General features: G+C 60.4%; 53 protein-coding genes and 2 tRNA genes. 28 read left to right on the top strand and 27 right to left on the bottom strand.

Features of this window, described 5'->3' with window-relative positions; translation table 11 throughout:
* Positions 1 to 59 precede the first annotated feature (59 nt).
* Together UNPF46_RS12105 and UNPF46_RS12100 are read left to right on the top strand one after the other, a co-directional pair.
* Positions 60 to 683, top strand: a complete 624-nt coding sequence (locus tag UNPF46_RS12105) for a GNAT family N-acetyltransferase (RefSeq protein WP_142250162.1) — start codon at positions 60 to 62, stop codon at positions 681 to 683.
* A gap of 53 nt (positions 684 to 736) precedes the next feature.
* Positions 737 to 1,492 carry a hypothetical protein gene (locus UNPF46_RS12100; protein ID WP_142250161.1) on the top strand — a complete coding sequence of 252 codons (756 nt, stop codon included), beginning with the start codon at positions 737 to 739 and terminating at the stop codon, positions 1,490 to 1,492.
* 78 nt (positions 1,493 to 1,570) lie between these two features.
* Here the strand turns inward: UNPF46_RS12100 and UNPF46_RS12095 are convergent, their stop codons facing one another.
* Together UNPF46_RS12095 and UNPF46_RS12090 are read right to left on the bottom strand one after the other, a co-directional pair.
* Complete coding sequence (locus UNPF46_RS12095) at positions 1,571 to 2,401, bottom strand: enoyl-CoA hydratase (protein WP_142250160.1); 831 nt, start codon at positions 2,399 to 2,401, stop codon at positions 1,571 to 1,573.
* A 118-nt stretch (positions 2,402 to 2,519) separates the two neighbouring features.
* Positions 2,520 to 3,221, bottom strand: coding sequence for an SDR family oxidoreductase (locus UNPF46_RS12090; RefSeq protein ID WP_142250159.1), 702 nt, complete (start codon positions 3,219 to 3,221; stop codon positions 2,520 to 2,522).
* 231 nt (positions 3,222 to 3,452) lie between these two features.
* Between UNPF46_RS12090 and UNPF46_RS12085 the strand changes: the two genes are divergently transcribed.
* Together UNPF46_RS12085 and UNPF46_RS12080 are read left to right on the top strand one after the other, a co-directional pair.
* Complete coding sequence (locus tag UNPF46_RS12085) at positions 3,453 to 5,237, top strand: acyl-CoA dehydrogenase family protein (RefSeq protein WP_142250158.1); 1,785 nt, start codon at positions 3,453 to 3,455, stop codon at positions 5,235 to 5,237.
* Between the two features lie 45 nt (positions 5,238 to 5,282).
* Positions 5,283 to 6,371 (top strand): Zn-dependent alcohol dehydrogenase, encoded by a 1,089-nt coding sequence (locus tag UNPF46_RS12080; protein ID WP_097662194.1) that lies wholly within the window; start codon positions 5,283 to 5,285, stop codon positions 6,369 to 6,371.
* A gap of 168 nt (positions 6,372 to 6,539) precedes the next feature.
* On the opposite strand, the gene UNPF46_RS12075 is transcribed toward UNPF46_RS12080, so the two are convergent.
* The 8 genes from UNPF46_RS12075 to UNPF46_RS12040 form a co-directional block, all read right to left on the bottom strand.
* Complete coding sequence (locus UNPF46_RS12075) at positions 6,540 to 8,012, bottom strand: amidase (RefSeq protein ID WP_142250157.1); 1,473 nt, start codon at positions 8,010 to 8,012, stop codon at positions 6,540 to 6,542.
* Between the two features lie 165 nt (positions 8,013 to 8,177).
* Positions 8,178 to 9,149 carry an iron exporter MbfA gene (mbfA, locus tag UNPF46_RS12070; RefSeq protein WP_142250156.1) on the bottom strand — a complete coding sequence of 324 codons (972 nt, stop codon included), beginning with the start codon at positions 9,147 to 9,149 and terminating at the stop codon, positions 8,178 to 8,180.
* Between the two features lie 65 nt (positions 9,150 to 9,214).
* Positions 9,215 to 10,363, bottom strand: coding sequence for an alpha/beta hydrolase (locus UNPF46_RS12065; RefSeq protein WP_181769902.1), 1,149 nt, complete (start codon positions 10,361 to 10,363; stop codon positions 9,215 to 9,217).
* Between the two features lie 211 nt (positions 10,364 to 10,574).
* Positions 10,575 to 11,444, bottom strand: coding sequence for an MBL fold metallo-hydrolase (locus UNPF46_RS12060; protein WP_142250154.1), 870 nt, complete (start codon positions 11,442 to 11,444; stop codon positions 10,575 to 10,577).
* Between the two features lie 17 nt (positions 11,445 to 11,461).
* On the bottom strand, positions 11,462 to 12,772 hold the full coding sequence (locus UNPF46_RS12055; RefSeq protein ID WP_246668638.1) for a serine hydrolase domain-containing protein: 1,311 nt from the start codon (positions 12,770 to 12,772) through the stop codon (positions 11,462 to 11,464).
* On the bottom strand, positions 12,676 to 13,287 hold the full coding sequence (locus UNPF46_RS12050) for a glutathione S-transferase family protein (protein WP_100175150.1): 612 nt from the start codon (positions 13,285 to 13,287) through the stop codon (positions 12,676 to 12,678). Before UNPF46_RS12050 ends, UNPF46_RS12055 begins: the two co-directional genes overlap by 97 nt.
* A 188-nt stretch (positions 13,288 to 13,475) precedes the next feature.
* Positions 13,476 to 14,318, bottom strand: a complete 843-nt coding sequence (locus tag UNPF46_RS12045) for a fumarylacetoacetate hydrolase family protein (protein ID WP_100175151.1) — start codon at positions 14,316 to 14,318, stop codon at positions 13,476 to 13,478.
* 244 nt (positions 14,319 to 14,562) lie between these two features.
* A complete protein-coding gene (locus tag UNPF46_RS12040) occupies positions 14,563 to 15,411 on the bottom strand; it encodes an MBL fold metallo-hydrolase (protein WP_181769901.1) in 849 nt (282 codons plus the stop codon).
* A 113-nt stretch (positions 15,412 to 15,524) separates the two neighbouring features.
* On the opposite strand from UNPF46_RS12040, the gene UNPF46_RS12035 reads away from it, so the two are divergent.
* Positions 15,525 to 16,001, top strand: coding sequence for a DUF3775 domain-containing protein (locus UNPF46_RS12035; protein WP_100175152.1), 477 nt, complete (start codon positions 15,525 to 15,527; stop codon positions 15,999 to 16,001).
* 49 nt (positions 16,002 to 16,050) lie between these two features.
* Here the strand turns inward: UNPF46_RS12035 and UNPF46_RS12030 are convergent, their stop codons facing one another.
* Both UNPF46_RS12030 and UNPF46_RS12025 read right to left on the bottom strand, forming a co-directional pair.
* Positions 16,051 to 16,833 (bottom strand): SDR family oxidoreductase, encoded by a 783-nt coding sequence (locus UNPF46_RS12030; RefSeq protein WP_100175153.1) that lies wholly within the window; start codon positions 16,831 to 16,833, stop codon positions 16,051 to 16,053.
* A gap of 200 nt (positions 16,834 to 17,033) precedes the next feature.
* Positions 17,034 to 17,546 carry a CvpA family protein gene (locus tag UNPF46_RS12025; protein ID WP_142250153.1) on the bottom strand — a complete coding sequence of 171 codons (513 nt, stop codon included), beginning with the start codon at positions 17,544 to 17,546 and terminating at the stop codon, positions 17,034 to 17,036.
* Positions 17,547 to 17,655: 109 nt separating this feature from the next.
* Here UNPF46_RS12025 and UNPF46_RS12020 point away from each other — a divergent pair, with 109 nt between their 5' ends.
* Positions 17,656 to 18,417 carry an SDR family NAD(P)-dependent oxidoreductase gene (locus UNPF46_RS12020; RefSeq protein WP_142250152.1) on the top strand — a complete coding sequence of 254 codons (762 nt, stop codon included), beginning with the start codon at positions 17,656 to 17,658 and terminating at the stop codon, positions 18,415 to 18,417.
* A gap of 133 nt (positions 18,418 to 18,550) precedes the next feature.
* On the opposite strand, the gene UNPF46_RS12015 is transcribed toward UNPF46_RS12020, so the two are convergent.
* Complete coding sequence (locus tag UNPF46_RS12015; protein ID WP_142250151.1) at positions 18,551 to 20,149, bottom strand: GMC family oxidoreductase; 1,599 nt, start codon at positions 20,147 to 20,149, stop codon at positions 18,551 to 18,553.
* Positions 20,150 to 20,308: 159 nt separating this feature from the next.
* The gene (locus UNPF46_RS12010) at positions 20,309 to 21,778 is read right to left on the bottom strand and encodes a coniferyl aldehyde dehydrogenase (protein WP_142250150.1); all 1,470 of its coding nucleotides are present in this window, start codon (positions 21,776 to 21,778) and stop codon (positions 20,309 to 20,311) included.
* 273 nt (positions 21,779 to 22,051) lie between these two features.
* Here UNPF46_RS12010 and UNPF46_RS12005 point away from each other — a divergent pair.
* From UNPF46_RS12005 to UNPF46_RS37435, 8 genes are all read left to right on the top strand, one after another.
* A tRNA-Met gene (locus tag UNPF46_RS12005) sits at positions 22,052 to 22,128 on the top strand.
* Positions 22,129 to 22,260: 132 nt separating this feature from the next.
* Entirely contained in the window at positions 22,261 to 23,532 is a 1,272-nt protein-coding gene (locus UNPF46_RS12000; protein WP_181769900.1) for a tyrosine-type recombinase/integrase, read from the top strand.
* 50 nt (positions 23,533 to 23,582) lie between these two features.
* Positions 23,583 to 23,659 (top strand) — tRNA-Met (locus UNPF46_RS11995).
* A gap of 326 nt (positions 23,660 to 23,985) precedes the next feature.
* Complete coding sequence (locus tag UNPF46_RS11990; protein ID WP_142250149.1) at positions 23,986 to 25,905, top strand: ATP-dependent nuclease; 1,920 nt, start codon at positions 23,986 to 23,988, stop codon at positions 25,903 to 25,905.
* A gap of 68 nt (positions 25,906 to 25,973) precedes the next feature.
* Positions 25,974 to 26,345 carry a type II toxin-antitoxin system RelE/ParE family toxin gene (locus UNPF46_RS11985; RefSeq protein ID WP_142250148.1) on the top strand — a complete coding sequence of 124 codons (372 nt, stop codon included), beginning with the start codon at positions 25,974 to 25,976 and terminating at the stop codon, positions 26,343 to 26,345.
* Complete coding sequence (locus tag UNPF46_RS11980; RefSeq protein ID WP_018273779.1) at positions 26,342 to 26,686, top strand: helix-turn-helix domain-containing protein; 345 nt, start codon at positions 26,342 to 26,344, stop codon at positions 26,684 to 26,686. Before UNPF46_RS11985 ends, UNPF46_RS11980 begins: the two co-directional genes overlap by 4 nt.
* Before the next feature lie 20 nt (positions 26,687 to 26,706).
* Positions 26,707 to 28,020, top strand: a complete 1,314-nt coding sequence (locus UNPF46_RS11975; protein WP_142250147.1) for a DUF2130 domain-containing protein — start codon at positions 26,707 to 26,709, stop codon at positions 28,018 to 28,020.
* 590 nt (positions 28,021 to 28,610) lie between these two features.
* Complete coding sequence (locus tag UNPF46_RS37435; protein WP_181769899.1) at positions 28,611 to 28,772, top strand: hypothetical protein; 162 nt, start codon at positions 28,611 to 28,613, stop codon at positions 28,770 to 28,772.
* A 25-nt stretch (positions 28,773 to 28,797) separates the two neighbouring features.
* Here UNPF46_RS37435 and UNPF46_RS11965 read toward each other — a convergent pair whose 3' ends face one another.
* Positions 28,798 to 29,658, bottom strand: a complete 861-nt coding sequence (locus UNPF46_RS11965) for a TIR domain-containing protein (protein WP_142250146.1) — start codon at positions 29,656 to 29,658, stop codon at positions 28,798 to 28,800.
* Between the two features lie 898 nt (positions 29,659 to 30,556).
* Here UNPF46_RS11965 and UNPF46_RS11960 point away from each other — a divergent pair.
* From UNPF46_RS11960 to UNPF46_RS11935, 7 genes are all read left to right on the top strand, one after another.
* Positions 30,557 to 31,123 (top strand): hypothetical protein, encoded by a 567-nt coding sequence (locus tag UNPF46_RS11960; protein WP_142250145.1) that lies wholly within the window; start codon positions 30,557 to 30,559, stop codon positions 31,121 to 31,123.
* Positions 31,124 to 32,105: 982 nt separating this feature from the next.
* Positions 32,106 to 34,220 carry a transglycosylase domain-containing protein gene (locus UNPF46_RS11955; RefSeq protein ID WP_142250144.1) on the top strand — a complete coding sequence of 705 codons (2,115 nt, stop codon included), beginning with the start codon at positions 32,106 to 32,108 and terminating at the stop codon, positions 34,218 to 34,220.
* 2 nt (positions 34,221 to 34,222) lie between these two features.
* On the top strand, positions 34,223 to 35,755 hold the full coding sequence (locus UNPF46_RS11950; RefSeq protein WP_142250143.1) for a tetraspanin family protein: 1,533 nt from the start codon (positions 34,223 to 34,225) through the stop codon (positions 35,753 to 35,755).
* 290 nt (positions 35,756 to 36,045) lie between these two features.
* A complete protein-coding gene (locus UNPF46_RS11945; RefSeq protein ID WP_142250142.1) occupies positions 36,046 to 37,614 on the top strand; it encodes a hypothetical protein in 1,569 nt (522 codons plus the stop codon).
* Positions 37,615 to 38,239: 625 nt separating this feature from the next.
* Positions 38,240 to 38,440: a hypothetical protein gene (locus UNPF46_RS11940; RefSeq protein WP_142250141.1), complete on the top strand. Its 201-nt coding sequence runs from the start codon at positions 38,240 to 38,242 to the stop codon at positions 38,438 to 38,440.
* Positions 38,437 to 38,649: a hypothetical protein gene (locus tag UNPF46_RS37430; protein WP_181769898.1), complete on the top strand. Its 213-nt coding sequence runs from the start codon at positions 38,437 to 38,439 to the stop codon at positions 38,647 to 38,649. The genes UNPF46_RS11940 and UNPF46_RS37430 overlap by 4 nt, the downstream gene beginning before the upstream one ends.
* A gap of 71 nt (positions 38,650 to 38,720) precedes the next feature.
* Positions 38,721 to 39,176, top strand: coding sequence for a GNAT family N-acetyltransferase (locus tag UNPF46_RS11935; RefSeq protein ID WP_181769897.1), 456 nt, complete (start codon positions 38,721 to 38,723; stop codon positions 39,174 to 39,176).
* Between the two features lie 204 nt (positions 39,177 to 39,380).
* Here the strand turns inward: UNPF46_RS11935 and UNPF46_RS11930 are convergent, their stop codons facing one another.
* From UNPF46_RS11930 to UNPF46_RS11915, 4 genes are read right to left on the bottom strand one after another with little or no spacing between them, the layout of a single operon-like run.
* Entirely contained in the window at positions 39,381 to 40,874 is a 1,494-nt protein-coding gene (locus UNPF46_RS11930) for an asparagine synthase-related protein (RefSeq protein WP_181769896.1), read from the bottom strand.
* Positions 40,871 to 41,290 carry a hypothetical protein gene (locus UNPF46_RS11925; protein WP_142250138.1) on the bottom strand — a complete coding sequence of 140 codons (420 nt, stop codon included), beginning with the start codon at positions 41,288 to 41,290 and terminating at the stop codon, positions 40,871 to 40,873. Before UNPF46_RS11925 ends, UNPF46_RS11930 begins: the two co-directional genes overlap by 4 nt.
* A complete protein-coding gene (locus UNPF46_RS11920) occupies positions 41,290 to 42,570 on the bottom strand; it encodes a type IV secretory system conjugative DNA transfer family protein (RefSeq protein ID WP_142250137.1) in 1,281 nt (426 codons plus the stop codon). The genes UNPF46_RS11925 and UNPF46_RS11920 overlap by 1 nt, the downstream gene beginning before the upstream one ends.
* Positions 42,567 to 43,136 carry a hypothetical protein gene (locus tag UNPF46_RS11915; protein WP_142250136.1) on the bottom strand — a complete coding sequence of 190 codons (570 nt, stop codon included), beginning with the start codon at positions 43,134 to 43,136 and terminating at the stop codon, positions 42,567 to 42,569. Before UNPF46_RS11915 ends, UNPF46_RS11920 begins: the two co-directional genes overlap by 4 nt.
* A gap of 427 nt (positions 43,137 to 43,563) precedes the next feature.
* Between UNPF46_RS11915 and UNPF46_RS11910 the strand changes: the two genes are divergently transcribed.
* The 3 genes from UNPF46_RS11910 to mobQ all read left to right on the top strand — a co-directional run bounded on the left by UNPF46_RS11910 (position 43,564) and on the right by mobQ (position 46,416).
* Entirely contained in the window at positions 43,564 to 44,415 is an 852-nt protein-coding gene (locus UNPF46_RS11910) for a MobA/MobL family protein (protein WP_142250135.1), read from the top strand.
* A gap of 37 nt (positions 44,416 to 44,452) precedes the next feature.
* On the top strand, positions 44,453 to 44,749 hold the full coding sequence (locus UNPF46_RS11905) for a hypothetical protein (protein ID WP_142250134.1): 297 nt from the start codon (positions 44,453 to 44,455) through the stop codon (positions 44,747 to 44,749).
* A 506-nt stretch (positions 44,750 to 45,255) separates the two neighbouring features.
* Complete coding sequence (gene mobQ, locus UNPF46_RS11900; RefSeq protein WP_142250133.1) at positions 45,256 to 46,416, top strand: MobQ family relaxase; 1,161 nt, start codon at positions 45,256 to 45,258, stop codon at positions 46,414 to 46,416.
* A 52-nt stretch (positions 46,417 to 46,468) separates the two neighbouring features.
* Here the strand turns inward: mobQ and UNPF46_RS11895 are convergent, their stop codons facing one another.
* The 4 genes from UNPF46_RS11895 to UNPF46_RS11880 all read right to left on the bottom strand — a co-directional run bounded on the left by UNPF46_RS11895 (position 46,469) and on the right by UNPF46_RS11880 (position 49,454).
* On the bottom strand, positions 46,469 to 46,678 hold the full coding sequence (locus UNPF46_RS11895) for a hypothetical protein (RefSeq protein ID WP_142250132.1): 210 nt from the start codon (positions 46,676 to 46,678) through the stop codon (positions 46,469 to 46,471).
* A gap of 116 nt (positions 46,679 to 46,794) precedes the next feature.
* Positions 46,795 to 48,315 (bottom strand): type IV secretory system conjugative DNA transfer family protein, encoded by a 1,521-nt coding sequence (locus tag UNPF46_RS11890; protein WP_142250131.1) that lies wholly within the window; start codon positions 48,313 to 48,315, stop codon positions 46,795 to 46,797.
* 279 nt (positions 48,316 to 48,594) lie between these two features.
* Entirely contained in the window at positions 48,595 to 48,849 is a 255-nt protein-coding gene (locus tag UNPF46_RS11885; RefSeq protein WP_142250130.1) for a hypothetical protein, read from the bottom strand.
* Positions 48,850 to 48,887: 38 nt separating this feature from the next.
* Positions 48,888 to 49,454 (bottom strand): recombinase family protein, encoded by a 567-nt coding sequence (locus tag UNPF46_RS11880; protein WP_142250129.1) that lies wholly within the window; start codon positions 49,452 to 49,454, stop codon positions 48,888 to 48,890.
* A 277-nt stretch (positions 49,455 to 49,731) separates the two neighbouring features.
* Between UNPF46_RS11880 and UNPF46_RS11875 the strand changes: the two genes are divergently transcribed.
* A complete protein-coding gene (locus tag UNPF46_RS11875) occupies positions 49,732 to 50,016 on the top strand; it encodes a hypothetical protein (RefSeq protein ID WP_142250128.1) in 285 nt (94 codons plus the stop codon).
* Positions 50,017 to 50,113: 97 nt separating this feature from the next.
* Positions 50,114 to 50,365 (top strand): hypothetical protein, encoded by a 252-nt coding sequence (locus UNPF46_RS11870; RefSeq protein WP_142250127.1) that lies wholly within the window; start codon positions 50,114 to 50,116, stop codon positions 50,363 to 50,365.
* A gap of 74 nt (positions 50,366 to 50,439) precedes the next feature.
* Here the strand turns inward: UNPF46_RS11870 and UNPF46_RS11865 are convergent, their stop codons facing one another.
* On the bottom strand, positions 50,440 to 50,964 hold the full coding sequence (locus UNPF46_RS11865) for a hypothetical protein (RefSeq protein ID WP_142250126.1): 525 nt from the start codon (positions 50,962 to 50,964) through the stop codon (positions 50,440 to 50,442).
* Between the two features lie 278 nt (positions 50,965 to 51,242).
* Here UNPF46_RS11865 and UNPF46_RS11860 point away from each other — a divergent pair, with 278 nt between their 5' ends.
* The gene (locus tag UNPF46_RS11860) at positions 51,243 to 52,106 is read left to right on the top strand and encodes an ArdC family protein (protein WP_142250125.1); all 864 of its coding nucleotides are present in this window, start codon (positions 51,243 to 51,245) and stop codon (positions 52,104 to 52,106) included.
* Positions 52,107 to 52,121: 15 nt separating this feature from the next.
* On the opposite strand, the gene UNPF46_RS11855 is transcribed toward UNPF46_RS11860, so the two are convergent.
* From UNPF46_RS11855 to UNPF46_RS11845, 3 genes are read right to left on the bottom strand one after another with little or no spacing between them, the layout of a single operon-like run.
* Positions 52,122 to 53,033, bottom strand: a complete 912-nt coding sequence (locus UNPF46_RS11855) for a plasmid partitioning protein RepB C-terminal domain-containing protein (protein WP_142250124.1) — start codon at positions 53,031 to 53,033, stop codon at positions 52,122 to 52,124.
* A 2-nt stretch (positions 53,034 to 53,035) separates the two neighbouring features.
* A complete protein-coding gene (locus tag UNPF46_RS11850) occupies positions 53,036 to 53,914 on the bottom strand; it encodes a plasmid partitioning protein RepB C-terminal domain-containing protein (protein WP_142250123.1) in 879 nt (292 codons plus the stop codon).
* Positions 53,911 to 55,476: a recombinase family protein gene (locus UNPF46_RS11845; protein WP_283811663.1), complete on the bottom strand. Its 1,566-nt coding sequence runs from the start codon at positions 55,474 to 55,476 to the stop codon at positions 53,911 to 53,913. The genes UNPF46_RS11850 and UNPF46_RS11845 overlap by 4 nt, the downstream gene beginning before the upstream one ends.
* Before the next feature lie 81 nt (positions 55,477 to 55,557).
* On the opposite strand from UNPF46_RS11845, the gene UNPF46_RS11840 reads away from it, so the two are divergent.
* The gene (locus UNPF46_RS11840) at positions 55,558 to 55,959 is read left to right on the top strand and encodes a hypothetical protein (protein WP_181769894.1); all 402 of its coding nucleotides are present in this window, start codon (positions 55,558 to 55,560) and stop codon (positions 55,957 to 55,959) included.
* Positions 55,960 to 56,282 lie beyond the last annotated feature (323 nt).

The following is a 56,282-nucleotide window of genomic DNA, read 5'->3' as shown; positions in this document are numbered from 1 at the left end:
GGCCGGCGCCGCCTGACGACAGGGGCGCCGGCGGTCCCTTTTTGTGAAGGGTTCGTGTCATGAGCGCGCTACGCCTCGAAGACCTCAAGCAATATTCGGACACGCTGCGCACCCGCGACGGCACGGCGCTCGACGTCCGCTTCGTCGAGCCGCGCGACACTGACGAGCTCCAGCACTATTTCCGCTCGCTCTCGACCCGCTCCCGCTACAACCGCTTCTTCGGCGCCATCAGCGAGCTGCCGAAAGGGCTGCTGCATGACTTCCTCGAGGTTGGCGAGCGCGATCGTTTCACCGTCGTCGCGACCATGATGGTCGACGGCTTCGAGACCATCGTCGCCGAAGCGCGCTATGCTTTGCATGCCGAAACCGCGACGTTGGAATTCGGGCTGTCGGTCGACGATCGCTGGCAGGGCCACGGCATCGCCACCGCGCTGATGAAGAATCTCGAATGCCGCGCGGCTGCGCTCGGCGCCGAGCACATGTTCGGCGACACGCTGCGCTCCAATGAGACCATGGTCTCGCTCGCGCGCAAATCCGGCTTCACCTTCGTCAATCATCCTGACGACTGGAAGCTGGTGCGTTTCGACAAGGAAATCGCAGTCGCGCCGAAAGACATCCCCTGCGCCAGCTGGCGCCTCGCCGCCCTTTCCCGTCAGGCCGATAGCCCCTCAGCCTCGGCCTGACACCACTGAGACGCCCGGCCTGGTCATCCAGCGCCGGGCGTTTTTTTGCGCTCATGCTGAATGGCGTCGCCGGCCCGGCTCTACTTGCGCGGATCAGCCGATTGTCAAACGCGCGGCCGCCCTCTAGCTTCGTGGAAAAGGTCGATCCGGCCGTTCTTTGTTCGCCAGAGACCTGGAAAACCTCTCGTCATATGCGTGTTGTCATCCTCCCGCTGTTGCTGCTGAGTCTGCTCGCCTCTCCGCGGAGGGTGGAAGCACTGGACTGCCCGATTCCGCCGGGCATCTGGTCCCAATCGGCTGCCAGTGATGAAGTCTCCGCTGAACAAAAACGCCGCAATAGCGAAGATCGCTGGAGTATCTATCGGCTTGAGCGGGCACCAATCATATTTCGCGGCCGCGTCGTTTCTGCGCGCGATCTCTCCGATATCAGCAAGACGAATATCCCAACCAGTCTGCTCATCTTCGATCACGTCGAAATCCTGAAGGGGCGCCTATTCACGGCCGCGAGAGATCGAAAAGCTTTCGTCATCAGCGAAAGATGGTGCGATGGCAGCTGCGCCGGCAGGAAAGCAACAGCAGATTGGCTGCCTGGCAAGTTTGTTGGTGTGGCGGCTTATCCTAACACGTTTGCCGATCCGTCGAAGGCGGCGGAGGCCACCACCAAACGGGTTGTCTACCGCGGCCGAATCGATGCGATGTTCGGACCATGCGATGGCGGGTTTCTAAGTGAACGGGCTCTGGAGCTTCTCGCTAATCCAGATGAAGTCGCTCGGATAAAGCGCGAAGTCGCACCGCGTCGCGCCCACTGACGCATCCCGTTATCCTGAGAGCTCGCGACCCATAGGATCACAAGCTCTCAGAGTGACGGTCGGAGGCTTGCGACGTCCCTACTTCCCCGCGAACACCGGCTTCCGCTTCTCGAGGAACGCCTGCACGGCTTCCTTGTGGTCGGCGGTCGTGGTCAGGCGCACCAGCCGCTCGGCTTCGTGGTCGCGCGCGGTCTCGAAATCGAACAACACGGCCTCGTCCAGATTGTCCTTCATGTAGCGCAGCGCGAGGCGTGGGCCTTCGGCGAGCGATTTGGCCAGCGCGAAAGCCTCGCCCTGCAGTTTGTCGTCGGGCACCACCCGATTGACGAGGCCGATTGTCTCGGCGCGCGCGGCGTCGACGCGGTCGCCGGTGAACATCAATTCGCGCGCCCGCGCGGTGCCGACGAGGCGGGTGAGCAGCCAGGCGATGCCATAATCGCCTGACAGTGCGATGCGGGCATAGCCGGTGGCGACGAAGGCCGATTGCGCGGCGATGCGGATGTCGCAGGCCATGGCGATCGCGAGCCCGGCGCCGACCGCGGGGCCGGGCAGGGCGGCGATGGTCGGCTTGCGCACCGACACCAGCGCGCCCGTCAGCAGCCGCTGCCGCTCCTGGAGATCGGCGATCCTCTCCTCCAGCGACATCTCCAGCTTCTTCGGGTCGCGATGCGCGCCCATGCCCTTGACGTTGCCGCCGGCGCAGAACGCCTCGCCCGCGCCGGTGATCAAGAGCGCGCCGACGTTGCGGTCTTCGCCGCAGCTCCGGATCATCGCGCGCAGCGCCGGTGTCAGCGCGTCCGACAGCGAATTGCGCGCCTCCGGCCGGTTCAGCGTGATGATTGCGACCCGGTCGCGGATCGTACAGAGGAGCTCGTTGGTGCCGGTATCGACGTTGGTTTCCGTGGTCATTGTTTCTCCCTGCTCTCATAGAGTGGGCGAAGCGAAGCTTGCCCACCACCTTTGTCCGCATGCGTGAGATCGTGGGCACGGCGCGATGGGTCTTTGCCTACCCTAAGGCATTCCGCCTTCAAAACTTCTCCACCCAGGGCCGCAGCTCGAGCTCCCAGCTCCAGGCGCTGCGCGGCTGCTGCAGCACGTTCCAATAGCTCTGCGCGATCGCATCGGGATCGAGCATCGAGTCCGGCTTGTCATCGGGCTCCGTCCGTGCGGCGCTGCGGATGCCGCCGTCGATCACGAAATGCGCGACATGAATACCCTGCGGCGACAATTCGCGCGCCAGGCTCTGGGCGAGGCCGCGCAGCGCGAACTTGCCCATCGCGAAGGAGGCGGACTGCGCGTAGCCCTTGACGCTGGCGGAGGCGCCGGTGAACAGGATCGCGCCGTGCTTGTTCGGCAGCATGCGCTTGGCCGCCTGTTGCGCCACCAGGAAGCCGCCATAGGCGCTGACCGCGATCGCCTGTGCGACATCGGCCGGGACCAGGTCGACGAACGGCCCGCGGGTGCGGCCGCTGGCGTTGTAGACCACGAGATCCGGCGTGCCGATCTCGCGCTCGACGAGGCCGAACAGCCGCTCGACCTCGTCAGGATCGGTGGCGTTGCAGGCATAGGCTTTCGCGCCGGTCTCGCTACAGAGCGCGCCGAGCTTCTCGATCTTTCGCGCCGCCAGTGCGACGCGAATGCCTTGCGCGGCAAGCAATCGCGCCAATGAGGCACTCAGGCCCTCGCCGGCGCCGACGATGAGGGCGATCTTGTATTTCGGATGTTCCATGGCGTGATCTCTTCAGGACTGGAGCCGTTGATCTATGCATGGGCCGCGCGAACAACCAGCCGGCGCGATCACAATTCCGCAGAGCGAATTGCTCCGTCGCGGCGATCATGCCGCCCTGACAATTTGCGGCTTTATCGCACTCCGCGGCTGGAGCATGATCGACATCATCTCAAGCGGCAAGCGCCAAATCAGCGCAAAATGTCCGCAAGGCGGAAACGATAGAGGACGATCATGCACAAGCCGGTCTCAGCACAGTCGGAAAACGCCGCGGCCGAGCCCTCTGGCCTGCTGGCGCCGGATACCACCGGCATGAATTTCTACCGCGCCGATCCGGCGCTGACGGATCTGCTGCGCATCCATCTGCCGGAGAATCTGTTCCGTCACATCGAGCCGCATCTCGATCGCCTCGGCGAGCTTGCCGGCGGCCGGCTCGACGAATGCGCGCGCCTCGCCGACCGGCACACGCCTATCCTGCACCAGCGCGACAAGTTCGGCCGCGACATGCAGTCGATCGAATACCATCCGGCCTATCGGGAGCTGGAAGATGCCGCGTTCGGCGAGTTCGGCATCCACGCACTCTCGATCCGCAAGGGCATCATGGGCTGGCCGGACAAATATCCCGTGGCCGCCAAGCACGCCTTCACCTTCCTGTTCAACCAGACCGAATTCGGCCTGGGGTGCCCGATCAACGTCACCGACGGCTGCGCAAAACTGCTGGCGAATTTCGGCAGCGAGGCGTTGAAGGCGAAATATCTCGACGGCCTGACCTCGACCGACATGAGCAAGCTGACGCAAGGAGGCCAGTTCATGACCGAGAAGGAAGGCGGCTCCGATGTCGGCACGCTGACGACGCGTGCGGTGCAGGAGGGCGACCATTGGCGCCTCTATGGCGAAAAATGGTTCTGCTCTAATGCGGATGCGAAGGTCGTGATGCTGCTGGCGCGGCCCGAAGGCGCCGGCCCCGGCACGCGCGGCGTCGGCCTGTTCCTGATGCCGCGCTTCCTCGACGACGGATCGCAAAACCACTACCGGATCGTGCGTCTGAAGGACAAGCTCGGCACCCGCTCGATGGCCTCAGGCGAGATCAAGCTCGAAGGCGCCATCGCCTATGCCGTCGGCAAGCTCGACCGCGGCTTCGTGCAGATGGCCGAGATGGTGAACTCCTCGCGGCTCTCCAACGGCGTCAAATCCACCGCCCTGATGCGCCGCGCCTATCACGACGCCATGACGGTGGCCAAGAACCGCGTGGTGTTCGGCAGCCGCATCATCGACCTGCCGCTGGGGCGGCGGCAGATGCTGAAGATCATGCTGCCGGTCGAGCAGGCGCTGTCGATGAGCTTCCTCACCGCCGATGCGCTCGACCGCGCCGAGGCCGGCAGCCAGGATGCGGCGGCCCTGCTGCGCATCCTCACCCCGACGCTGAAATTCCGCGCCACGCGCGATGCGCGAAAGGTCTGCGGCGATGCGCTCGAGATGCGCGGCGGCATCGGCTATATCGAGGAATTCGCCACGCCCCGCCTGCTGCGCGATGCGCATCTCGGCTCGGTCTGGGAAGGCACCGGCAACATCGTCGCGATCGACGCGCTGCGGCGCGCGGTCGGCCGCCATGGCGCGGAAACCGCGCTCGCCGCCGATCTGCATGCGCGGCTCGCCGACAGCGCGTCGGTGCCGCAGGCCTGGCGCGACAGGCTGCGTGGTCTCGTCGATCGCGCGGTCGGCTTCGCGCGCGAGGTTGCGGCGAAATCGGAGAACGAAGCCGATGCGCGTCGTGCGACCAGCCTGCTCTATCACGTTGCCAGTGCGGTGGCGCTCGCTTGGGAGGCACACCGCATCCACGAGATGCGCGGCGATGCGCGGCGGCTGCTGCTGTCGCGCCTCGTGATCGATCATCGGGTGTCGCCGGGCGATCCGTTCCGGCTGACGGAAAATGCCGCGCAGGCGAAGATCGCTGCATTGCTGCTCGGCGATCGTGACGCCGGCATGAGCGAGGTTGGCGAACTGGTTCTGACGGCGTAGGCTGCGCTTCAAGCTCAACCAAAGAAACGCGACAGGGAGTGCTCGATGAAGGCCGCCGTCCTCTATGAAGTCAACAAGCCGCTGGTCATCGAGGATGTCAGCCTGCCGAAGCCCGGCCCGCGCGAGGTCCTGATCCGCACATCGGTCGCCGGCCTCTGCCACTCAGACCTGCACTTCATGGAAGGCCTCTATCCGCATCCGCTGCCGGCGGTGCTCGGGCATGAATCCGCCGGCGTGGTCGAGCAGGTCGGCTCCGATGTCACTTACGTCAAGCCGGGCGACCACGTCGTCACCTGCCTGTCCGTGTTCTGCGGCACCTGCGACAATTGCACCACCGGCCGCACGGTGCTCTGCACCGACACCACAGTGAAGTTGCTGCCGGGCGCTTCGAACCGGATGCAGTGGAACAGGCAGGAGAAGCTGCACCAGTTCCTCAACCTGTCCTCCTTCGCCGAGCAGATGCTGGTGCACGAAAACGCCATCGTCAAAATCAGGAAAGAAATGCCGCTCGATCTCGCCGCGCTGATCGGCTGCGGCGTCATCACCGGCTACGGCGCGGTGGTGAACACGGCGAAGGTGACGGCCGGCGAGACCGTCGCGGTGATCGGCTGCGGCGGCGTCGGCATGGCCGCGATCAACGGCGCGCAGATCGCCGGCGCCGGCCGCATCATTGCCATCGACACCAACCCGGCAAAGCTCCAGCTCGCCACCAAGCTGGGCGCCACCGACATCATCAATCCCGCCGATGGCGACGTGGTGAAACAGGTGCGCGATCTCACCAATGGCGGCGTGCATCATTCCTTCGAGGTGCTCGGCCGCAAGGAGACCGCCGAGCAGGCCTTCGGCATGCTCGCTTCCGGCGGCACCGCCACCATCGTCGGCATGATCCCCTTCGGCCAGAAGATCGAGCTGCACGGCTTCGATTTCCTCAGGGAGCGCCGCATCCAGGGCTCGTCGATGGGCTCGAACCACTTTCGCGTCGACATGCCGAGGCTGGTCGATTTCTACCTGCGGGGACGGCTGCACCTCGAGGACTGGATCTCGGCCAAGCTGAAGCTCTCGGAGATCAACGAGGGCTTCGCCAACATGAAGGCCGGCAAGACGCTGCGCAGCGTGATCGTGTTCGACAGCTGAGCGCTGATACTCGTTAACGCAACCTCACGGAAGGTGTCATCGCCCGGCTCGACCGGGCGATCCTGCATTCCAAGCCGTCATTGCGAGCGTAGCGAAGCAATCCAGGAATGTCTCCGTGGATGCAGTCTGGATTGCTTCGTCGCTTCGCTCCTCGCAATGACGGAAGCGCTAATCATTGAACAATGGCGGCGGCACGAACCCGCCGAATTCGCGTTCGATCAGCTCGGCGAGCTTGAGCGGCGTGCGATCCTCGAGGAACGGTCCGATGATCTGGACGCCGACCGGCAGGCCGTCCTTCGACAGGCCGAGCGGGATCGCCGTGGCCGGCAGGCCCGTCAGCGTGGCGATGCCGGGCCAGGCAAGCTGGTCCGGATAGGCATGATCCTTGCCGTCGATATTGATCCGGCGCTTCTCCTGCTCCGGGGAATGATCGTGCGGATAGGCCGGGGTCGGCATGATCGGGCAGATCACCGCGTCGAACGTCCTGAACAGATGCCGCCATTGCGCGCGCAGTCCGGCGCGTGCGCCCTCGTCGAACACCCAGGCCTGATGGCTGGAGGTCATGCCGCGCAGCCGCTCGGCCGCAAGGCTCTTGTCCTCGGGCGAGAGCTGGGCCGCGCCGGCACGTGCGCCGGCGAGAATGTCCGGCGGAAAGAACGCACCGAGAAAGCCCATCAGCATGCGCATGTAGAGGCGTGAAGCCTCCCGGAAGTCCGGAAACAGCGGGCTTTCGCGCGCGACATTCGCGCCGGCCTGCGTCAGTTGCCCGGCCAGCTTTTCAATCGCGCCGCGGATCTCGGCATTCGCGGGCAGCAGCGGATGGCTGTCGATCACCAGCAGGCGGAAATCTTTCAGCCCGGCATGGCGCGCCTCCGGCAGTGCGAGCTTGTAGCCGACGCCGAGGTCGAGCGGATCGGGGCCGGCCATCACGTCCAGCAGCAGCGTCAGATCGGCGGCGCTCCGGGCCATGGGGCCGATCACCGCCATATCGCGCTCCATCGGGATCGCGGGAAATGGCGGCGGCGTATGGCCGCGCGTCGGGCAGAGATTGTAGGTCGGCTTGTGTGCATAGACCCCGCAATGGAAGGCCGGCACGCGCAGCGAGCCGCCGATGTCGGAGCCGAGCGAGAGTGATCCGTAGCCGGCTGCAAGCGCGGCCGACGAGCCGCCCGATGAGCCGCCAGGCGTGCGGCCGAGATCGAACGGATTGTTCGTCGTGCCGTAGATGTCGTTGTAGCTCTGCCAGTCTCCGAGCCCGACGGGAACGTTGGTCTTGCCGAGAATGACGCCGCCGGCATTCTTGACCCGGCTGATCGACAGCGCATCCTCCGCCGGCCTGAAATCCTTCTGCGGCGTCCAGCCCCAGGTCGTCGGCAGGCCGGCTACGTTGTAGGATTCCTTTACCGTGACGGGAAGGCCGAGCAGCGGCTTGCGCTCGCCGCGCGCCAAGGCGGCGTCCGCCTCGCGCGCGGCACTGAGCCCGCGCTCGAAATCCCGCACGCAGATCGCGTTGATCTTGCCGTCGTGCCGTTCGATGCGCTCGATCGCGTCCCTGGCGAGTTCGACCGCGGAGACCTTCTTGGTGCTCAGCGCGTTCGACAGCTCGACTGCGCTCTTGAAACTCCATTGCGACTTGGCCACGGCGCTTCTCCTGTTCTTATTGTCAGGCGATGATGCGCAGTCTGGCCGAAGGCCGCAACGGTTGTTTGATCGCGATTGATGTGTGGGCAGGTCCGAAGCGGACGGAGTAAAGAACTCGCTGTCATCACCCGGTCAAGCCGGGGCATGAAAGTGGGTGTGTGATTCCTACGCCGCCCCGATCAATATCCCCACCGCGAGCACGATCGCGCCGCCGAGCACGATCTGGAACACCGCCTGGAGGAACGGCGTGTCCATGTAGCGCGAGCGGATGAAGGCGATCGCCCACAATTCGAAGAACACGACCACGCAGGCGATGGCCGTTGCGATCCAGAACGCATTGGCCCAGCTGTCCGGCACGAGATAAGGCGCGGTGTGGCCGAGCCCGCCGAGCGTCGTCATCGCGCCGCAGGTGACGCCGCGCAGCCAGGGCGAGCCGCGCCCCGTCAGCGAGCCGTCGTCCGACAGCGCCTCCGCAAAGCCCATGCTGATGCCGGCGCCGATCGAGGCGGCAAGACCAACCAGGAACGTCTGCCAATTCTGGTGGGTGGCGAAAGCGGCCGCGAACAGCGGCGCCAGCGTCGAGACCGAGCCGTCCATGAGGCCGGCAAGACCGGGCTGCACATATTGCAGCACGAACATGCGGCGGTTGGTGCGATCCTCCTCGGCGCGGACGTCGGAACTCAGGATCTCGCCCGTCAGCTTTGCGGCTGTCTCCTCGTGACCTTTCTCGGCTTCGGCGAGATCGCCGAGCAGGCGGCGCACGCCGACGTCCTGGGCCTGTTCGGCAGCCTTCACGTAGAAGCGCTCCGCCTGCATCTCCATGGTCTCCACTTCGCGGCGGATGGCATCGAGCGACAGGTTCTTGGTGAGCCAGACCGGACGGCGGCGCAGGAATCCCTTGACGTCCTCGCGCCGGATCGGCGGCAGATGCGGGCCGAAGCGCTGCTCGTATAATTCCAGCAACATGTGCCGGTGGCCGCGTTCCTCCTCGGCCATCTGCTCGAACAGCTTGGCCGAGTCCGGATAGCGCTCCTTCAAGTCCTCGGCGAAGGTCATGTAGATGCGGCTGTCTTCCTCCTCCGAGGAAATCGCGACTGCAAGCACCTCGCGCTCGGTTAGATCGGCAAAATTCTTCACGACGGCCCTGAACTCAGTTTAGAACTATTCTAATTTATATAGGGTGTCGCGGTTCCCGGGTCAAATCAGGCCGCGCGGGCCGCGGCCAAGAAGTCCAACACCAATCGGCTGACCTCGGCCGGCTGCTCCTGTTGCACCCAATGGCCGGCGCCGTCGACCAGATGGCAGCCGAGCATCTTCGTGCAGCCGCGCCCCTGCATCGCCTCGAACACGCCGGGTCGCTGATGGGTGCCCCAATCCTGCTGGCCTGAGATGAAGCAAGAGGGCACGTCAATGCTGCGGCCGGAGAACAGCTGCATCTCGCTGTTGAGCGAGCCCGACGTGCCGTAGCGGTACCATTGCAAGCCGCCCTGAAATCCGGTGCGGCCATATTCGGCGGCGTAATAGGCAAGCTCACCGTCGGGCAGCCATTGATTGGCGGCAATCGCGGCGGGCGAAGGCATCTCCTTGGCGACGGTCTCCGCCATGGTCTCGCCGGCGTCCATCACGTAGTAGGTCGGCAGCTTTGCGAGCTCGCCTGCGGACCACGACTTGAGCGGATACGGCTTGTTGCCGGCCCAGTCCGCACTCTTGTGATGGTAATAGGCGCGCAGGAAATCGTGCACGCCCTGCGGCGCGTGCTGCATGTCGGCGTTGGCCTGACGTGTCGAATAGTACCATTGATAGTGCTTGCGCGGACGCGGCAGCGCGGCGAGCTCGCGATGAACGGGGTCTTCGACCGGAGGCTTTGCGGGAGTATCAACCGTGTTGAATGGCAGCGGCGGCGCTCCGCCGAACGGCGCGCTCATCATCGTCACCGAGCGAAACACGTCGGGCCTGATCAGCGCACACCAGGCCGCGACCGGGCTGCCGAAATCATGCCCGACGACATCGACCTGCCTGTAGCCGAACGCCGACACCAAAGCGAGCGCGTCGCGCACCAGGTTGAGGAGCGAGAACGGGGCCAGGTCGCCGTCATAGTCCGCGCTCCATCCGGTGGTGCGGCCATAGCCGCGCTGGTCCGGTGCAATCACGTGGTAGCCGGCCGCAGCGAGCGCGGGCATCACCTTGCGCCAGGAGAAGGCGAGCTCGGGAAAGCCGTGCAGCAAGAGGATGCAGGGGCGGCCCTTGGTCTCGAACCCGGCTTCCAGCACATGCATGCGCAAGCCGTTGATGCCGTCGACGTCACGCGAGCGGATGCCGGCGGGGACAGGGATGTCGGGGAGTGCGGTCATCGTTTCCTCCACTTGAGCCTCTCTTACCCTCCCCTGGAGGGGGAGGGGCGATCGCGCGAAGCGCGAGCGGGGTGGGGTGATCTCTCAACGCGCGCAGTTTACGAAGCGGAGAGACCGTCACCCCACCTCGGTTCGCATTGTGCTTCGCTGCATGCGAACCGATCCTCCCCCTCCAGGGGAGGATGGGAGTTCGCGGCGCGAGCCACGCCAATCACAACGCCTCACATACGAACGCGTCGCCCTTGCGCCGGATCTTGCCGACCGAGGGAGAGGGGAAGTGCGCCGTGCAGCACAGCGTCTCGGTGTCGCAATAGCGTTCCAGGAAGCTGCGCCGCGTCGTCGCCGCCTTGGCCGGGTCGACGTCGAACTTGATCGACAGCTCCGGATAGAGCGTCTGCAGCGGTGAATGCATGAGATCGCCGGAGAACACGGCGTCGTCCTTGCCGCGGCCCATCGTGATGGCGATATGGCCCGGCGTGTGACCGGGCGTCGGCAGGATGCGGACATGGTCGCCGATCACATGATCATTGGCGACCAGCTCGTGGCGCCCCGCCTCGACCACCGGCAGCACGCTGTCGGCGAAAGGCGGGACTTCCGCCTTCGCGTTCTGCGCGGACCAATGGTCGAATTCCTGCCTGGCGAAGACGTAACGCGCATTCGGGAAGGTCGGCACCCAGCGGCCGTTCTCCAGCCGCGTGTTCCAGCCGACGTGGTCGACATGCAGATGCGTGCACATCACGAAGTCGATGTCGCCAGGCGAGAAGCCGGCAGCACCCAGCGCGCGCAAATAGGTGTCGTCGGTCTTCATGTTCCATTTCGGCCGATTGGGGCGCGGCTTGTCGTTGCCGATGCAGCTGTCGACCAGAATGGTGTGGTGCGGCGTCTTCACCACGTAGGACTGGAAGCACAGCAGCAGCACGTCCTGCTCGTCCAGCGCCTTCGCCTCGCGCATCCACGCCCGGTTCTCGGCCAGCACTTCAGGCGTCAGTCCCGGCAGCATCTCCAGCGCCGGGACGAACGAGGTTTCCTGCTCGATGATGCGATGGATGGTGAGATCGCCGACCGAGAACTTCAGACTCATGCTTGCTTCCCTCGTGATCAGTGCGCGTCGCGCACGGATGGAATGACGATATTGGTGAGGATGTCGACCGCGGCCAGGCCCTCCTTCGGCTGGCCGTATTGCGAGGCGGTCGTCATCATGACGAAGTCAAGCTCAGGCACGATGAAAATGCGCTGTCCGCCCCAGCCGAACGCGGCAACCCAGTTGATCTCCCTGCCGCCGGCGAGCGAACGACCCATCCACCATTGATAGCCGTAGAAGAGCGTGCCACCGAAATAACCTACGGCTTGGAAACGTGGCGTGATCGATTGTGCGATCCAGTCGGCCGAGACGATTTGCTGGCCGTTCCACTGGCCGCGATTGAGTACGAGCTGGCCGATCTTGGCCGCATCGCGCGGCCGCAAGCGCAGCCCCGCGGCCGCCGCGAGCTTGCCGTTCTTGTAGTTCTTCCATTCGACATCGGTAATACCGAGCGGTTGGAACAGCACCTCGCGCGCGAACGCCTCCAGCGACGTCTTCGATGCGCGCTCGACGATGTTTCCGAGCAGTTCTGTGCTGCCGCCACTATAGGCCCATAACGTATCGGGCGGAGCTGCGATTGGTCGCGACAACACGTAGCCAAGCGGATCCGGCTCGGTGAGGAGATGCGGCTCGTCGTTTTTCGGATCGGTCCAGTCCCGCGCCTCGTCCCATTTGAAGCCGGAGGACATCGTCAGCAAATGTCGCAGTGTGATGGCGTCCCATCCCGGCTGCTTCACTGCCGCGTAGTCGGGGAAGAATTTCAGGACGGGCTCATCGACACCCGCGATCAGCTTGCGGTCGATCGCGATTCCAACCAGCAGCGACGTCACGCTCTTGGATGCCGAACGCATGTCGTGCTTCGTCGTTGCGTTAAATGCGTACTGGCCGTCGGGCTGTCCCCAGGGTTGGTCGTAGCCGGGAAAATATTGCTCGAAGACGAGCTTGCCATGCCTGACGACGACGATCGAGTGGACCGCGGTTGACCTCTGCGTGAGCCGCGCCGCGATGGTGCAAAGCTGTGCGCCGTCCATGCCGACATTGTCGGGCGAGGCGATCTCCCAACCATCGTCGATCGATGACGGCGATCCGCAGGCCTGGCCTTGTTGTCCAGGCGGCGTGCTCGCGGCCCGTAGATGGGTTGCTGAGATGGACAGCGCGAGCACAAGGCCCGCGCCGAGAATTGTGAACCGGGAGAATTGATCGTGCACCGTCATTCTCCTGGCCCATCCCGCTACGCCGCCGGCGGCACCGAGATCTTCACGGAGGGGCGCTCCAGCATCTTCTGGTGGAAGGCGTCGAGCTTCGGATAGGCCTTGCGCCAGCCGCAATCGGCGAAGCGGAAGTCGGCATAGCCGAGCACGCAGACGAGGCCGATCTGCGAGATGTCGAACGGGCCGTTCAGCACCTCGGGCATGTTCTCGAAGCGAGCCATGCCGGTCCAGGCCCGGTTCCAGTGGTCGTCCGACCATGCCTGCCATTGCAGGCCTTGCGGCCGCACCATCTTCTCGTAGCGGCACAGCAGCATGGAATCGAGCATGCCGTTGATCAGGGAGTGATTGGTTTTGGCCTTCCAGCGCCGCGGGCCGTAGTCCGGGATCAGGCTGCCGCCGGCCATCTCGTTGAGATATTCGACGATCACGTAGGAATCCAGAATGACGTCGCCATCATTGGTGATCAGCACCGGCAGCTTCTTCAGCGGCGTAATCTTCGAATAGTCCTCGTTGACTGTGCCCGGTGCGACGGTCGCCGGCGTGAATTCGATCTTGTCGATCAGCCCGAGCTCGATCGCGGCGATGCGCACCTTGCGGGCGAAGGGCGAGGCGGGGGAGAAGGAGAGTTTCATCGGGATGACCTCTGTCCAAACATACAGACCTCATCCTGAGGAGCGCGCCCTTGGCGCGCGTCTCGAAGGATGGGCAACGGGCGGGGCTCTCTCGTCACCCGGCGCGAACGCCGGGCGACCGTGCTTGTGGCGCATCCTTCGAGACGCGCGCGTTGCGCGCTCCTCAGGATGAGGGCGGAGGTCGCAGCTTACGCCGCCACGATCTCCTGCCTCTGCTCGCCGAGGCCCTCGATGCCGAGCGTGACGACGTCGCCGACATTGAGGAAGGTCGGCGGCTTCATGCCGAGGCCGACGCCGGGCGGGGTGCCCGTCGTGATGACATCGCCGGGCAGCAGCGTCATGAACTGCGAGACATAGGAGATGCACTTGGCCATGGAGAAGATCATGGTCTTGGTCGAGCCGGTCTGGCGGCGCTGGCCGTTGACGTCGAGCCACATCGACAGGTTCTGCACGTCCTTGATCTCGTCCTTGGTTGCGAGCCACGGTCCGAGCGGGCCGAACGTGTCGTGCGACTTGCCCTTGGTCCACTGTCCCAGGCGCTCGATCTGGAAGGCGCGCTCGGAGACGTCGTTGCAGACGCAATAGCCGGCGACGTGGTTCAGCGCGTCGGCTTCCGAGACGTACTTGGCGCGGGTGCCAATGATGGCGGCGATCTCGACTTCCCAGTCGAGCTTGGTCGAGCCGCGCGGCTTCTCGACGGCGTCGTTCGGGCCGGACAGCGAGGTGTTGGCCTTCATGAAGATGATCGGCTCGCTCGGGATGTCGGCGCCGGTCTCCTTGGCGTGGTCGGAATAGTTGAGGCCGATCGCGACGAATTTCGAGATGCCGGTGACGGGAGCGCCGAACCGCGGCTTGCCCGAGACGGCGGGCAGCGAGGCGGGATCGAGCCCCGCCAGCTTCTTCAGGCTCTCAGGCGAATAGGCCTCGCCCGTGAGGTCCTTCACATGGGCCGACAGGTCGCGCAACTGGCCGGATTTGTCGATCAGGCCGGGCTTTTCCGCACCCTTCTCGCCATAGCGAACAAGCTTCATTCTCGTTTCTCCCTAGGAATGGACCGATCGGTTAACAGCTTCATGGAACAGGGCGGCGGGAAATTCAACCGCCGAAAAGGGATGCATTGCAGCTCTCGAAATTCGGCAGGCGGGGCCAGTCCCGTGCCCCGGACGCAGCGCAGCGCGAAGCGGTGCGCCGCAGGGCCGGGGCCCATGCAGCGGCATTCTGGGTCCCGGCTCTGCGGAGCAGCGTTGCACGCTGCACCGCGTCCGGGACACCGGATCATCCCAGCGCCACGAACCTGAACGCGTCCCCGTCCCGCTGGATATGGCCGGCCGAGAAGTGCCCGCCGATCACCAATGTCGGTGTGCCGGCAAAGCGGCCGAACAATTCGCGCCGTGTTTCGGCCGATCGCGCCTGATCGGAATCGGCGGTCGAGGACCAGTCGAGATGCGCCATCTGGCAGGGGTGATGGGCAACGTCGCCGGTGAGCAGGCCCTGCTCGCCATCCGACTGGATCAGGATGCTCATATGGCCGGGGCTGTGGCCCGGCGTCGGGATCATGCTGATTTCGTCCGACAGCCGATGGTCGCTCGCGATCAGGTCGGCCTTGCCGGCCTCGACGATCGGCTGCACGGAATCATTGAACACCGCCGCCTTGTCCGGCTCTTTCGAATGGTCGCGCCAATGCTCGTATTCGATCCTGCCGAACACGTAGCGCGCGTTCGCAAAGGTCGGCACCCATCGGCCATCGACCAGTTTCGTATTCCAGCCGACATGATCGACGTGAAGATGCGTGCACAGCACCGTGTCGATGCTGTCAGGAGCAAATCCGGCCGCAGCCATGGTCTCCAGAAATGGCGTGGTGCGGTTGTTCCAGGTCGGCACGTTGCGGCCCTGCTTGTCGTTGCCGAGCCCGGTGTCGACCACGATGCGGCGCGTCGGCGTCTCCACCACCAGCGAATGGATCGACATCTTCAGCCGTCCCTCCTCTGTGGCGAAATGCGGCATCAGCCAGGGCAGTTTCTGGATCTCTGCGTGGCCCGCGAGCGGCAGGATGAAGCGGGTCGAGCCGACCGTCTCCAATTCCACCACTTTCGTGATTTTGACCCTGCCCACCTTCCACTGCATCCGACGTCTTCCCATGTTCTTGCTTTGGTGCGGAAACATGCGGTTTTCCGCCATCGAGTGCAACGGATCATCTGACGCGATACGGCGTTATCGCGGGAACCGGAGGAGGAGCCATGCCAGAGCTTGCAATATCCGCTGAAAAGGTCGCCTTCATCATCGAGAAGGCGCGCGAATTCGACGTCAAGGAGGGAGATTCCGATCCGGATTCCGGCTCGAACCCGAGCGATGACGATGCGCTCGACGTGCTCGAGGATGACGGCTCCGATCCAGTCGTCCAGGAGCTCGGCGGCTTCATGATCGCGTTGAACGAGGACGAGCAGCTCGATCTCGTCGCGCTGACCTGGCTCGGTCGCGGCGACGGCACGATCGACGATTGGGACGATCTGCGCGCCCGCGCGGCGGAGGCGCGTGCCGAATATCGCAGCCCGCGCCGCGAAACCGTGCACTATCTGCTCGGTGAACCCATGCTGGGCGACCTGCTCGCGGATGGGCTCGATGAATTCGGCATCGACTGGACCGGCGAGCGCACGACGGCCGATTCCTCCGCTCCGAGTCAGCAGGACGAAGACGAGCCGACCAAGCAGCGGTGATCCTGCAAGGTGCTCTCTCCCCGCAGGACGGGGAGAGAGCGATGGGACGTCAGAGCGTCCCCGGGAATGCGCCGCCATCCAGCAGAATGTTCTGGCCCGTGATGAAGCCGGCCTTGGCGCCGCACAGGAAGGCGCAGGCATAGCCGAACTCGTCGGGCTGGCCGAAACGGCCGGCGGGGTTGAGCTTGGCGCGCTCGGCCAGGACCTGTTGCGGCGTGATGCCACGCTTGTCGGCTTCGCCCTTCGCGGTGCTGGTCAGACGATCGGTCTCGAACGGGCCCGGCAACAGGCCGTTGATGGTGACGTTGTTGATCACCGTCTTGCGCGACAGGCCGGCGATGAAGCCGGTGAGGCCGGCGCGGGCGCCGTTGGAGAGGCCGAGGATGTCGATCGGCGCCTTCACCGCGGCCGAGGTGATGTTGACGATGCGGCCGAACTTGCGCGCCATCATACCGTCCACCGTCGCCTTGATCAGCTCGATCGGGGTCAGCATGTTGGCGTCGATCGCCTTGATCCAGTCGTCGCGGGTCCAGTTGCGGAAATCGCCGGGCGGCGGGCCGCCGGCATTGTTGATCAGGATGTCGGGCTCGGGGCAGGCCTTCAGCACGGCCTCGCGGCCCGCCGGCGTCGTGATGTCGCCGACGATCTCGGTGACCTTCACATCAGGATGGGCTTTTCGGATCTCGTCCGCCGTCTTCTTCAAAGCCTCAGTGCCGCGCGCGGTCAGCGTGACGTCAACGCCGGCCTCCGCCAGCGAGATGGCGCAGGCACGGCCGAGGCCCTTGCTGGATGCGCAGACGATGGCGCGGCGACCTTTGATCCCAAGATCCACAGTTTCACTCCCGAAAATAGCAGGCAGGTTTGGATGGCGGCACTCTAGCCAAATGTGGCGCGGCTGGTAAGGGATGGGCCCGCATCAAAATGCATGCGACCGTGCGCCAGCGATGCAAATGCGCGGGCATGTTTCGGAAAAGTGTTGGCGGTTTTCGGGAAAGATCATGCCCAAAGAACAAAGCGCGATCCTATCGCGCGTCAGATGCGCTGCTCCTGCTTGAGGCGGTCGATCGCGGAGGCCGCCTCCGGCGGCAGCGACTTGAAGCCCATCTGTCCGACCGTGGAGAACAACGGCCGCAGATGCGAACCGGCGAGGAACGGCGGCTGGCGGTTGGCCGGCACGATCTGGTCGAACACCAGCACCAGCGTGGTGGCGACGAGGCCGACCCTGATGGCGCCGAGCGCGGCGCCGCCGAGCCGGTCGCCGATGCCGGCCTCGCCGATGGTGTCGTTCAGCGCGATGCGGCCGATATGCCCGAACAGCATGCCGACCACCACGAAGATGCCGAACAGCCAGATCCAGTTCTGCAGCAGCGGTGAATTCGGGTTGCCTGCAATCTGCGGCGCGATCAGCGGCATCAGCGCAACTGCGATCGGTGCGGCGAGAAGATAGGCGAGGATGGTCATGGCGCTGCGCAGCAGGCCGGTCCTGAAGCCGAAGCCGACCGCGACGGCGAGCGCGGCATAGACGGCGAGATCGAAACTGTTCATGAGCAAAGCCCTGCCTCGGTGGAACGAATGAACGCCGAACCGATCATTCCGGTTTCAGATCGATAAAATCGTCTGTATTGATGCCTCCAAAAGTCCAGGGGTTGTGCCAATGTCAGACCTATTCGACGTCAGTAAAGAAACCATCCTCGTCACCGGCGCGAGCCAGGGGCTGGGGCGGCAATTTGCCCGGGTGCTGGCGGCCCATGGCGCGGCCGTGGCGCTCGCCGCGCGGCAGACCGACAAGCTGAGGAGCCTGGAGGAGGAGATCCGCGGCAAGGGCGGCCGCGCCGCCGCCATCGCGCTCGACGTCACCGACATCGCCTCGATCGCCGCGGCCGTGGATGCGGCAGAAGCGGCGCTAGGCCCCGTCACGGTGCTGATCAACAATGCCGGCATCGCCATCGAGAAGCTCGCGACCGAGCAGACCGAGGCCGATTGGGACGCAGTGATCGGTGCCAATCTGAAGGGCGCCTATTTCCTGGCGACCGAGATCGCGCGGCGCATGATCGCGCGCAAGCAGTCGGGCAACATCGTCAACATCGCTTCCGTGCTCGGCACCGGCGTCTTGAAGGCGGTGTCGCCCTACGCGATCTCCAAGGCCGGCATCATTCAGGCGACGAAAGCGATGGCGCTGGAGCTCGCCGGACAGAACATCCGCATCAACGCGCTCGCACCCGGCTATATCGACACCGAGATGAACCACGCCTTCTGGTCGACGCCCGCAGGCGAGCGTCTCGCCAAACGTATCCCGCAGCGCCGCGTCGGCGCCGAGTCCGATCTCGACGGCGCGATCCTGCTGCTGGCCTCGCAGGCGTCGCGGTACATGACGGGGAGTGTGGTGACGGTGGATGGGGGCTTCCTGCTGAATTGACTGCCGTCGTATTACTCGGCAAGCGAGTTTCACTCCGCTGTCGTCCCGGACGGTCCCCGCCTTCGCGGGGACGACAGCGGAGGATGACGCGGCAGTTTCGCGCCTCACTGAAACGACAAAGCGGAAACAGCGACTAACCCGCCCGCATCTCCCCCCGTATCATATCCGCCGCCTTCTCCCCGATCATGATGGTCGGCGCATTGGTGTTGCCGCCGATCAGCGTCGGCATGATCGAGGCATCGACGACGCGCAATCCCTCGACGCCGTGCACCTTCAAGGCCGGATCGACCACGGCCATCGCATCCGTCCCCATCTTGCAGGTGCCGACGGGGTGATAGACGGTGTCGACGCGCTCGCGCAGGATGTTGCGGATGTCGTCGTCGGTTCGCACGTCGGCCGTGAACATGTCCTTCTTCTGCAGCGCGCGCAGCGCCGGCGTCTCCATCAGGCGGCGCGTCGTCTTGAAGCCTGCGACCATCCTCTCGACATCCTCTTCCTCGCCGAGGAAATTCGGATCGATCATGGGAGCTGCGAGCGGGTCGGCGCTTTTCAGCCAGACGCTGCCGCGACTCTTCGGCCGCAACAGGCAGACGTGACACGAGAAGCCCGCCTCCTTGTGCTTCTTGCGGCCGTGGTCGTCGAGCATCGCGATGACGAAGTGAAGCTGGATGTCGGGCACGTCGAGATCGGGCCGGGTCTTCAGGAAGCCACCGCATTCGGCGAAATTGGTGGTCATCAGGCCGCGCCGTTCGCGGCGATATTGCTGGATGGCGCGGAGCAGGGATGGCAGCCGGCCGAGCGAGGCGTGAACGAAGTGCGGATAGTCGGAGGCGTAGACGAACACGAAATCCGGGTGGTCCTGCAGATTGCGCCCGACGCCCGGCAGATGATGGACGACGCCAATGCCGTGCTTGCCGAGTGCCTCGCCATCGCCGATGCCCGACAGCATCAGCAATTGCGGTGACTGAAAGGCGCCGCCGGCGAGGATCACCTCGCGGCGCGCGCGCAGCTGCTTCGTCTGTTTGCCCTGCAAATATTCGATGCCGACCGCGCGCCCTCCCTCGAACAGGATCTTCGTGGCGTGCGCGCCCGTCTCGACGCGCAGATTGGCGCGCTTATCCATGTGGGGCTGCACGTAAGCGCGCGCCGCGCTCCAGCGCTCGCCATTGTGCTGGGTCGCCTGGTAGCTGCCGAGCCCTTCGTGGTCGTCTTCGTTGAAGTCCTCGCGGATGCGGAACTGCGCCTCGCGTGCGGCCTGACGGAAGATATCGTGGATCGGATTGTCCGAGCGCAGCCGGTTGACATGCAGCGGGCCGCCCTTTCCGTGATACTCGCCGTCGAAATCGGAATTGTTCTCGGAAGCCTTGAAATAGGGCAGCACGTCCGCAAACGACCAGCCGGCGTTGCCGAGCGAAGCCCAGTGGTCGTAGTCCGATTTGTGGCCGCGGATGTAGACCATGGCGTTGATCGCCGAGGAGCCGCCAAGACCCTTGCCGCGCGGCTGATAGCCGATGCGGCCGTTCAACCCTTTTTGAGGCACGGTATCGAACGCCCAATTGGCCGCCTGGTAGGGCAGGGCGAGCCCGAATGGCGTCGTGATCCGCCAACTGTCGTTTCGCCCGCCTGCATCGAGCAGCGCGACGGATGTCCCCGCATCCTCCGACAGCCGCCCCGCCACCGTGCAGCCGCCTGAGCCCGCGCCCACGACGACGAAATCGAATGTGTCAGTCAATGTTTGTTTCCCCCTGCATTTTCTTTCTCGTCATTCCGGGGCGCGCGTAGCGCGAACTATGGTGCGCAATTGCGCACCTGAGAATCCATCTCACCACCATTGATGCGGATGAATGGATTCCGGGTTCGATGCTGCGCATCGCCCCAGAATGACTGTTAGCTACGACATGAACCGCATCAATTTCTCCAGCCGCGCGATCTTGCCGCCATAGGGCGGATAGAGGTCGGCGAGGCGGTTGAACTTGGAGCGGTAGAACACCGGCTTCAGCTTGCTGAACGTGCGGAAGCCCCATTCGCCGTGATAGGCGCCGGTGCCGGATGCGCCGACGCCGCCCATCGGCTGGTTGATTTGCGTGAAGTGAAACAGGCAGTCGTTGATGGTGACGCCGCCGGAGACGGTGCGCGCCAGCACCTCGTCGCGCGCGGCGCCGTCCTTGCCGAACCAATAGAGGGCAAGCGGCCGGTCGCGATGGTTGATGAAGGCGATGGCCTCGGTGAGATCGCGATACCCGAGCACGGGAAGCACCGGGCCGAAGATCTCCTCTTGCATCGCCGCCATCGCGTCGGTCGCGCCGACGATCAGCGTCGGCGGGAATTTGCGGTGCGCCTTCCAGTTCGGGTCGTCTGCCTTCGCCGGCTGCAGGATTTTTGCGCCGCGCTGCGCCGCGTCCGCGACGAGGCCCTCGAGCCGGGCATAGTGCCGGTCCGAGATGATCGAGGTGTAGTCCTTGTTCGAAGGATCGGTGCCGAACATCCGCCGCATCTGGGCGCGCACCTTCTCGGCGAAGGCCTGCAATGCAGGTTCGGGCACCAGCACATAATCCGGCGCGATGCAGGTCTGCCCGGCATTGAGCAGCTTGCCGTAGGCGATGCGCTCGGCGGCCTCCTCGAGATCGGCCGAGGCGTCGATGATCGCAGGCGACTTGCCGCCGAGCTCGAGCGTGACCGGCGTCAGGTTGCGCCCCGCGGCCTCCGCGACCAGCCGCCCGACCCGGGTCGAGCCGGTGAACACGAGATGATCGAGCGGCAGGCGCGCAAAGTCTTGCGCGATCTCGCTCTCGATGCCGGTGACGAGCAGCTCCGTCGCATCGAACCTCGCGGCGATCGTCTCTCTCAGCAGACCTGCGAAATGCGGCGTGAGCTCGCTCGGCTTGATCAGGACGCGGTTGCCGGCGGCGAGCGCGCCGATGGCGGGCGCCAGCGTCAGCTGCAGCGGATAGTTCCACGGCGCGATGATGCCGACGACGCCGAGCGGCTGCGGCATCAGCCGGTTGCGCGCAGGGAGGAATTGCAGCGCGGTCGCTACCCGCTGCGGCGCCATCCAGGCCTTCAGGTGCTTTGTGGCGTGCCGGATCTCCGAATACAGCAGCATGGTCTCGGCAATGGTGGTCTCGACCGCCGAGCGGTGGCCGAAATCGGCCGAGATCGCCTGCCGGAAACGCTCTTCGTTGTCGGCAACGACGCTGCGCAGCCGCGCCAGCCGGTCGAGCCGCTCGGCAAGGCCGGGCGCCGGCTCGTCCCGCGACCGCGCGACCATGGCGTGGAAGGCCTCCTCCAGCGCTCGGACCGGGGCGCTCGTTGCGGATTTGTCCACGGCGTATCTCCCTCGAGGGCGCGTTTCGGCCCTCATCTTGTTGCCGCAAGCTGGCCCTTTGTGGAACTTCTGGCAAGAGCGCAGGGACCGCAGCGGAAATCGGTCGATTCCCCTGTCATAAAGTCGAAAAAAACGTTCCCGCAGCCCTTTCCAAAGGCAGCTTGGGTTGGTACATACGCCCCGCACCCGAGGGCTTGCCCGGGGTTGCCTTCCAAGGAAGCCTTTGGGACGGACGAGAAAAGCCACGCGAACAGCGCAGGCCTCAACCGATCGTCCCCGGGACTAAACTGAAGGCGCGCAGGTGTTTAACGCGGGGTGGAGCAGCCCGGTAGCTCGTCAGGCTCATAACCTGAAGGTCATAGGTTCAAATCCTATCCCCGCAACCAAATTTCTAAATGAAATAAAAGGGTTGGTCGAAAGGCCAACCCTTTCGCTTTTGGAAAAGTGCCTAGCACAACGCTAGCACAAAGTTCGACTGGTTCCCTTTTTCGCGCTATCCTGAGTTGAGGAGGTGCGAAATGTCCCGCCACGAACTGCTCGGAGGAATGGTTCAGGTCTACAGGCGCAGTGGCCGTACTTGGCACTGCTCCGCGTCCATCGACGGCCGCCAATATCGCGCTACCACGGGCGAGGACGACCTCGTTCTCGCCAAGCAAGCTGCTGAAGACTGGTTCCTGGCGCTACGCGGCAAGTCCAAGGCGGGCATTTTGAAGAACGAGAAAACCTTCAAGCAGGCGGCCGACCAGTTCTTGAAGGAGTATGAGATCATTACTGAAGGGCAGCGAAGCCCCAAGTGGATCTCAGGCTATCGTGATCGCCTCCGACTTCACCTGTTGCCGTTTTTCGGCAACATGGCCCTTTCCGAGATTACGCCGGGCAGAGCGCAGGAATACCGCGTGCATCGGATCGAAACCTCGCGGACGGGCAAGGCGCCTGCACGCAGCACAATCCATGATGAGATTGTCACGCTGCGTCAGGTTCTGAAAACCGCCATCCGGCATGAGTGGCTGGCTCACCTTCCTGACTTCTCGCCACCCTATAAGTCGCAGGGCAAGGTCGTTCACCGGCCGTGGTTCAGCCCGGAGGAATACCGGCGGCTTTTCGAAACGACGCGCCTCCACGCCAAAGAGGCGCAGCCTCAGCACAAATGGGATGCCGAGCAGCTACACGACTACGTACTCTTCCTCGGCAACACAGGGCTACGCCCCGACGAGGCCAAGAACCTGCAACATCGCGACGTGACGATCGTGGAGGAGGGGCGGGCTGGAGAGCGGATCCTTGAAATCGAGGTGCGCGGCAAGCGCGGTGTCGGTTATTGCAAGAGCACGCCGATGGCCGTCGTTCCTTATGAACGGCTGCTTGGTCGCGCCAAATTCGTTCCTCTGGGCAAAACTCGAGAGCGGACACGCAAGCGAAATCCTCGTCAGGTGCCGCCGCCGGAGTTTCCTAAGCCCACTGACCGCGTGTTTCCAGGCAACCACATCGGACAATTCAATCGCCTATTGGAGAAGAGCGAGTTGAAACTCGACCGCGACGGCAAGCCACGCACAGCTTATAGCCTCCGCCACACCTACATTTGCATGCGGTTGATGGAAGGTGCCGACGTTTACCAGATCGCAAAGAACTGCCGGACCAGCGTGGAGATGATCGAGAAGTTTTATGCAGCGCACATCAAGAACATGCTGGATGCGGTGGCAATCAATGTCATGCGGCCCAAAGTCAAGAAGCGGGCGTCGCCAAAGGACCTTTACGATGCTCCCGTTGATCCGGATGTCTTGAATCAACTATAGATAGAAAATTCTTGACGAAAATCCTCATTGCACCAATTGTCCATCCGAGTCGCGGGGTGGAGCAGCCTGGTAGCTCGCAAGGCTCATAACCTTGAGGTCAGGGGTTCGAATCCCTTCCCCGCAACCAGATTTCATCTGCACTTGGCGGGACGGAATAGCGGAGATCGCTGATCGGAGCCGTCCCGCTCTTACGGGCCGAAGGGGCCGCTCTTACGAGCCGGTAGCGGCTCGCTCTTTGCGCGAAGGCGCACTTCTCTCCTGTAGCCAACCGTCTTGATGGGTCACGAAGGCTGGGAGCTGAGGGCTATTATCCGGCTGTCCAAAGTGAAATTGCGTGAGGAATAGTGTAGAGGCTAGACCTTATCACCCAGGGTAGCGATACTGAAGTGGGGATTCTTCCAATTGAGCTCCGATACTGATCCATATTGAATTGCTGAAGAAAGATTGCAGCACATGAAAATCAAGTCGATTGCTATCAAAAACTTTCGGGCATTCAAAGACACATCCGTTGATCTCGATGATTACACAGCCTTTGTCGGTCCCAACGGCGCTGGAAAATCAACTGTGCTGTGCGCCCTAAATATCTTCTTTCGCCAAACGGAAGAGTCACCAACTGACGTGACCGACCTGGACAGGGAAGACTTCCACAATGGAAATACTGACGACCCCGTCGAGATTACGGTCACATTTGTTGATTTAGAGCAAGAAGCGCAAGCGGACTTTGCCGAGTATTACCGGTCGGGATTGCTCGTTGTATCGGCTCGCGCGACGTTTGATAGCTCCACTGGAAAGGCCGCGGTTCGGCAGTTTGCAAAGCGTAAAGCCATGAGCGAGTTCAGCAGCTTTTTTCGTCGCTTGAACGACGGTGCCTCCGCTGCCGAGCTCGGAGGCATTTATGAGGAGATCAAGAGCAAGTTCCCCGACCTACCAAAGAAGGGGTCGAAGGATGCGAATCGGGAGGCGCTTCGCAACTATGAAGAAGGACATCCCGAAGAGTGCGTGTTGATTGACAGCGAAGATCAGTTCTACGGATTCAGCAAGGGTGGTGATCGCCTCGCCAAGTATGTGCAATGGGTTTACATCCCGGCTGTAAAGGATGCGACCAAAGAGAACGTTGAGACAAAAGGAGGAGCTCTCGGAAAGTTGCTGGCACGTACCGTGCGCTCGAAAGTAAAGTTCGACGAGGAGATACGTGCTTTACGTGAAGCTACTCTCAGCTCCTATCGCGCATTGATCCAAAAGCAGCAGACCGCCCTTGATGAGTTGTCTTCAACGCTCACGAAGAGACTAGGTGAGTGGGCTCACCCTGACGCGGCAGCGCGCTTGAGCTGGATGGAGGATCCCATCAGGTCGGTGCAGATTGCAGATCCGACTGCGCGTCTGTTCGCCAGCGAAGGCTCATTTTCGGGTGATCTTTCGAGGTTTGGACACGGGCTGCAAAGATCTTACATCCTTGCTTTGCTGCAAGAACTTGCCAATCTAGACGAAAAGGAACAGCCGCAGCTCATTCTGGGCTGTGAGGAGCCAGAGCTGTATCAGCATCCTCCGCAGGCCCGCCATCTTGCGTCTGTCTTCAAAGAACTGAGCGAGAAGAACTCTCAGATACTCGTATCGACGCACAGTCCTTTCTTCGTCTCAGGCCGTCACTTTGAAAATGTCAGACTGGTCCGATGGGATGATGCCCAGAAAGAGTCCCATATCAAATGGACAACTTGTCAGGAGGTGGCGAAGACCCTTTCTGACGTAACCGGAGAAGAGGTGTTGCCAGTTGAGGCCGAAAAGGCTCATCTCCATCAAGCCCTTCAGCCTCATATCAATGAGATGTTTTTCTCACGCAAACTGCTTCTCGTCGAAGGTCTAGAGGATATCGCATATATCACCACGTGGTTGAATCTTACGGGGCGATGGGAGAGCTATCGCAAGAGCGGCTGCAATATTGTTGCGGTAAACGGGAAGAGCGCGCTCTTAGAACCATTGGTGATCGCAAAGAAGCTGGCGATACCACACTATGTCGTCTTTGATGCCGATGGAAATGTTGAGAACGCCGGTCGACGAAACCTTCATAGGCTCGACAACACGAAAGTCATTAAGCTTTTGGATGGCGACGCGAGCGAGCCATTTCCTACCGCAACCGTCTGGGCCGACCGTTTTGTTCTTTGGCCTGTCAACTTGACAACCACGCTTAAGGCGGAGGTGGGCGCCTCGGTGTGGGAAACTTCCTATTCTGCCGCGACGAAGGGATTGGGGAATCCCGAAGGAAGTTTTCTCAAGAACACCGTTCATATTGGTGAGCATCTCGCGATCCTGCAGAATAAGGGCAGTAAGTTGCCAACACTGGACCGACTCTGTGAAATGATACTCACGTTGGTCTAACGCATGGCGATCAGAGGTCCCTGTCAGGACCGTTGACAGGAGGCCTATAGGTATATTACTATAAGCCCGTGAATGATCTACTGCGCGCGATCAGGCCCGCCGTTTTTGTGGGCCCAAGCCAAAAGGACCTGCGGGCCTTCCCCGCGGCCGTTCGAAGCGAGATCGGCCAGTCCCTTTTCGAAGCGCAGCTTGGCGAGCACCCGCGCAACGCAAAGCCTCTCAAGGGCTTTGGTGGGGTGCTGGAGATTCGCGACAACTTTGACGGCGACACCTACCGGGCTGTCTACACCACGCGGTTTGAGGGCGTCCTATACGTCCTGCACGCGTTTCAAAAGAAATCAACGAGCGGGATAGCTACCCCGCAGAGACATGTGGACCTGATACGGCAGCGCCTGCGCGATGCCGAGGCCATCCACAAAGCAACAAAGGGAGACCGATGATGAGCACCAAGAAGAAGCTGCCCGCCCATACCAAGGGATCGGGCAATATTTTCGCTGATCTCGGCTTGCCAAATGCTGAGGAACACCAACTCAAAGCTGCACTGGTGGTGCAGTTAAAGCGGTTGATCACAGAGAGGGAACTGTCCCAGGTCGTTGCCGCCAAGATTGTAGAAATGAAGCAGCCTGACCTATCCAAGCTCCTTCGGGGCCAATTGAAGCTGGTTTCGGTGGAAAAGCTGCTGCGGATGCTCACGGCGTTCGACCAGGATGTGGAAATCACGGTAAAGCCGCATCGTAAGCGCGGCGAGGCTGGCCGGATTACCTTCATTCCGGCAACATAGCGACAAAGTAAGGGGGGCTCATGAACTTGAAAGCAACTGCGGCCGGTGCTGCGCATGAGCCCACCCTCAACTGCCCCAACTGCAACCATGAGATCAAACTGACGGAATCGCTGGCCGCGCCTCTGATCGAGGAAACGCGCCGTCGCTTTCAAGAGCAGCTTGCCAGCAAGGACGCTGAGGTCGCGCGCAAGACGGAAGCTCTCCGGCAGGAGCGCGAGCAGGTCGAGCAAGCGCGGGAGCAGGTCGAGGACCAAGTGAAGCAGCGGCTCGCCGCCGAGCGCAGCCAGATTGTTGCCGCCGAAGCTGAGAAGGCGCGGCAGGTCGTCGCCGCTGAGTTTCAGTTGAAGAGCGCTGAGCTCGATGAAATGCGCAAGACCCTGGAGGCCAACAACACCAAGCTGGCGGAGGCGCAGCAGGCCCAAGCCGAGCTGATGCGCAAGGAACGCGCGCTCGACGAAGCGAAGCGTGAGCTGGACCTGACAGTTGAAAAGCGGGTTCAGGCTTCGGTGGACGACATCCGCTCGAAAGCCAAGCAGGAAGCGGACGAGGCAGCTAGGCTCCGCGTCTCCGAGAAGGATCAGACCATCGAGTCCATGGCCCGGACCATCGAGGAGTTGAAGCGCAAGGCGGAACAAGGATCACAGCAGTCACAGGGTGAAGTTCTCGAGCTTGAGCTCGAAGAGCTTTTGCGTGGGCGTTTCCCGACCGATCTCATCGAGCCGGTCGGCAAGGGTGAGCTGGGCGCGGATGTTGTCCAGCAGGTCAACGGTTCGGTGGGGCAGCCGGCCGGCATCATCCTTTGGGAATCCAAGCGTACCAAGGCCTGGAGCGACGGATGGCTTGCCAAGCTTCGCGACGACCAACGACGCTGCGGCGCCGACGTGGCACTCATTATCTCTCAGGCTCTTCCAAAGCACATTGAGCAGTTTGACCTGCTCGACGGCGTTTGGGTTGCCCATCCGCGGTGTGCCCTGCCCGTTGCCGTTGCGCTCCGGCAGACGCTGATTGAGGTGAACAGCTCCCGGATGGTTCAACAAGGCCAGCAGACCAAGATGGAGCAGGTCTATCACTACCTGACCGGCAACAAGTTCCGGCAGCGGGTTGAAGCTGTGGTCGAGAAGTTCAATGACATGCGTGAGGATCTGGACAAGGAGCGCAAGTTCATGGCGCGCCAGTGGTCGAAACGAGACACGCAAATCGTTTCCGTGATTGAATCGACGGTTGGTATGGTGGGTGACTTGCAGGCCATTGCCGGGAAGGCGATGCCGGAAATCCCAAGTCTCGATCAACCACTCCTTGAGATCGGCGAAAAGATCGAGCGCAACGCGTCCTAGGTAGCTTTCACCTGCCTCGGCCCGGGATCGGGTCTTCAATTGGCAGGTTGTGAGCTACCGCAATGCCGCGGCGCAACAAGCAGATGGTTCGACTTTAAGTGGTGATATGCTATCTTCTCCTACTATTGAGGAGAAAATGAATATGCTTTCCAATGTTGCTTGTGAGGCCCTTAGAACGGGCGTGTGTCTGGAGTTGAACTACAATGGATTCAGCCGAGTGGTTGAGGTCCACTGCGTAGGCATAACGACCAAAGGCAACCCCGGAATGCGGGTTTGGCAGGTGAGGGGTGGAAGCGAAAGCAACGAGCCCGTCGGTTGGAAGATGCTTCTGCTCGACGAAGCCCTCGGGGCGAAGTTGACAACGGAACAATCGCAGGCGCCGCGGCAGGGGTACAAACGCGGCGACAAGGGAATGCAAAGCATAACCTGCGAAATCTAGACGCCGCTTCTACCATTCCAACGATGTAAACCTGCGGGCCGCAAGATCTTTTGGTGGCGCGAGTATGGTGACGCGCACCAATCGCGAATGGAGATCAGCACCCCAGTCCAACGTTCAACTGCCAGCTTCTTCCACGGAAGGAGACTTTCCGATGGCTGACGAGTTTGAACGCCTTCATGCGGGTAAACACAGCATCGTGCAGGAGCTGTTCATCAAGACAGCCGATGAGAACGACGTAACTGCACGCTTTTGCTTCGCGAACGAGCTTAACGTCGACTTCTTCTGGAATGCCTTGCATGCTCTGGAGAAGTAGCTCTGTACAACCCTACGTTCGTTGATCATGTCATTGCTTTTTTCCAGTCCACCGAGAAGCCAGCAGCATCTAACTCCTTTGCGAGTTCTCTCTTCCAAGCGCCGGCGGAATCGTAAGCGGTCCAAACCACCCCAGCGAAGTCGCTTGGTATCTCGACCTCGCCACGCCGTAATGCGCAAACGTTGCTACGTCCTAACTTCGCCATGAAATATCCCAGCTCCAGCAGAACGTTTTGACGCGCCCGTGGCTGTAGGGCTTCCCCCTTCTTTGCACCCTCGTCATCTGGCGTAAGAAGTACAACGGCAAAGTGCACGTCATTGTTAGCTTCTATTTTCTCAATCACGGTGCGATTTCGGCTTGCCTGTTCATTGAGGATTATGGGATCGCAGCCTGCGGCCGACAAAAATCGAGCAACGGATTCTCGCACGGCATCATCATGACCGTGCACAATGAAGACCTTTCTGTTATCAGCATTTGAGGACGGTTGCGAAGTCATTTGAGGCTCAAGCTCCTCCAATTCTTCCGTCAGCGTTTGAACTGCTTGGCGCAGCATCACAAAGACTTCTTGTTTCCCTTTGATCACGTCTTGTCGGTATTGCTCTAGTGTGGTCTCACCGCCAAATGATGGAATGTCTTCAGCCCAATTCACAGTCTTGCGGTATCGGTTGTACTCGACAGTGCCATGGCCAAACGCCCGAGAAAGAGTCTCATCAATCGATGCTTGAAGAGCACTCACAATGGGCGACCAGATTTCGAGATCGTGCGGTTCTAGCTCTTCGACTTCCGAGATGCGTCTTTGAATTCGCTCTATTGCCAAATTTAGACCTTTACGGTCTAGCACGGGACGCTGTGGAACGATTGTTCCAGTTGTTCCGCGACGCGCCATTCTCTCGTCCTCCCTAAGCAATTCGCTAACACGACCTACGCCGCCCCCAACGGTGGATTCGCGTTGCCAGCCGTGGATGAAGCGCCCTCAACACGTTATGATTGCACAGGATTTATAGGCAATAGGCTTGTCGTGTGAGGGGCCAAGTTAGAGTAGATCACAATAGCAGTCGGACATTCTGCGAAACCGGAGATGTGCGACCTCCCTCCCCATCTGTAACAGCACAAAATCTCCGAAAACTTTTCCAGAATCTAGGATCGCCGCTGACATCGGCTTCCGGTAATATATCTCACCCTAAGAGCCTGACCGAAAAAGTGGGCGGCTCTAACGGGCCTACGCTTCCTTCGGACCTTGCGGCCCTTCTCGACAGTTTCGGTTTCAATTAGGATTGAGCCCTTGGGAGAGAGTCGTGAGCGCAGCGTTGTGAGTAAGCGGCGAAACAAATCTTTGGTGAACGCGAATCCAAGCAGCAATTCCTCCGAACCTGTGGCGCTTCGTTTGACCCGGATCTCAATTTCCGGCATCTCCTCCAATTCGCCGCGCACCTGATCGTATCGCACACTCGACGTGCCAATCACCGCATCTCGGTCATTTGTTACTCTCGATTTGACCTTCGAGGATTGCACAGATCTCGCTTGTCCGCGACCCCGCCTGGAGCATTTCGGACGAGGTCCTCGCAAGCTCCTGCGCCGCCGTCCGGGCAATTCCGTCCCGCACCACCAAGCGCTTCTCGATCTAACGCGCCCAAAAAGGGCGACCAAAAGAGCCTTTTCCACGCCCCCGTCCGTAGGACATCATCACACAAACTGTGTCCCGCCCGTGCCATCAGTGTCGCTACAGTCGGGCGGAAGGGTTGCGGGTTTGCCCGTCTCAACGGCCTGACATTGCGTTCATCGCGGTGGTGCATGCGTTCGCGGCTTCGACCTTCTACGTAGGCAGCCGGATATCTTGCCTCGACATCAGCGCACGCACTGTCTATCTCTCCGGTTACGCGGCAGGCATGGATGAAAGCCCGCAGGCGCGCGCGTGCAGCGACCGACAGGCTGAGTTGGCCAAAGCGTTGCCCGCCGATGTCCAAGACCTGTGGGAGGCGTTGCTAGGGTTCACGCAGGAGCAGTTGATGCGTCTCTTGGCGCATTGTGCGGCCATTACGGTCGATGCGGTCGTTCGTCCGGGTTCGACTTCACCCCAGCCTCTAAAACACGCCGAGACGTTGGCTCAGGCGGTCTCGCTGGACATGGCGACGCACTGGCAGCCTACCGCCGCCAACTATCTTGGTCAGGTCACTAAGGCGGTCATCCTCGAGGTGGTGCGTGAAGGAGTGTCGGGGGAAGCGGCTGTGCAACTGGCAGACTTGAAGAAGCCCGCGATGGCTGAGGCCGCCGAGCGGTTGCTGGCTGATAAGGGCTGGTTGCCGCAGACACTGCGGTTATCGCTGCGTCCCCCGGAAACTGCACTCATGTAACTCTGCGCCCGAGCAAATATGCTGGGCGCAGAGTGCGACAGCATGTTTGCTCGCGGTAAGCCTACTCCGCGCGCTCGATATTCAGTTGGGAAAACCGGAGTTCGACGGGTGCAGCGTCAGTTCCTACCGCTCGCTGCGAGGTAAGCTTACATGCGAGGCGCCGTTCGTCAGGCGCGCAGCTTGAGTTCTCGTGCGCTGATGTGCTCGTGTCGCCACACTTCTCGAAAAAATGATCTCTGCGCTGGCAGTCACAGGGGCTGAGCGCCAGCGCTCACCCGCCATATGTTGTGAACGGCAGTGACGGTGGCCACTAGACTCTGGACCATCTCGCTCGACTCCCCTAATTTTTTCATCGATTCGGCGACCCTGGTTCAGCGTGTTCCCTGCCGCGGAATCGCGTTGACCCTGTCGCGGTTATCCCGTTTATTTCCTTGTATCTGAGCCGCGCGCAGGAAAATTGCTTTCGCGCTTGACACCTGCTTGAAAAAAGGTCAGCATTGCTGTCCTAATGTCTGTTAGGACGATCTTATAAGTTTTTACGTCTGCTGAGCTTGCGGCTTTATCGAGCGTTTCCAAACCGCCCGTTTTGTCGGCCGCAAAACACCACTGGGGAATGAGCACACTTTCCCCAGTGGACCTTTGAGGGGCCACGGTTGCGCTCGCGCACCGTGGCCTTTTCCATGAATTTTTTATTGCACGCATATCAGCCGCGAGATGACGCGACCTTGCGAGAAGTTCCGCGTCATGTAACAATATTAGGTAGAACGGGTTTGATAGAGCCTGATCTCCAAAGTGCTCGGCGAGCGTCCACAACTCGCATTGGCGATCCGAGGTTCTGACAAAACGGGAGGATCGCTATCCCTCCCACACATAAGACTTGAAGTGCGCATTCCGCGCGCTCGTTGGCTGTTGGGAGTTTGCACGTGCGCTTTTTCGCGCCCGCAACTGTTGCAGTCGTTCGTCTACAGGGAGGCATTTCATAATGCTTCGCCTGTTGCTTCTGGTTGTCTTGACCTCGATCACGCTCGCTGCAAGCGCTCTTTGGCTGTTCGTGGTGGTCGGCAGCTTCTGGGTGATGCTTCCGCTTCTTGCCGCGATGGGCTTGGTGTTCGCCGTGCTGCGTGTGTTCGGGCTTGCCATTATACCTGGCAGCGTCCTCGCCATTGTGGGAACGCTTTTTGCGATTGCCGTCGTCAGCTTCGCCATGTTCGCGCTGTTCAGCCTCATCGGCATCCAGTTCGGGCGGGGACTGCTGGCGCTGGACGACGAGGCAAGCGACATCCGCGCTCTCATCGACCGAAGCCGCGCTATCGAGCTGCATGATACGGAAGGTCGGTTGATCGGCATACTCCCAGCCAACCTCGACCCGGCTCGCACGACCGCCCCCTATCTCGCGGTCGACATCCGCGATGAAGAGGTCCCTCCCGTCTTCGCAACGTGCCTCGTCTTTCTCGAAGACCGATCCATTGGATCTTCTTGGCACGTGTTCGGCGTCGACTTCTACCGGATCGGCTCTTCGGTCGTTTCGCTCGGCGGAGCGGGCGGACGGCGCGGAGGATCGGGTCTTGCGGAAATGCTCGAGCGCTCGCTGCGGGTCAAAATGCCCAACCCGAAGGCGGGCTTCCTCACTGAATTCACGCGTAAGCTCGCAAGTTATCAGCGCTTGCCCGCCATCGAGGTCATCTTCCCGACTGAACGGGACATCATTCGTGGAGCGAGCATACACCTCCCGCTCGTCATCGGCGGTAGAAACTCGGGGTGGGGTGATGAGATCCGTGGCGTCGCATTGGCCGCGCTCTTCCTTGGGAAGCAAGTCGGCGAGCTCAGCCCGGCGGAACAAGCTCTCCTTGCTGCCGCGGTCAACCTGCCGTTGCGGGGCGGGTCAAATATCGACCCCGCGACTGAGACGACGTGGCAAAAGGCGCGTGAGCGCGCCAACAAGTGTCTGACGCAGGCTACTTTCCGCGAAACGTTCGATCCGCAAGGCGCTCGCGACGAGCTGCCTCGCATACGGCCGTCGCCGCGGTTTGCGACGATTTCCCCCGCGCGGGCGAGCACGGAGCGGCTCAGCGGGCAAACCGCAACCGTCGTTCGCGAGGTCGAGGCGATGGTCGGACCACAATGGAGCGAGCAGATCCGGCGGATTTCCTTGAATGGTGCCCAGGCTCCCAATTTGCGCGCCGATTTTCGCGAGGCTGCCCGCGAGGTTGAAAGCCGAAGCGGAGCAAATTTGAACGTACCGCTGTGGTCGGGCAATGATTCTGCGCTCATCTACGCAGCAGTTGTCGACTCCGCCGGGCATATCGTGGCCTCGGCATCAAACACTGACATCAATATCGCAAGCACGCCGCTGCCGATCGGCTCGACAGCCAAGATCGCAGGTGCCGTTGCCATCGCCGCCACGCTGCCCGATGTGCGTTCGATGCTCGGCGCGTATGCCCGGTCGAATAGTCCGGCGGTCGAGCGCATCCTCCTGCGCGTTCCCGAGAGCAACGTCGCCGGCGCCTTTGACGCCTTGGGGTGGGAACGGCCCAGCGGTCAATCCGCGCGGCGCCACGCCGCCTATGGCGCTGTCGAGGTTCCTCCCGTCAACGTGCTGCTGGCCTGCGTGGCGGTCACGGACCTGCTCTATATCGAAAGGCAATCGCCCGTCGAGCTGCAGCGTCTGGTCGCCTCGGTCGAGACTATCGAGGGGGAGCGTATAGGGCCGAAAGCCAAACGACTTGATACCACCCGCTTGGGCAGAATGTTGAATGCGCGCACGCGAGGAAAAGCAGCCACACTGCTCGCAGCTCCTCTTGGCCGCAATGGCACGATGAGACAGGTCGGAGTTTTCCTCTCGCAAAAGGGTGTTGCTCACGCCTGGGGAAAGTCCGGCACGGCTGACGCCTGGTCTCGTGCCGACGGGGCGAGCCGGGCGCCGACTCGTGCGCTTTGGCACGTCGGAGGATTTGAATACAGGGGGCGCCGACTGACGTTCCTTGTCGTGGTCGCGTCGCGCGACGGCCGGAAACCCTTGGGATTTGTACAGTCGCCGGCCCTCGCGCCGCTGACAATAGCCCTTCTTACCCAGGCACTACGTGCTGAAGAGGACTGATCATGATGCGCAACAAGCCCCGGAAACGCAGGACAGGTTTAGCGACCGCGATGGGCCGGTCCATCTTCGTCCTGTGCGCTGTCGCGCTCTTTGTCTTCACTGCCAACGGCATCGCAAGCTATCTTAAGCTCGACACGCTGACGGGGCAGGATTGGTGGATTGGATTCGGCAAAGCTGCCGGACCCGCTCTGATCGTCGTCGGGGTCTTAACTCTGGCGCTAGCCAGGTGGCATGAAAAGAAGTCCTTTTCGACCTTCTGCGTCCTTCTGTTCTGCTTCTTGGTCTCCTTCGCGGCGTCAATGAACTACTGGTTCAGGGCGATGCGAGGCGAAACCAAGACCATCGAAGTGTATGACACTCAGCGTAGCGAAGTCGTGAGACAGCTGTCGATCGCACGCGACCAAATGGGTCTCGTCGTCACTGATCTCGAGAAACTTGCTACGGAATCGAGTAACAAGCGTGACCTTGAGAAAACCAAGGGCAACACCTGCGAACGGCAGACCAAGCCGAAGCCCGGAGAGCGCTACCTCTTCAGAAAGGCCGATGCCGAACGCTTCGAGGGGATCAACGCGAGCATCAAGCACATCCCTACGCGGCTCCAGGACGAGATTACCTCGGTACAGAACGTTAAGCCGACGCCTGGGAAGGGATTCGCCACGAACCTTAACACGCTGAGATCCGCACTCAATACTCTGCAAAGTGCCCAATCGGACCTTGCCCTTGAGCAAGCCAGGAAAGACTTGGCGGGCCGAGTTGCCGAAGACGACAAACCTCGCAGCGAAGGCAAGGTCGTCTTCTATTGTCCAGACCTCTTCATTCGCGGCTTGGCGCAAGGAGCCGCGAAGCGCATCGAAGGCTTCCAGACTCTCAGGGCACCGGCAATCGAAGTGCCCGACTTTTCTCAGGCCGCCGACAGCATGCAAGTCTTCGCCATGGTGCTGGACAGGCCGAATTGGTTTAAGCCGGGCGGACTGTCAGTGAGCGACGTCATTGCGCTCATTATGGCGCTGACCATCGAGATCGGCATGGCTTCCACGGCCAGTGCCTTCAGCCGCCGTCTGGTCAGCGAGAGTGCCATTGATCGCTTGCCTGAGATCCTTGATCGCGATCCGGATTTTGCGATGGCCGTGGTCCGTACGCTCGCCGGCGATCCTGACCAGAAGGTTCGAGAGGTGATGGACCTCATCGAAAGCCACGAGAAACGGCTCTTTGGCTACCGCCGTCTGGTGGTGCTATACGGCAGCAAGGATGAAGGTGCACGGAAGCTCGCCTGGAACGCCTCTGCCATGCAGAAGATGGGACTGATTGAACCCGACTCATTCCTGTTCGCATCGCTCCGTCTTCGTGCGTCAATGCCCTATTTGTTCAAGCGCGGGGTCTACGACCGACTGGAAGTCTTCCGGATCAAGGACGATGCCTTCGACGAACTCCGCTTGCGGGAATTCGTAGTCCGCGTCAACGCCGAGGTTGCGCGGGTCAATGAGCCGCCTCAGCAGGACAACGAGCCGCCGCGCTGGCAGCAAGCAGCTGAATAGTTCCAACGGTGTCAGATTCAACAGCGCTTAGCTCGATTGCGAATATGACGAATGTGCTGCGCAAGCCGGGTCAAGGTCTCGGCTTGCGGCTCCGCGGAGTCACAGGTCTTCAGGTGTGTCTTCGTCAACCCGCCATCTTATGAGTGCAGCGATTGCTGCGGCCGCATTGCAGAAGGCGAATAGAAGACTAAGTTTTTCATAAAGCGACATCGCATTCTCTCCTACAGAGAGCCGAGGCTGCCAAAGTTCTGGTTTCGCTCGGTTCTGGCGTGCATGAGAGCTTTTTCGAAATGCCCGAGGAATCCGCAGAAGCCGACTTTGTTCATGTTGCAAAATTGCAGCGCCATCGCGATCCGGCTGCGGGTTCGGAGCTTGCTGGCCTGCTTCCGAAGATCATTAGATACCTCCTCGATACCGGGGAATATTCGTCGATTGACGATGCCGTAGGCAGTGCGATGGATCAGAGCGACTACGATGCCGTGGTAAACCACGGCGCGTCGTTGGCGAGAAACGACATCATCGCTCTGCTTAAGCGGATCGACGACTCCCAAGTCCGGCTTCACTTTTTCAATGAGGCTCGCGACGCATCTTTGATGCGCCGGGCTCGTCTGCAAAGATCATTTTCGTTTGTTTATGGTCTGTCGCCTTACGAAATTTACAGCAAGAGAATTCCCTTCAGAACGCTCAGCGCTTCAGACGACAGGGACGCCTTAGCGCAAGATTACTGGACTTCTCTGCTTTATCGAACGATGCATTCGCTCGATGTGCCAGTTACTCCCGTCACTGCATCAAACGTCGAATACTTGACGGAGCAACTGGTCGATAGACCAAGGCGCCGTCTCGGTGAGGCGGCGGCACTTAGGCACGCGATGATTCTTCTTTATGCTTATCGCTACAAGCAGTCTTTTACGGACGGCGATCTGTTACCTCTACTAAACGCAATTTTTGTCACTATCGACCTCGCAGCCCAGGTAAACGACATCTTTCTCCAGGGAAAGCTGATCGAGTTGCTCAGGAACGACGTGAGATGCCATCTCTCCGGTCCTCCAATGGATGTCTGCGATCGCATGATCAGCAGCACAGAATCTACGATAATCAGGCACGGCCTTCAATTTCGGCCTGGTTCTGAGGCGGCCCTCCGGAGTCATGCTTCGACGTTGAATGCGTTAGGCAAGCTAGACTCCGCTACGAGCGAACTTGGCTTCATCTCGGACAATCCTCGACTTGGCATGGCCTGGATGAGTACTTGTTTTCAGGGGATCCAGACATCCATGGCGGCCGGCTTGCCGCGATCCGAAGTAGACCGATTTGTAGCTCTCTACGATAAGACGGGAGAGAAGCTTGGGAAGCTCAATCTCGGATTCCGACCAATGAGCGAAACGCTGAAATCGCGGCCTTCCGATATTTACATGTCTGATCTTCAAACCGAGATGTCGATCCATAGACCGAATCCGACTCATTCCTTAGAGAGCCCGGAGGAAGAAGGAGCCTGGGGTTTTGATCCCGAAGGCGCGATCGCGATTTCATCCCAGGCGCTCAATGCGCTAGACCATATCTCAAAATCCGCTGACACCGCTGTCGCCAGTCTGCGAATGGGCTTGGCTGAGGCAATTCTCTGCCGAAATGTCCGCTGTCATGGACCACATAGCGCCCATAAATGGAATGATCGCGAGCGGCTGGAATATAAGACCGCGAGGGAGGCCGCAGTGAATGATTTTATGCAACTGAGTATGAAATGGAAGCTCCGCCGCCTTGCGCGTCTTGAGCTTGGCGGAGCTGGCGTTGTTGCCCCCCAATGGGGTATGACCGATCTCTTTCGAAAGAGTCGCCGAGCAGTAGGATACGCACAGCAGCAGTGACGTCTCGCCTCAAATTTCTGCGAAAGCTGAACCGGTGAAATCTAGTTGACGACAATGGCTCCGGGCGCTTCCACGCAGGGCATCTAGCCAAGGCTCCAATCGCTCCTTTTTCGTCCAGTATATATGCTCGCGAACATCGTGACGGACTGCTCGCGGATTGTTAAGTCGATGCGCCAGGCAAAATGCCTTCCTGCGTCAGCTCGACGCCGGTCACCAGGCAATGCACGCACCTCTCGATATTTGGCTTCTTCGCCATTGGCTCGAACCTCGTTGCGTTAGCCACCACCGTATAGCATGCGTGCTAACGTTGTATCTCCGATGCCATTCCCTAGGGCAAGCTAAGTGGCTTCCGAGCCATCTCCTCCTCACCTCCAACAACAAAACACATTCTGGCGTGTTCCTATTGCGTCTCAAGCCCATCTCCCGTTGCGCGTCTAACCCCAATGCACGGCCAGGAGGACGGGTAAACTAGGCCCGAGGCGCGTCAGCGCAAGGCATCCAACCGTTTCCCAAGGGGAGCCCGCGGCCGGACCCTCCGTTGCGCCGCCGCTATCTCCTCGTTCCTTGAGATTTCCCGTCCGGCCGCGATTGGCGCAGCCGGCAAAACCAAACGGGAGATCGTCAAATGAAACGCAACGAAAAGAACCAGCGCCCACACGGAGTCTTTGTGGTCGAAGGTGAAGGCGACAAGGCCTTCTGGACCAAGATCGGCGCCGCATGGCCGCACGAAGACGGTAAGGGCTTCAACCTTCAGCTCAGCTGCCTGCCCCTGGATGGCCGCCTGGTCGTCCGCGAGCCGAAGACCGAGAAGGAGACGGGGCGATGAGCCCCGTTACCTCTTCCCGCTTCCTGGTCAAATGCTTTGACTACGAGGAATGGGCAATCGTCGTCGAGGCGACGAGCCGCGAGGATGCGATCCGCAAAGCCGAAGCCATCTACCTCACCGACAGTCTCGGCATCATGGGCAGCTTCGAGTTGCTCAGCCGCGACGTCGGTTGGAGCGCAAGACGCCTCGTGCAGGACGTGCAATCATGAACTGCCTATCCAGGAAGTCCGCAATACTGCAAGCTGGCAGACCACCGTGCCCTTATGGTAATGTTGCGGCCATGCAAGACGACCAGCTTGGCATAGAATTCCATCCGATGACTCGCATCGAGGTGAAGCAGTATTTGAACTGGTTTACCGATCCGGTCATCAGCGCGAGGATGTTCCGCCCGACAGAAACTTGGGTGGGATACGTGCTAGATGGCGAAAGACCGTTGGCGTGGGTGGCGTATGTCGGCAACGCTATGGTTGGGCACATTCAGGTCGAATATTATCCAGAGGACGTTTGCTCCATCGCCCTTGCCGTTGATCCGTCGCTCAAAAGACAGGGGTTGGGCGCCAAGGTCTTAACCAAGTTTGTGCGAGAATATCTAAGTTCACTCCGCGTCGAGGCATTCATCGAAGCGGATAATGTGGCCAGTCGAAAAACGTTTGAGAAGGCGGGCTTCAGACAGACGACAAGCGCTCCGGATGAGGATGGGATGTTGAAATACGTATTCCCAGGCGCCTCTCAATAGGTGGATATTATTGGGTGCGAAACCTGTAAGCCAAAAGAGCCCATTGATGCAGGATGCGGACAAACAACGAGAGAGGATTCTTCCGCCTCTCGTAGAGACTAGGTCCGCCCTTTACACCCCGCTGAAATTCGCCATCCCCAGGAACACTTTTCTTGCCCATCGACGTCTCCCTTTCAATGTACACGTTATGATAGCACTTTCTCACTAGGTAGCAACTTGGTGACCTCTGGCTAGTGCTTGTTGGAGCCACCGCTCTATGGCGAGGACAGTTGGCCGAAATTCCTCGGCTGCCGGCGCGGCATAAGCGGTCCGATCGACAATGCCGAGTTCGAACACAAGTCTGATCTTGTCGCTATCGGGCGCAGGCTGTTTTGCAATGGATTCCCGGAACGTTGCTTTCTGGTGCGGCAGTGCTGGCCATATCCTTTCCGGGATCAGGGCCAAAACTGCCGCTTTGCGTTGATGGTAAGAGGTTGCGTGGCTTGCCGAAAAGCGCTCGTGGACGGGCAGGCCAAGTGCACTCGGAAGGAATGTCGACGTCAAAAATGGATACTCTATCGCGAGCGACGACGAACTAACCGGAAGTTCGAGAGGAAAGAGGGTATCGTAGGCGTCGGCCGAAGCCCAATCGTCAAAAGTAGCTTCATGATGATCAATCAGCGCCTTGTAGTGCATTTGCTCCCAATCCTCACACAATTGTCGAAGTGGGGCCGTTAGCACTTCCTTGGGCGATACTTCGTGCATTTGTGGATAGTTGGTAGCCATGTACAGCAGGTTACGGTAGCGCCTTGGAAGCGGCAGGCTAAGCAAATGCAAGGCCTCACATATTGGGCCGTACCAGCCGTTTTCGCAGACCAGCCTCGTGTACCTCCAGGCTCGGCGTGCAGAATCAGTAAGGTGAGGCAGTAGGTAACGCGGACTGCCGAGCGCCTCATCAGCACCGGCCCCGGCTAACACCACGTCTACCCCGAGTTCCTGGGCTGCATGCATCAACCCGGCCGTGGACCACGGCATCGCTTGGAGGCATGGTCCTCTTGGGTCCCATTCGGGTTCGCAAATCTGCGTCGTAGCGACGTGGACTACTTTGTCCGAAATTGCAGCCGCGAGCCTTGAGGCCGAGGCGGCTATCGCGTTGCCGTCATCCGTTATCTGTTCCGAAGTCAGTGCATAGATTGGCACGGCCTTTTCTTGAGCCAATTTTGTCGCCGCGCAAAGTACAGCTGTTGAATCCAGGCCGCCGGAGAACGCCACCGCGATACCATTCGCATGGCGAGTGAGGTCATGGACCGATTGCAAGAAAGTAGCAGCAAGATCGGGACGCCCTTGCAGGCAATCGTCAGAACCTTTGATGCGCGGATGCCAAGTGAATGCGGACCGTTCGCAGCTTATTCCTTCCCATGGAGGGATAGGTACAAAATCACCAAAGTATGCAGGACTGCTAAGCAGCAGAGCTAGAGCTTTAGTTGAGACGCGCGACTCGGGTGTTAATAGCTCGAGGATATCTTCGGAGCGCCGTCCTGAAGCGGTCACGTAAGCCGGCGAAAATGGATAAATGGATTGCCGTGAGCCTGCTGTGTTGGCCATGCTCTTCAATCTGTATATCGCCACCAGTGGATGTGCTGGAGAAAGAATGAAGTCTGATCGACTGAAAACAAAAGGGCTGGAAATGAGAAGCCGGGCTTCGGACAGAACGATCATTGCATCGGGATGTAACAGTCCGCTTCGAAACCGTTGGCGGGTCGCCAGTTGCCGAAGTAGAAAAATTGGCATTGCCAGTAGTTTACGTTCCTGGAGATCATGCCCTTGAACAGGACTGTGGCTTGGCCTGATTGCTCAACAACGATGCCAGTCATCACTTCGTATTCGCGCGGCCGACTGACAAACTTCTTATGGGCCGCGATGAATGCCTGATCGAGATCGGTCGCTTTGAATTTCACTTTTTCGGGACTGCGTCCATCCATCCTAGGCTTAAATTCGATGAGGACTTCGCCGGGAAAAAGCACGACCTCTTCGCGCCTGGGCTGAGGAGCTGGATCCGATGCCGGTGGCGAGGAAGGAGGAACCGGTTTTTCGTTGCCGGCAAAGAGATTCAAAACCTTCGAGAAGAAAGACATCAAGCTGCTCCATTTTCTGGTGTGTCGCCGGGTGTTGTCGACAAGCGGAAATCAGCCCGCCCAAACCTGTCCTCTAACAGTTTGTCCTCGAAGGCCTTGATTGCCTTCAGTCGGGCGGGGCGCCGGCCGCCTTCAAGGACGATGACTCTATCTTTGTAGTCAGGTCCCATGAGTTCTTGCGGCGTTGCAAGCGGCTTCTCGGCGCTGGAAAACAGTCCGCGTGTGCCGCCGAGTTCTTTTGACAGCTCGTGCGCGAGGGGGCCGGTCGGCTCGATGAAGCATCTTGCCGCCATGAGATCGAGGATACGCTCTGCATCACCGTATGCCTGTTCAATCTGGGTCTTGCCCTGAGCGAAGAGCCAGAGACGAAGACCGGACTGACGGCCGAGTGCAAGCATTTGCTCAATTTCCTGCATGAAGCCGAGCTGGGGGAATTCATCGAGGAAGAAGGTGACCGGGGAGAGGTCCCACTGGTCGCGGGCATCGCGAATGGAATAGAAGATGTGGCCGAGCAGCGCCCTGATGAGCGGGCGATAGCTCTCTAGCTCCTCTGGAGTCACACACAGGTAGAGCGTGCCATTGCCGGGCCGGAGGCCGATAAAATCAATGGTGGTTTCGCCAATGATTGGCTCCAGGGCCGGCGAGCCCCAGATCTCCACGTGGCGCAGCACGGTGTCGTAGAGGTTGGAGCGGGTCTCCTCGTCGGCGTTCTGCAACTGGTTGCCGACGCGCACAAGGCTGCGGATGCCGCAGCCTTGCAGGAAGCCGATCTGCATCTCCAACTGCTTCTTTGACGGGGAGAACCAGTCCACAACCGCCGACATGTCCCGGCGTCCCTGGTAGCGGTGCAGGCATACGTCGTACAGCGCGGCATGAAGCAGTTGCGCCGCGCGGCCTTCCCAAAATCCTTTCGCTGATTTTGAATCCGTGGGTACCATCAGTAGCGGCAGCAGCCGGCTGATGGCCGAGTATGCCTCGACCGGGTCGGAAGGTATCGTATCGAGGGGATTGAAGCAGACGGTGTTGTCACGATCTCCCGGCTTAAAGAGCTGGACCGGTCCTACGTTCTGCGCGCGCCACCTGCTCGTAAGGTCGAACAGCTCGGGCTTGACGTCCAGGACGATGGCCGGTGCGCTGAGCCGAAGCAGATTGCGGACCACATGTGCCTGGCTCTTTCCGCGTCCCGGCCGGGCGATGGTGATGAGGCTTTCGCTGCCGTCGAAGAAGTAATCCTCGCCGGAGTGTTCGAATACGCCAAGAGAGAGGGGCGCGCTGCTCATCTGGATGTTGCCCAACCGCCGCCCGAGCCTGAGTTCAACTGACGGCGTGCCCACTCGGCCATGCCCGTGTCGGGGAAGTGCTCCACGTAGATATTGACCATATCGACCGCCTCGGAGAAGGCGTTGTCGAAATGTGGCGTGAAGTGGAAGAGGCACTTTTCCTGCAAACTCGCGCGGTTCTCTTCGAACCAGCTTCCGCCGGAACGTGCCTGTTCGTACTCGACCGCGGCTTTGCTATCGCCGTTCATGACGGCCATATAAAATTGGCCCAAGAACTTCTCGTAGCTACCTTCGCTTTCGTCGATCAGTGGCCTGATGAGCGATGCGTAGTCCAGCATTCGTAGCCACTTCAGGACGAAGAGATGGCGCGCGGGGAGCGTGCCGATGGCGCGCCTGAGGATCATTTGGTGAAAGAATAGCTGGACGCCGCGATCTTCGAGATAGACCAGCGTCGTCGCCTCTTCTGATAGCTCCTTCTCCACATAGTCCACCACATGGTGGTGCAGGGAGCCCGGGATTTCCTTCTCCTGGTGGAGCGGTGCGAGCAGCAGTTCCGCGCGAGGCATTGGCGCTCCGAGAGGCTTGCAGGATGAGGGAAGGCTGACACTGACATAAGGAGAGGCCGGGATGCGCGTCGAGCGAACCCGGATTGCGGTGAGAGCTATCGCTAAATCGGCCGGCTCTCGGAAGTTAAGTCCAATGCTCTCTGGGTACGACGCAAGTTGCCGAACGGCAGCGGTGCCAAGACCATGACAATCCCCCAACCCCTGATTGAACCCAGCATAATTCAACAGTGTGGTCAGGCCTCGTCAAGGTGCGTGGCAAGCTGGGGATGGCGGATTTTTAGGCTTCTGCGGGCCGGGACGGGGGGCGGAGAATTTTCGCGTCCAGCGGGAGGAGGGGGCTTGCCAGTCGACGGGCGGAGACTAAACTTGCGGTAGTGCGCACTTATGGGTTTTCAGGGAAAACCCGGCGCGAGTACCCGAGGTGTTGATGGCTATTTACAGCCTGCATCACAGCTCGATTGGCAAGTCCACCCAGGACGAGCCGTACACCGCCGCTGCGCATATCCGATACATTACGCGGGCCAGAGCCCTGGGCCGGGTTGACGGCGAGCGCATGCCGACTCAGGCCGAACAGGCCATAGGGTATCTGCGCAAGGCCGAGGACACCAGCCGCAAGAACGCCCGCGTCATCGACAAGGTCATGTTGGCGCTGCCTAAGGAGTTGAACGCGGAGCAGCGGGCGGCGCTGGTGCGCTCGTTCGCCGAGGACCTGACCAAGGGTCGCGCCCCATGGCTGGCGGCCTTCCACGATAAGGGCAAGGACGCGAAGAACCCTCATTGCCACCTCGTCATTCGCGACCGCGATCCCAAAACCGACAAGCGCGTCATTGGCATGAGCGAGGTCGGCTCGACGGAGCGGCTGCGGAAGGCATGGGAGAAGCATGCCAACCTCGCCCTTGAAGCCGCCGGCATTGATGCACGGATTGATAGGCGGACGCTCGAAGCGCAGGGTATCAAGCGGCAGCCGACCATTCATGAGGGAGTCAGGGCGCGGCGGATGAGCAGGGAAGGGCGTACGCCGCATTCGCGGCGGCGCTCCTTTCGTAATCGGCCGCGAACGCGCAGCAAGAGCCGTGTCGTGGATTACCGGAAGCTTGATAAGGGCATGAGCCGGACTGCATACAATCGACGAATTCAGTTGGCCCATGATACCGATGAGGCGCGGTGGGCCGCCATCGACGCCGACAGGCAGGCGCGGGAGATCGAGCATCTTCGAGGCATTCACCGCCCTGATCTGGACCACGGGAGAGCACGAGGGTTTAAGCGAAAGCTTGAATGATGTTGGCGACCGGAGGACTTCGTCGTACGATTCAGACGTGGACGATTTGGAAACCGGCTTCTCACTCATGCAAAAACGCCAGCTGTTGCAGTTGAAGAAGTGGCTCGAAAGGCAACGTGCCTACAAGGAAAAGATTGAATGGCTCGAAGGTATTCTTGCCGATCAGGGCCGCAGCGAAGATCATAAACGCGCTCTGAATGTGCTGGAAGACTACAAGCGGCGGCTGGCCAACGCCAATGAAGCTATCGACCTTAGCATTCACGTCCTTGGACTCATCGATAAGACATTCGATCTTGAGAAACAGCTTGCCGAAATATTGGAAGATCAGCTTTAGGGAAGTGTATGAGTGAGGAGGAAGACCGTGATCGCCACCGCGAGTTATCCAATCTGCGGTGGGAGATTCACAAGCTGAAGACAACGGAAGCAGCGTTAGAGGAGCGTTTGTCGCAGGCTCCGCCAGAGGCAGTTGAACGACTCCGCGAGCAGCTCGGGGGCTGCAAGAAGGAAATCATGCTGGCGACCGCTAGATTTACCTACCTGGAAAAGCTGGATGTCCAGTCCGTCAAGAGTCGCCACGAGGAGGATGAGCTTCAGCTAGAGCGAAAGCCAACGAAGCCTCGTCGGTAAGTGATTGTCAGTCATCCGTTGTTATTCAAGTAGCTGAACTTTTCTTTGTTTTTCAGCCCAAACAAATGGTGGAGTTACCGCAGAAGAGCAACGCTTGGCGCGTTGGAGAATAGTTGGGTGGGGAAGGGCGCACTTATACATCGCTGCGCGACATAGGTGCACGGCCGACACAGCGGCCGTAAGGTGTCGCTAACGCGACAGGTCTTGGGGGAAATGGCTTCGTATCACCTTTCAGCACAACCGGTGAAACGTTCCGAGGGGCGCTCGGTGGTGGCCATGGCGGCCTATCGGGCCGGAGCTTTGTTGAAGGACGAGCGGCGCGGCGTCGATGCGGACTATCGGCGACGCAGGGGCGTTGTGCATGCGGAGATCATGGCTCCTGACGATGCAGCGGACTGGATGTTTGATCGGGAGCAGCTCTGGAATGCCGTGGAGCGGATGGAGAAGCGCAGGGATGCGCAGCTGGCCCGCGAGATCAACATGGCGTTGCCTCATGAACTCAGCGATGAGGAGCGTCTGGAGTTGGTCCGTTCGTTCGTGAGGCAGGAGTTTGTGAAGCTGGGGATGGTCGCCGATTTTGCGATCCATGCGCCTGTGCCCGAGAAAGGGGATGATCCGCGCAACCATCATGTGCATGTGTTGCTGACCATGCGCCAGGCCGGCGGCGGAGGACTGCGGCGGGTCAAGACACGGGGCTGGAACAGCGAAGACATGCTCGCAAAATGGCGCAAGGCCTGGGCGGAGCATCAAAACCGCGTGCTGAAGCGGGCCGGTCATGCTGCGCGGGTTGATCACCGAAAGCTGTCAGTTCAACGTGCAGAGGCGGTTTGGTCTGGCAACCGTCGACTTGCGGCTGAGCTGTCGCGTAAGCCTGAAATCCACATTGGCCCGAAGGTCAGGAATGCGGGCAGTCTCAAGCCGGAGAGTCGGGTCCGTGTGGTAGGGCCGAAGCGAAGGAAAGACGCAAGGCAGGCTCCGGTTCTGCGCGAGGTGAACTATCCCCAGTTTGACCAGGGCAGCCGTGCGCAGTGGGTCATGAGCCGACTCACGAGCAATGCGCGCTCATTCCAGAAGATGTCCGCCAAGGCCGAGCGACATGCCGCGCGGCTGCGGCAACGGCGAGTGTATTATCAGAGGCTCGCCGAGGAGGGTGAAGATGAGACGCGGGATGAATTTATTGCGAAGCGCGAGCATGCCCGGCAGCGGTTGATCGAGATCGCCTACTGGCTGGGAGAACTGGACCTGCTCTTCCTTGCGTTGCTCGGAATTCGCGAGAGTCAGTTGGTGCGCCGCTCCATATGGGCTAACCGGCTCGGAAGGTGGCAGGCGCGTGATCTGGCCTCCGGCAGGGTCAGGCTATGGATGCCGGAATGACGACGATGCCGGGTTCACTGAACCCGGCACCATCTCGTTTCCAAGGGCGCGATTACGCCCGTGTGAGAGTTCGCCTGGTGGCGTTGGCTTTCGCCGTGTCGAAGATCCCGGTCAGTTCGTCTCCCGTGAAGTTATTCTGTGCCGCTGCTGCCTTGTAGGCTTCGAGGCGGCGGTCGATCACTTCGGCGGGGAGGATTCTGATGAACGGCGCCTTGCCGTGGGAGCGCCGGTCGCCATTCAGCGGAAGGTTCAGGATTTTCATGTGCACACCAAAAGGTGGCATATCTTGCGCGGCCCATAGGGCAGCAGAGCAATGATCAAGATAAGCCAATACGCTCCCAGGCTTATCGTTGACCGCGCAAATCCTTCTCCTGACACTCAAGAAACCGCAGTCTCTGGCGGTTTTGCAGGAGATGGGCGTGGTGGCCACGAGTCGTACTTGCCGCGCCAGCGCAGGCTAAGCCAAGAGCGGTAGTTGACCTTGCGGGCAAGTACCGGGTGGCGGAGGATATCGCTGCGGTAGATGACAACCGCGTACCTGCCGGGCAACCGCATCACCTCCGATGGGTCTAATAGCCAGCGTCCCGTTTCGGATTGGCCAAGCGAGTGGTGTTGGCGGATAGGGTCGATGTTGCTGTGCGAGGTGCCTTGGTTTCGGGAGAGGGATGTGGTCTGCCCCACGATCTCCGATACGAATTTGGCAGCGTCCAGGTCGCTTACGTTGAAGAATACCTTGCAGGCGGCGTTGGCGAGAAATGACCCGGCGCGGCGGTAGATGGCGCGGAGTTGGTTCATGTCTTGGAAGACGAGCAGCGGCGTGCAGTAGGCGCGTAAATAGCCGACCCCTCGTTCCAGTGGCTCGAGGTTGCCAAGGGCGGCGGCTTCATCGAGCAGCAGGAGAACCTTGCGCTTGGGGCGCGGCAGGTTTTTGGCGCGCGTGAGCGCATTGAGGACGCTGCCGACCATCACGCGGAGGAAGCCTGCGTAGATGTCGAGCTTTTCCTCATCGACGACCAGGTAGAGCGTCTTAACCTCGGTAACCAAGTTGCCGAGCTTGAAATCAGAGTACCGGCTGATCTCGCCAGCAGGGCCTCCGCCCGTCCAGACGCGGGTGGCCTTCTCGGTGTTGGACAGGATGCTCCTGAACTCTTCGCTGCCGTCCATGGAAAGGAAGCTGGCAGCGATTTCGGCGGCGGCCCTCGGCCCCGAGACGCTGATCGACTGTAAGAGGTCCTTCAGGGATTCTGGAGGCAGGGTGGACAGTGTCCGGACTTGCGCGAGATTCCGCTGTTCGGGCGGCAGTCGCATGACGTGAAGGATGATGCACGCGAGAAGGCCCTCCGTCTTGGCGTCCCAGTGGCTGGTCTTCTCATCCGGAATGATCATGAGGCGTGCGAGCGCCTCCGCATCGTCCCGCTCGTGGAAAGTGCCGGCGCGGATCATATCGAGCGGATTGAAGTGGTCCGAGCGGTGCGGGTCCGTGGTATCCAGCGCGCGGACCCTGCCGAGCGTCTCTCTTCTACGTCGCGTGATTGCGCTGTTTTCTCCCTTGATGTCGGTGCAGACGATTGAGCCGCGATAATCAAGCAGGTTGGGGATGACGATCCCGACGCCCTTGCCGGCGCCCATCGGGGCGAACACGGCAATCATGCCGTCTTTGTTGAAGCGCAAAAAAGAACGGCCTACTCGGCCGACGATGGGTCCAGATCCTCGGCGCGCCCCCGACCAGAACAATTCCCATCGGCTGGAGAAGCGGGCGGAGCCGAGTGCGCCACCAGGATTGAAGCCAGACCATCGGTGAAGCGTATGAAGAACCTTTAGAGTGCAAAGAGATGCCCAGAGCAGAAGGCGCACCGCCAGCACGGCGGCTCGCAACAGCCACAGCAGTATGTGCACCATATGGTCAGTGTCGCATTTGTCCTGGCGCGGAGCCAAGAGTGCAACGCGCACAACCGAGCTAAGCCTGTGAAAGATGGTTGGGCATTAGAGAATTGACCTATGTCTGACATCGGTTCGCGCGGCCCCATCACCACGTCAAGGGTAGGACGAGCGGCAGGCCGCCCTTGACGTGGCGCCGTGTCCGGCGCAGATGGGCTGCCATGGCCAATGCCCACGTATGGGCATGGCCCGTGCGACAGAGCCGCTACCAAGCGCCAGGACACGTCTTGCAGTCTTTGCCTAGTGGCGCCTCGTGCGGCTGGTGAGGGGATCAGACTTCTCGTCGAGGACCTTCAGTACCTCGCCAACCTTCAGCCCAATGCTCTTGATCGAAGCTGCGTCAATCTCGCCGTTGATCACTGCGGCGTCGCTATTGGCGGCCTCCAATGCAGACTGCACGGCCTGGTTCGGATCGTCGACTGCCACCGCATACATTTCATGGCCGATATCGCCGTTATCCCTGACAACGGCGACTGTCACCATCCATCCCGTCATTGAACCGTCCCTCAGACTTCCGTTCGATCCCGCGCCTTTTACCCATTGCTGCTGGTCGACTTCAACCGGGATATGGTGGAGCAACTGACGTTGTAGGTCCTGGCAATGGCCTCCTGTGTTTCTCCCGCTAGGCGTCTCGTCAATGCGGCTTCGCGCTGCGCCATAGTGAGTTTCGGCTTGCGTCCGAATCTAACGCCGTTCTGTCGGGCGCGCTCGCGTCCGGCACCGGTGCGGCGAATGATGTCTTCGCGGGTCTTGCGGGCGATGTAACCCACAAGGGCTGCCAGCACCTCACCAAGTTCATGCGTTGTATCCGCCCAAGGCTCGGCCAGGGATTTGTAGGCGGCCCCACGCGAGGTGATCTCGGCCAGGATGCTCAGCATCTTGAAGGGACCGCCGCGCGTCAGGCGATCGAGGGCCGAGACAATCACGACATCGCCAGGCCGCAGTCTCCGAAGGAGCTGGGAGAGCACGCGGCGATTGTCTTTGGTGCCGCTTTCCTTTTCGCAAAACACCCTCTGGCACCCGGCGGCGTCGAGTTGGGCGAGCTGGATGTCCAGCTCTTGGCTGCTGGTGCTGACACGGGCGTACCCGTACACGCGCATGGGGTTCCGTTGTCCGCTTGCAAAACTCCTGATTTTTGCAAGCCCCCTTCCCTTGTGAACGGAGCAAATTCGGCGGTTCGAATTTACTGAATCTTTTCGTGAGGTTGCGCGTTTCATGAAACTAAGTGAGCCGTTTCCTGTTTTTCCCTAGCGTGCGCTTTTCGAGCGCATGCGTAAATCAGGATTTTCGCGCATGTAATCCCCGCGACTAGCGTCTGCTTATCGCAAGCAGCGCGCTGGTTTGCAGAGTCATGTCTCGCTCTTGGGGAAGCGCGAAATGAAGCCACTTCAGAAAATCACGCCGCCTGCTCGCCATCGTTTACGCACGATCGCCCGCACGCTCATCGGGATCGGATTGGCCTCAATCCTGGCCGGCTGTGGCGGGCCCTCGCGAGACGACGTCGTGAGCGCGACCGGTCATCCCGGCATCCGCGACCTGAGCTGCGCGCCAGCCAATGGCCAACCGGGCTACGTGTGCACCTACTTCGATACCAGCATTACCGTCACGGCTCGCTTCGTGAAGCTCGATAACGGCCGGTGGGACGTGATCTACGCGCGCTGACCTCGCACAGCATGGGAGGGCCAGCGGATGTAGATGCCGTCAGAGAACGATCCACCCAAAGCACCCTCAATCTTTCCGAACTTCTCAGGAGTCTTTGATGAGACTGAAAGCGAACGCCTTTGCGAAGGTAGCGAAGTTGACTTTGTGCGCCACGTTCGTCCTTACCGCTCAAGCTGCGTCGGCAAGGGTTCTCGATGAAGAGCCCGCGCCCGGCATGCTCAAGCCGGGTCAAAAGGTTTACGTCAGATGCGGTCAGGGCATGGCCATGCTGGTGACCGGTGGCAACAACATGAAGGGCGGCAAGGGCGCGGGGCGTCAGCATGGGCCGTGCGTACCTTTCAAGGGCTAGCAGCTACCTGACGCCTTCGAATGGACTGGCGCCGGACTTCGTATCTGGCGCCTTTTTCGTTGATGCCCAGTTATCTAATCACCGTTACCCCTACGGTCCTTGTTCCACTCCCCGATCTCGGCTCTCGTCTTGACTGCTCTCACGGCCAACGCCGTCGCTATCATAAAGGGCCCATAGAAGTCAGGTATGTTGGGCTTGTTTTCTACTATGTCCAGACGATTGATTGATACGAGCAGGCCGACCGCTGCGAGCATCAGGTAGACGTAATCCATCTCCTTAGCCCACTTCTCTCCCCGCCATCTGGTTAGAACGCCTGAAAGCGCCAAGACAATCTCGCTGCACACCAAAAAAAGATAACCGGCGAAGACCAGCGTCACGGCGGCGAGATCCCGGAAGCCCACCTTGGGCATTCGAGCCCATTGATCGAAGTAGATCACGAAATAGCCCGCGTAGACCACGAACAGCACGCACTCGACTGCAATGGTGAATTTCCCTCGCGGAGCTATGCCACCGAAATGCAGCAGATAGAGAGCGCCAAGTCCAAACAGCACATTTCCGAGGTGGTACGTCCCTTCGGTAATATCCGGAAGCCAGCCCAAGCAATTTCCCTCCTGTCCACACCCCAAATGTAATTTCTGCCCCGCACTCTGCAAGCGCATCCGCGATTGACTCTGCGTTGCCGCTGCAATTTCGGCGTTTCCCAGTACGTCTCTCCTGAGCGTCCCCCAGCCATGCTCATCGGCTGACCTGACGCAGATTTCCGTCCGCCGCAAGGGGCAAGCCCTCGCGCAGGCGCGCCCTTACGGGTGCGGCGTCCGTCTCTCCGCGTCTCTCCGGTCGCCGGCACGGCCGGTGGCCGCAAACAAGGAGAGACGACATGAGCAAGGAACGCTTCGACATCCATCAGCATCTGACCGATCGCATCATTGCGGCGATCGAGGCCGGCGCAGGCCAGTGGCAAATGCCCTGGCATCGCGGCAGCGGCGGGCGCGCACCCGTCAATATCTCCTCCGGTAACGCCTACCGGGGCGTCAACGTCCTCGCCCTCTGGGTCGAGGCCCAGGTCAACGGCTACGGCTCGCACCTCTGGGGCACGTTCCGCCAGTGGGCCGACAAGGGCGCCAGCGTCCGCAAGGGCCAGAAGGCCTCCTACGTCGTTTTCTACAAGGAGATCGAGGTCGCGTCCGACGAAGGTAGTGAAGACGAACGCAAGAGCCGCCTGTTCGCCCGAGCGACCCCTGTGTTCAACGCCGACCAGGTTGAAGGCCTCGAACAAGCCCCAGTGGCTGCCGTCAATGAGTTGCCGGATGTCGACGGGTTCATTGCCCGCACGGGAGCCGCAATCGTCCATGGTGGACACCGTGCCTGCTTCATCCCTAAGCTGGACGAGATCCATATGCCGCCGCGTGAACTCTTCACCGGGTCGGTGACGTCAACGGCCACCGAGGCCTACTATTCGACGCTGCTCCACGAGTTGACCCATTGGACCGGCCCCGCTCATCGTTGCGACCGTGACCTGTCGGGACGCTTCGGTACCGAGGCCTACGCGATGGAAGAGCTGGTCGCCGAGCTTGGCGCCGCGTTCCTTTGCGCCGAGCTTGGAATTGCGGTTGAGCCGCGTGCCGACCATGCGCAATACCTCGCGCATTGGCTGGACGTGCTGAAGGCCGACAAGCGGGCCATCTTCACCGCCGCGTCCAAGGCGGGCGAAGCGGTTGCGTTCCTGAAACGCGGGGAATAGTCGACGTCCCGTACATTAGCCAGCGACGGCCTCCGGTACGGGATTGTCCAGCGAAGTCACAGAAACGATCGATCTGAATTCTTTCAAGATCTCCGGGTGATTTTGATCAAGGTACCGCTCGACCTTCCTGTTGCCGATGAGTTTCGAGATGTACCCGCAGGCGATGACCAAATGGAGGACGTCTTCCCCATACGAGGTCTCAACCGCCTTGAAGTCCTGTTGAAGGGTGGACATTTCGCGCTCCATACGCGCCATTTGCTCCGGGGTCATCCCGTCGATTCGTTTTGTCCGTTCTGGTTTGGCCAGATCGCCCTGCTTGGTTGCTGCAAGAAGAGCCCGTGCGTATCCGATGGTGAAGTTCGATGCTGATAGCATCAACTCCGCCACTTCGACCTGACGCATCGCGCCCATCTTGCGGAGCACATCGAAGGCTACCGTGCTGACCATCTTATCCTTCAGCATCTCAATCACGTCGGGGCTGATGCCATCGAGGAGGGCGCGCCGCCGCTTGATATGCAAGATATTGACGTCGAGCGCTTTCGCCAGCTTTTCCTCTGATACGCCCCGCGCGAGCGCCCGCACGATCATGAAGTATTCTTGGATCGTCGCGAGATGGTTGATCCGCTTGTTATATGTGAAAGTCTCGTCGTCATGAGACAAAATGCAGCGGACGCTTATCTCTCCAGCATCCATCAACGCCGCGCGGCGCCAGTGTCCGTCCAATAACAAATACTTGCCTTGCTGGTCGGGGTCCTTCGAGACGACGAGCGGTTCGATGAGCCCGACCTCGGCGATCGATTGAGCTACTCTCTTGTATCGAACGAGCTTCTTCGTCTCGTCGGATACTTGCTTGAGAGGCAAGATCGCCTCAAAGGGAAGGACGACAATGTCTTGCTCAAAGGCAATTCTTACCTCGGCCGTATCCATTGCTAGTCTCCAGCGCTCTTCACCCGTTCCGCGATTGGTCGAGGAAGTGTGTGTAGTTCTTCCATGTGCAGCAGCTTGAGGAATTGTGTCTCGGCCATCAGCATCCGCAGCGCGTTGACCACAAACAGCAGGCGGCCTTGGGCCAGTCCTGCCTTCTTCACTAGCATTTTCTGTCGATCGGCCTCTTTCCGAAATGCCCGAACCAGCGCGCCCGACGTTACGCGTTTACCCTGCGGCCGTGGCCCCGTCGTGGTTCTGGCTTTGCCAAGGAGATTGCGCTGTTCAATTATCTTCCGGATCGCTAGGACTTGATTGCCTGGAATAGCATTAGCTTCGTAGGCCTCCGCGAGTGCCTTCTGGACGTCTCCGTCCTTGGCTTTCGAGATCTCCATGGCTATGGTGTGGGGAATAATCCCTTTCTCGACCGCCGCGAGCAGGCGCTGTTCCCCGTTCTCCAGAAGAGAGCAGATTGCGTAGACGTACTCCGGGCTAAAGTCGATCTTGGCCGCAATCTGGGACGTCGAATAGCCGCGCTGCTTGAGATTCCCAATCTCGGAGACAAGCTCGAGTGGAGAATGGTGCCGGCGCGCGAGATTTTCAACGAGGCTCATCACGAAGCAATCCTCTTCGGATGCTTCGACGATGATGGCCGGAATTTCCTTTTGTCCCAGCGCGACGAAGGCTTCCAGACGCCCCTGACCGCAGACTAGGTCAAAGCCGTGGCCGTTGCGCCGACTAACCGTGATAGGCTTTTTCAGTCCTAGGTGCGCGATGCTGGTCACCAGTTCGCCGAATATCCTCTTGTTCCGAGAGCGAGGGTTGATCACCCTAATGTCTGCAACGGAGATTTTGACGATCTCGGGAGTCGATTCATTGGTCATGCGGCGACTCCAAGTTCGTTCCGTGCGCTAAGATAGAAGAAGGCGTCTAGGTCGTCGAAACGATAGGCGTCCAAATAGATGCCGTTTTCCTCGACCAGACGCAGGTTTTCCGTCGACATATCAATGCTGGGAAGCAGGTAATAGTCGAGAATGTGCTCGTTGCTTCCGTCCATCCGGATCGCGATTGTGATGTCGGGGCGTAAACTGGTATCGAGCCGCAGCTTCCAACGCAGGAGGCCCGCTTGCGTATGCAGGCAACGCGCAATGATGATGGAGGCGGTAAACTCACCGTTGATCGTCAGGATATCGGTCAGCTCATCGAACTCGACCGTTCCGCCTGCCTCTCGGATTCCAGCTATGGCTTTGGCAAGCACATCGGGAAACATCGTTCGCAGCGCCCGGTTCGTTTCGATGTATTGGTAGTCGCGCCCTGGCTCGTATCCAACGAGCTGGTAAGCCCGGACGAGGCTTCCAAATCGCGTTCGGTAGGCGGAGCTGGATGGCATGTCATCTATTTCATCGATGACGAGCCCCGATAGATGCCCCGTTTGTCGAAGGAGGGACGTAAGGCGCTCCAGCATCTCTTGATCCGTGAGGCGCTTGCTTCTTTCATCAATGATGCGTTTGGCGGCTAGAAAGAAGTCGCTGTCTACGACGGTATCGAACACATGATCAGCGCGAATCCACATCTCCGGCGGATTGACGACCCGTTTCTGCTTCAGCTTGAAAGAAATGCGGTTGTAGACGTTGTTGCCGACGTATTTTTCATTGGTGAGAATTTGATGGATCGTTCCTCGACTCCAAGGGCGGCCGAATTCGTTGAGAATCCCCTCCTGATTAAGCATCGCGGCAATTTCCGCCTCTGACTTTAGCTGGAGGACGAAGGAACGGTAGATGCGCTGAACGATCTCTACCTCTTGGCGGGGACCTGGCTTCAAAATGACCCGATCCGTTTGCAGGCTCTTATACTCACCGGGCGCAAGGCTGGCCTTGGGAGCCCGATGTTCGTCGATGAGTTGACGCCGCAGGCCGTAGCCCGGGGAGCCCCCCTGTCGGAACCCGAGGCCGATCAATCTGCATTGCCCCGCAAAGACTTTGGCTGAGAGTTCCCGGCTATACTCGCCGGCCATGGCACGTTTCATACTCTTGATTATCGTGGACGAGAGGCTGCCGTCGTTTTCAAACTGCTCGGCGCAATACTGCACCCTGATGCCTGCCTCCTTGCAGGTGTATTCGTAATAAGCGCTCTCATCAGCGTCCGGAAAGCGGCCCCAGCGGCTCACGTCGTAGACAAGAATGACACTGAAGTCGGCTCGATGATTCCTAACATCGTCAATGAGTTGCCTTAGAGCGTCGCGGCCTTCTATGCGTAAGCCACTTCGTCCCTGATCCTCGTAGGTACGCACGATCGTGAGGTCGCGGCGCGCGGCATAGGCGGCGATCGCGTCCTTCTGGTTCTCTGTCGAATACTTTTGGTGGTCCGTAGACATGCGCACATATTGCGCCGCCCGTGCCGGGCCTTTGGATGGCTCTTCGGCGTTTGCTGGTTTTGCACGTCGCACGGGAGAACTACTCGGTCATTGATCAACCTGAATTCGGGTTGATGATCGCGGATAGTAAAGCGTACCCAAGGGAGTGCTGGAATGTCGCCTCCGAAAAAGGACCGAAAGATTCAAGCAATTCCAGTCAACTCTTACGAAACTCCACGCACTGATATTGGAAGCGCTGATTTCGCTCGTGCGATTGCTGATGCACTTCGCAAAGAATTCGGCGGCACGCACGCCGCAGTTAAGACAGTGGTCGCACTGACCAAGGCCAATGAGCGAGCTGTCAAGAATTGGTTCTCAGCTAAGAATGGCCCGACAGGTCGACATCTTGTGGATCTCGTCAGAACCTCCGACGAAGTTCTGGAGGCGGTATTGCGCATGTCCGGGCGAAGCGACCTGATCTTGGCGAAGAAGCTGAGCGATTCAAGGCAGATCTTGCTCAGGATGCTCCGCTTGATAGCTGAGCTACAGGGAAAGCCTCAAGGCAAGATCGGATGACCTCGGACGAAGAGAGTCAGGCCACTCAGGGCGCCGGCTAACTGGCATGCCTCGACGAGGTTCGTGCCCGCAGGAGGATTGATGCGATCTGCTTGCGATCAAGGCCGATAGGCTGGTCCGTGTTGAGAACCACGAAGCACGGCCCGCTAGCCTCGCCCTCTTTAGCTTCTGTCGAATTTTGAGGTGTCATTTGCTAACGCGCGACTTCAATGGAGCGGCCACGCAGCGATTAACGAGACGGCTTGACCGTCCGAGAGTCTAACGTCGGAATCCGGGATTTTAGCATTGGGATCGGGGTTCGTCTGCGGCGTGGCTGCGCGCGT

This window comes from Bradyrhizobium sp. UNPF46, from assembly GCF_006658625.1.
GTDB lineage: Bacteria > Pseudomonadota > Alphaproteobacteria > Rhizobiales > Xanthobacteraceae > Bradyrhizobium > Bradyrhizobium nitroreducens.
The sequence above is the reverse complement of the archived record's forward strand: the minus strand, read 5'-3'. Positions and strand labels throughout refer to the sequence as shown.

Coding starts and splice junctions, on each gene's coding strand:
- UNPF46_RS12060 (WP_142250154.1), bottom strand. CDS start 11,444: ATGAGTCTGAAGTTCTCGGTCGGCGATCTCACCATCCATCGCATCATC.
- UNPF46_RS11870 (WP_142250127.1), top strand. CDS start 50,114: ATGAGACTGAAAGCGAACGCCTTTGCGAAGGTAGCGAAGTTGACTTTG.
- UNPF46_RS12085 (WP_142250158.1), top strand. CDS start 3,453: ATGCACAAGCCGGTCTCAGCACAGTCGGAAAACGCCGCGGCCGAGCCC.
- UNPF46_RS11880 (WP_142250129.1), bottom strand. CDS start 49,454: ATGCGCGTGTACGGGTACGCCCGTGTCAGCACCAGCAGCCAAGAGCTG.
- UNPF46_RS11930 (WP_181769896.1), bottom strand. CDS start 40,874: ATGATCGTTCTGTCCGAAGCCCGGCTTCTCATTTCCAGCCCTTTTGTT.
- UNPF46_RS12095 (WP_142250160.1), bottom strand. CDS start 2,401: ATGACCACGGAAACCAACGTCGATACCGGCACCAACGAGCTCCTCTGT.
- UNPF46_RS12040 (WP_181769901.1), bottom strand. CDS start 15,411: ATGCAGTGGAAGGTGGGCAGGGTCAAAATCACGAAAGTGGTGGAATTG.
- UNPF46_RS12065 (WP_181769902.1), bottom strand. CDS start 10,363: ATGACCGCACTCCCCGACATCCCTGTCCCCGCCGGCATCCGCTCGCGT.
- UNPF46_RS11950 (WP_142250143.1), top strand. CDS start 34,223: ATGATGCGCAACAAGCCCCGGAAACGCAGGACAGGTTTAGCGACCGCG.
- UNPF46_RS11955 (WP_142250144.1), top strand. CDS start 32,106: ATGCTTCGCCTGTTGCTTCTGGTTGTCTTGACCTCGATCACGCTCGCT.
- UNPF46_RS12050 (WP_100175150.1), bottom strand. CDS start 13,287: ATGAAACTCTCCTTCTCCCCCGCCTCGCCCTTCGCCCGCAAGGTGCGC.
- UNPF46_RS11965 (WP_142250146.1), bottom strand. CDS start 29,658: ATGGCGCGTCGCGGAACAACTGGAACAATCGTTCCACAGCGTCCCGTG.
- UNPF46_RS11940 (WP_142250141.1), top strand. CDS start 38,240: ATGAAACGCAACGAAAAGAACCAGCGCCCACACGGAGTCTTTGTGGTC.
- UNPF46_RS11910 (WP_142250135.1), top strand. CDS start 43,564: ATGGCTATTTACAGCCTGCATCACAGCTCGATTGGCAAGTCCACCCAG.
- mobQ (WP_142250133.1), top strand. CDS start 45,256: ATGGCTTCGTATCACCTTTCAGCACAACCGGTGAAACGTTCCGAGGGG.
- UNPF46_RS11855 (WP_142250124.1), bottom strand. CDS start 53,033: ATGGATACGGCCGAGGTAAGAATTGCCTTTGAGCAAGACATTGTCGTC.
- UNPF46_RS11935 (WP_181769897.1), top strand. CDS start 38,721: ATGCAAGACGACCAGCTTGGCATAGAATTCCATCCGATGACTCGCATC.
- UNPF46_RS12090 (WP_142250159.1), bottom strand. CDS start 3,221: ATGGAACATCCGAAATACAAGATCGCCCTCATCGTCGGCGCCGGCGAG.
- UNPF46_RS11890 (WP_142250131.1), bottom strand. CDS start 48,315: ATGGTGCACATACTGCTGTGGCTGTTGCGAGCCGCCGTGCTGGCGGTG.
- UNPF46_RS12035 (WP_100175152.1), top strand. CDS start 15,525: ATGCCAGAGCTTGCAATATCCGCTGAAAAGGTCGCCTTCATCATCGAG.
- UNPF46_RS11980 (WP_018273779.1), top strand. CDS start 26,342: ATGATGAGCACCAAGAAGAAGCTGCCCGCCCATACCAAGGGATCGGGC.
- UNPF46_RS12000 (WP_181769900.1), top strand. CDS start 22,261: ATGTCCCGCCACGAACTGCTCGGAGGAATGGTTCAGGTCTACAGGCGC.
- UNPF46_RS11875 (WP_142250128.1), top strand. CDS start 49,732: ATGAAGCCACTTCAGAAAATCACGCCGCCTGCTCGCCATCGTTTACGC.
- UNPF46_RS11850 (WP_142250123.1), bottom strand. CDS start 53,914: ATGACCAATGAATCGACTCCCGAGATCGTCAAAATCTCCGTTGCAGAC.
- UNPF46_RS12020 (WP_142250152.1), top strand. CDS start 17,656: ATGTCAGACCTATTCGACGTCAGTAAAGAAACCATCCTCGTCACCGGC.
- UNPF46_RS12080 (WP_097662194.1), top strand. CDS start 5,283: ATGAAGGCCGCCGTCCTCTATGAAGTCAACAAGCCGCTGGTCATCGAG.
- UNPF46_RS11885 (WP_142250130.1), bottom strand. CDS start 48,849: ATGACGGGATGGATGGTGACAGTCGCCGTTGTCAGGGATAACGGCGAT.
- UNPF46_RS12105 (WP_142250162.1), top strand. CDS start 60: ATGAGCGCGCTACGCCTCGAAGACCTCAAGCAATATTCGGACACGCTG.
- UNPF46_RS12010 (WP_142250150.1), bottom strand. CDS start 21,778: ATGAGGGCCGAAACGCGCCCTCGAGGGAGATACGCCGTGGACAAATCC.
- UNPF46_RS11840 (WP_181769894.1), top strand. CDS start 55,558: ATGTCGCCTCCGAAAAAGGACCGAAAGATTCAAGCAATTCCAGTCAAC.
- UNPF46_RS11925 (WP_142250138.1), bottom strand. CDS start 41,290: ATGTCTTTCTTCTCGAAGGTTTTGAATCTCTTTGCCGGCAACGAAAAA.
- UNPF46_RS12045 (WP_100175151.1), bottom strand. CDS start 14,318: ATGAAGCTTGTTCGCTATGGCGAGAAGGGTGCGGAAAAGCCCGGCCTG.
- UNPF46_RS37430 (WP_181769898.1), top strand. CDS start 38,437: ATGAGCCCCGTTACCTCTTCCCGCTTCCTGGTCAAATGCTTTGACTAC.
- UNPF46_RS11895 (WP_142250132.1), bottom strand. CDS start 46,678: ATGAAAATCCTGAACCTTCCGCTGAATGGCGACCGGCGCTCCCACGGC.
- UNPF46_RS12025 (WP_142250153.1), bottom strand. CDS start 17,546: ATGAACAGTTTCGATCTCGCCGTCTATGCCGCGCTCGCCGTCGCGGTC.
- UNPF46_RS37435 (WP_181769899.1), top strand. CDS start 28,611: ATGGCTGACGAGTTTGAACGCCTTCATGCGGGTAAACACAGCATCGTG.
- UNPF46_RS11975 (WP_142250147.1), top strand. CDS start 26,707: ATGAACTTGAAAGCAACTGCGGCCGGTGCTGCGCATGAGCCCACCCTC.
- UNPF46_RS12100 (WP_142250161.1), top strand. CDS start 737: ATGCTGAATGGCGTCGCCGGCCCGGCTCTACTTGCGCGGATCAGCCGA.
- UNPF46_RS11945 (WP_142250142.1), top strand. CDS start 36,046: ATGCCCGAGGAATCCGCAGAAGCCGACTTTGTTCATGTTGCAAAATTG.
- UNPF46_RS11915 (WP_142250136.1), bottom strand. CDS start 43,136: ATGCCTCGCGCGGAACTGCTGCTCGCACCGCTCCACCAGGAGAAGGAA.
- UNPF46_RS11990 (WP_142250149.1), top strand. CDS start 23,986: ATGAAAATCAAGTCGATTGCTATCAAAAACTTTCGGGCATTCAAAGAC.
- UNPF46_RS11920 (WP_142250137.1), bottom strand. CDS start 42,570: ATGAGCAGCGCGCCCCTCTCTCTTGGCGTATTCGAACACTCCGGCGAG.
- UNPF46_RS11860 (WP_142250125.1), top strand. CDS start 51,243: ATGAGCAAGGAACGCTTCGACATCCATCAGCATCTGACCGATCGCATC.